The organism is Brevibacillus sp. AY1 (assembly GCF_029870785.1).
In the GTDB taxonomy this organism is placed as follows: domain Bacteria; phylum Bacillota; class Bacilli; order Brevibacillales; family Brevibacillaceae; genus Brevibacillus; species Brevibacillus invocatus.
This window is the reverse complement of the sequence record NZ_JAFLPN010000014.1, coordinates 57,672-98,207: the sequence shown is the minus strand read 5'-3', so window position 1 is coordinate 98,207 and position 40,536 is coordinate 57,672. Positions and strand designations below refer to the sequence as shown.

37 protein-coding genes are annotated in these 40,536 nt (G+C 50.4%); 35 read left to right on the top strand and 2 right to left on the bottom strand.

The window, feature by feature from the left end; translation table 11 throughout:
* Positions 1 to 258: 258 nt before the first annotated feature.
* From JZI27_RS13480 to JZI27_RS13440, 9 genes are all read left to right on the top strand, one after another.
* Positions 259 to 2,337, top strand: a complete 2,079-nt coding sequence (locus tag JZI27_RS13480) for a heterodisulfide reductase-related iron-sulfur binding cluster (protein WP_280207792.1) — start codon at positions 259 to 261, stop codon at positions 2,335 to 2,337.
* A 191-nt stretch (positions 2,338 to 2,528) separates the two neighbouring features.
* On the top strand, positions 2,529 to 3,710 hold the full coding sequence (locus JZI27_RS13475; RefSeq protein ID WP_280207791.1) for an acetyl-CoA C-acetyltransferase: 1,182 nt from the start codon (positions 2,529 to 2,531) through the stop codon (positions 3,708 to 3,710).
* A 14-nt stretch (positions 3,711 to 3,724) separates the two neighbouring features.
* Entirely contained in the window at positions 3,725 to 4,576 is an 852-nt protein-coding gene (locus JZI27_RS13470) for a 3-hydroxybutyryl-CoA dehydrogenase (protein WP_122907960.1), read from the top strand.
* Between the two features lie 29 nt (positions 4,577 to 4,605).
* The gene (locus JZI27_RS13465) at positions 4,606 to 5,748 is read left to right on the top strand and encodes an acyl-CoA dehydrogenase (protein ID WP_280207790.1); all 1,143 of its coding nucleotides are present in this window, start codon (positions 4,606 to 4,608) and stop codon (positions 5,746 to 5,748) included.
* 74 nt (positions 5,749 to 5,822) lie between these two features.
* Complete coding sequence (locus JZI27_RS13460; RefSeq protein WP_122907958.1) at positions 5,823 to 6,965, top strand: acyl-CoA dehydrogenase; 1,143 nt, start codon at positions 5,823 to 5,825, stop codon at positions 6,963 to 6,965.
* 229 nt (positions 6,966 to 7,194) lie between these two features.
* Positions 7,195 to 7,830, top strand: a complete 636-nt coding sequence (locus JZI27_RS13455) for a TetR/AcrR family transcriptional regulator (protein ID WP_122908121.1) — start codon at positions 7,195 to 7,197, stop codon at positions 7,828 to 7,830.
* 21 nt (positions 7,831 to 7,851) lie between these two features.
* Positions 7,852 to 11,103 (top strand): fused isobutyryl-CoA mutase/GTPase IcmF, encoded by a 3,252-nt coding sequence (gene icmF, locus JZI27_RS13450; protein ID WP_280207789.1) that lies wholly within the window; start codon positions 7,852 to 7,854, stop codon positions 11,101 to 11,103.
* A 216-nt stretch (positions 11,104 to 11,319) separates the two neighbouring features.
* On the top strand, positions 11,320 to 11,871 hold the full coding sequence (rpoE, locus tag JZI27_RS13445) for a DNA-directed RNA polymerase subunit delta (RefSeq protein ID WP_280207788.1): 552 nt from the start codon (positions 11,320 to 11,322) through the stop codon (positions 11,869 to 11,871).
* Positions 11,872 to 12,081: 210 nt separating this feature from the next.
* Entirely contained in the window at positions 12,082 to 13,680 is a 1,599-nt protein-coding gene (locus JZI27_RS13440; protein ID WP_122907955.1) for a CTP synthase, read from the top strand.
* A gap of 70 nt (positions 13,681 to 13,750) precedes the next feature.
* Here the strand turns inward: JZI27_RS13440 and JZI27_RS13435 are convergent, their stop codons facing one another.
* On the bottom strand, positions 13,751 to 14,545 hold the full coding sequence (locus JZI27_RS13435; RefSeq protein WP_280207787.1) for a lipid II flippase Amj family protein: 795 nt from the start codon (positions 14,543 to 14,545) through the stop codon (positions 13,751 to 13,753).
* 146 nt (positions 14,546 to 14,691) lie between these two features.
* On the opposite strand from JZI27_RS13435, the gene JZI27_RS13430 reads away from it, so the two are divergent.
* The 14 genes from JZI27_RS13430 (at position 14,692) to spoIIR (ending at position 27,267) form a co-directional block, all read left to right on the top strand.
* On the top strand, positions 14,692 to 15,066 hold the full coding sequence (locus tag JZI27_RS13430) for a response regulator (RefSeq protein ID WP_122907953.1): 375 nt from the start codon (positions 14,692 to 14,694) through the stop codon (positions 15,064 to 15,066).
* A gap of 106 nt (positions 15,067 to 15,172) precedes the next feature.
* Positions 15,173 to 16,027, top strand: a complete 855-nt coding sequence (fba, locus tag JZI27_RS13425; RefSeq protein WP_122907952.1) for a class II fructose-1,6-bisphosphate aldolase — start codon at positions 15,173 to 15,175, stop codon at positions 16,025 to 16,027.
* 15 nt (positions 16,028 to 16,042) lie between these two features.
* Positions 16,043 to 16,687 carry a fructose-6-phosphate aldolase gene (fsa, locus tag JZI27_RS13420; RefSeq protein WP_251242655.1) on the top strand — a complete coding sequence of 215 codons (645 nt, stop codon included), beginning with the start codon at positions 16,043 to 16,045 and terminating at the stop codon, positions 16,685 to 16,687.
* A 79-nt stretch (positions 16,688 to 16,766) separates the two neighbouring features.
* Positions 16,767 to 18,050, top strand: a complete 1,284-nt coding sequence (locus tag JZI27_RS13415) for a UDP-N-acetylglucosamine 1-carboxyvinyltransferase (protein ID WP_122907950.1) — start codon at positions 16,767 to 16,769, stop codon at positions 18,048 to 18,050.
* Between the two features lie 28 nt (positions 18,051 to 18,078).
* The gene (gene glpX, locus JZI27_RS13410; protein ID WP_122907949.1) at positions 18,079 to 19,041 is read left to right on the top strand and encodes a class II fructose-bisphosphatase; all 963 of its coding nucleotides are present in this window, start codon (positions 18,079 to 18,081) and stop codon (positions 19,039 to 19,041) included.
* Positions 19,042 to 19,093: 52 nt separating this feature from the next.
* Positions 19,094 to 20,371, top strand: a complete 1,278-nt coding sequence (gene rho, locus JZI27_RS13405; RefSeq protein WP_280207786.1) for a transcription termination factor Rho — start codon at positions 19,094 to 19,096, stop codon at positions 20,369 to 20,371.
* A gap of 69 nt (positions 20,372 to 20,440) precedes the next feature.
* Positions 20,441 to 21,337 (top strand): peptidoglycan DD-metalloendopeptidase family protein, encoded by an 897-nt coding sequence (locus tag JZI27_RS13400; protein WP_280207785.1) that lies wholly within the window; start codon positions 20,441 to 20,443, stop codon positions 21,335 to 21,337.
* 71 nt (positions 21,338 to 21,408) lie between these two features.
* Positions 21,409 to 22,674: a radical SAM family protein gene (locus JZI27_RS13395; RefSeq protein WP_280207784.1), complete on the top strand. Its 1,266-nt coding sequence runs from the start codon at positions 21,409 to 21,411 to the stop codon at positions 22,672 to 22,674.
* Positions 22,675 to 22,777: 103 nt separating this feature from the next.
* Positions 22,778 to 22,978, top strand: a complete 201-nt coding sequence (gene rpmE, locus JZI27_RS13390; RefSeq protein ID WP_023555174.1) for a 50S ribosomal protein L31 — start codon at positions 22,778 to 22,780, stop codon at positions 22,976 to 22,978.
* 149 nt (positions 22,979 to 23,127) lie between these two features.
* A complete protein-coding gene (locus JZI27_RS13385) occupies positions 23,128 to 23,709 on the top strand; it encodes a thymidine kinase (RefSeq protein WP_251242653.1) in 582 nt (193 codons plus the stop codon).
* Between the two features lie 78 nt (positions 23,710 to 23,787).
* Positions 23,788 to 24,273 carry a YhcN/YlaJ family sporulation lipoprotein gene (locus JZI27_RS13380; RefSeq protein ID WP_251242652.1) on the top strand — a complete coding sequence of 162 codons (486 nt, stop codon included), beginning with the start codon at positions 23,788 to 23,790 and terminating at the stop codon, positions 24,271 to 24,273.
* 156 nt (positions 24,274 to 24,429) lie between these two features.
* Positions 24,430 to 25,506, top strand: a complete 1,077-nt coding sequence (gene prfA, locus JZI27_RS13375) for a peptide chain release factor 1 (protein ID WP_122907942.1) — start codon at positions 24,430 to 24,432, stop codon at positions 25,504 to 25,506.
* Positions 25,490 to 26,380, top strand: coding sequence for a peptide chain release factor N(5)-glutamine methyltransferase (gene prmC / locus JZI27_RS13370; protein ID WP_280207783.1), 891 nt, complete (start codon positions 25,490 to 25,492; stop codon positions 26,378 to 26,380). The genes prfA and prmC overlap by 17 nt, the downstream gene beginning before the upstream one ends.
* Positions 26,381 to 26,505: 125 nt before the next feature.
* Entirely contained in the window at positions 26,506 to 27,267 is a 762-nt protein-coding gene (spoIIR, locus tag JZI27_RS13365) for a stage II sporulation protein R (RefSeq protein ID WP_122907940.1), read from the top strand.
* 100 nt (positions 27,268 to 27,367) lie between these two features.
* On the opposite strand, the gene JZI27_RS13360 is transcribed toward spoIIR, so the two are convergent.
* Entirely contained in the window at positions 27,368 to 28,141 is a 774-nt protein-coding gene (locus tag JZI27_RS13360; RefSeq protein ID WP_122907939.1) for a DUF3298 and DUF4163 domain-containing protein, read from the bottom strand.
* A gap of 231 nt (positions 28,142 to 28,372) precedes the next feature.
* Here JZI27_RS13360 and JZI27_RS13355 point away from each other — a divergent pair, with 231 nt between their 5' ends.
* From JZI27_RS13355 to JZI27_RS13300, 12 genes are all read left to right on the top strand, one after another.
* On the top strand, positions 28,373 to 29,464 hold the full coding sequence (locus JZI27_RS13355) for an L-threonylcarbamoyladenylate synthase (RefSeq protein WP_280207782.1): 1,092 nt from the start codon (positions 28,373 to 28,375) through the stop codon (positions 29,462 to 29,464).
* Positions 29,465 to 29,520: 56 nt separating this feature from the next.
* Positions 29,521 to 30,081, top strand: coding sequence for a manganese efflux pump MntP (locus tag JZI27_RS13350; protein WP_122907937.1), 561 nt, complete (start codon positions 29,521 to 29,523; stop codon positions 30,079 to 30,081).
* A 32-nt stretch (positions 30,082 to 30,113) separates the two neighbouring features.
* Entirely contained in the window at positions 30,114 to 30,575 is a 462-nt protein-coding gene (locus tag JZI27_RS13345; RefSeq protein WP_251242648.1) for a low molecular weight protein arginine phosphatase, read from the top strand.
* 147 nt (positions 30,576 to 30,722) lie between these two features.
* Complete coding sequence (gene rpiB / locus JZI27_RS13340; RefSeq protein WP_122907935.1) at positions 30,723 to 31,178, top strand: ribose 5-phosphate isomerase B; 456 nt, start codon at positions 30,723 to 30,725, stop codon at positions 31,176 to 31,178.
* Positions 31,179 to 31,748 (top strand): TIGR01440 family protein, encoded by a 570-nt coding sequence (locus JZI27_RS13335; protein WP_251242647.1) that lies wholly within the window; start codon positions 31,179 to 31,181, stop codon positions 31,746 to 31,748.
* A gap of 47 nt (positions 31,749 to 31,795) precedes the next feature.
* Positions 31,796 to 33,046: a serine hydroxymethyltransferase gene (locus JZI27_RS13330; protein ID WP_122907933.1), complete on the top strand. Its 1,251-nt coding sequence runs from the start codon at positions 31,796 to 31,798 to the stop codon at positions 33,044 to 33,046.
* Between the two features lie 152 nt (positions 33,047 to 33,198).
* The gene (gene upp, locus JZI27_RS13325) at positions 33,199 to 33,828 is read left to right on the top strand and encodes a uracil phosphoribosyltransferase (protein WP_122907932.1); all 630 of its coding nucleotides are present in this window, start codon (positions 33,199 to 33,201) and stop codon (positions 33,826 to 33,828) included.
* A gap of 19 nt (positions 33,829 to 33,847) precedes the next feature.
* Positions 33,848 to 35,005 carry a non-hydrolyzing UDP-N-acetylglucosamine 2-epimerase gene (wecB, locus tag JZI27_RS13320; RefSeq protein WP_251242645.1) on the top strand — a complete coding sequence of 386 codons (1,158 nt, stop codon included), beginning with the start codon at positions 33,848 to 33,850 and terminating at the stop codon, positions 35,003 to 35,005.
* 253 nt (positions 35,006 to 35,258) lie between these two features.
* Positions 35,259 to 38,396, top strand: a complete 3,138-nt coding sequence (locus tag JZI27_RS13315; RefSeq protein ID WP_280207781.1) for a phosphodiester glycosidase family protein — start codon at positions 35,259 to 35,261, stop codon at positions 38,394 to 38,396.
* Positions 38,397 to 38,561: 165 nt separating this feature from the next.
* Entirely contained in the window at positions 38,562 to 39,752 is a 1,191-nt protein-coding gene (locus JZI27_RS13310) for an acetyl-CoA C-acetyltransferase (protein ID WP_280207780.1), read from the top strand.
* A 144-nt stretch (positions 39,753 to 39,896) separates the two neighbouring features.
* On the top strand, positions 39,897 to 40,106 hold the full coding sequence (locus JZI27_RS13305) for an AtpZ/AtpI family protein (protein ID WP_122907928.1): 210 nt from the start codon (positions 39,897 to 39,899) through the stop codon (positions 40,104 to 40,106).
* A gap of 11 nt (positions 40,107 to 40,117) precedes the next feature.
* Positions 40,118 to 40,486, top strand: coding sequence for an ATP synthase subunit I (locus JZI27_RS13300; protein WP_122907927.1), 369 nt, complete (start codon positions 40,118 to 40,120; stop codon positions 40,484 to 40,486).
* The last annotated feature ends 50 nt before the right edge of the window (positions 40,487 to 40,536 follow it).

Here is a 40,536-nt window from a genome sequence, read left to right as displayed (position 1 = left end):
AAAAGATTAGCGGAAGATAGTATAAGTGCAACTAAGGCTCCGCCAAAAGCTTGGCGTAGCCAAGTTTTCTAATAAAAGTGTGGTCATATGTAATGGTTTGGTTGTATCATTAAGAACAAGACTACGCAAGACTGAGCGGTCGCTCAAAATGCCTTGCTCGGAAATGTAGGTAATGAGTGAATAGTCATTCATTTTTTCGGTTGATTCTGATAAGATAGAAAATAATAGACAATCAGACAAGAAGGGGAGTTGAAAATCATGCTGGCACTTATAAACCTGATCGCCTTTTTCCTGGTGCTTGCGTACGGGCTGTACCTGGCCGGTCATGTTGTGTACAGCCGTTATCTCTTCATTAAGCTCGGCAAAAAGCCAGACGTGAAGGACGACTTTGGTGCACGCATCAACCTGATGCTGGACAACGTCATCTTTCACAAGAAGCTGCTGAAGGACAAAAAGAGCGGTGTCATGCACGTCGTGATGTTCTACGGATTTATCATTCTGCAATTCGGTGCGATTGAGCTGATCATCAAAGGGCTGTCTAAGGGCTTTGAGCTTCCGTTTGGTAGCGCTCACAAGTATTTTAGCTTGATGCAGGAGGTAACGACCTTCCTGATCCTGGCGGCAGTCGGATATGCCTTTTACCGCCGATATATCGAAAAGCTGAAGCGTCTCAAGCGCGGCTTCAAATCCGGTATTGTCCTGCTTTTGATCTCCTCTCTGATGGCTACGGTTCTTTTGTCGCTTGCTTTCGAGCTGATCTGGCTTGGTCATGAAGGATCTGTGTTCGCTCCGATTTCTTCTGTATTGGCTGGCTTGTTTACCGCTATCGGTGTGGGGCCCACTGCAGCAGCAGCGCTGTTTTATGTATTCTGGTGGCTGCACCTGATCATTTTGCTCGGTTTTGCGATCTATGTCCCACAATCCAAACACGCTCACTTGCTGTTTGCGCCGGTCAATGTCTGGTTCAAAAAGCTGGACCCGCCTGGAAAGCTGAACAGTATCAACTTTGAAGACGAATCACAGGAAGTCTTTGGCGTAGGAAAGATCGAGGATTTTACGCAAACCCAATTGATTGACCTGTACGCCTGTGTGGAATGCGGGCGTTGCACGAATATGTGTCCTGCATCGGGAACAGGCAAGATGCTCTCTCCGATGGATCTGATTACGAAGATGCGCGATCACCTGACAGAAAAGGGAGCTGCCGTTACATCCCGCACACCGTGGATGCCCAGCTTTGCATTTTCCCAAACAACAGCGAATCAGATCGCTGTGCAATCCTCTCAGGTAGCTGCTGCTTCCGAGGGAGCTGCTGCAGAAGTATACGACAAGAACCTGATCGGGGATGTCATCACAGAGCAGGAGCTGTGGGCTTGCACCACCTGTCGCAACTGTGAGGACCAATGCCCGGTGATGAACGAGCACGTAGACAAAATTATCGATATGCGCCGTTACCTGGTGATGACGGAAGGAAGCATGCCAGCTGAAGCGCAGCGTGCGCTCAACAATATCGAGCGCCAGGGCAATCCGTGGGGAATCAACCGGAAGGATCGCCTGAAGTGGATCGAGGGCTTGAACGGCGAGTACGAAGTGCCGACCGTGAAGCAAGCAGAAGAATTCGAGTACCTCTTCTGGGTTGGTTCGATGGGCTCGTTTGACCTGCGCAGTCAAAAAATCTCCCAAGCCTTTGTCAAACTGATGCACGAAGCAGGCGTCAAGTTTGCCATTTTGGGCACGGAGGAGAAAAACTCCGGCGATACAGCCCGCCGCATCGGGAACGAATTCCTGTTCCAGCAGCTGGCACAGGAGAACATCGCGCTGTTCGAAGGGTATGAGGTGAAGAAGATCGTCACCTGCGACCCGCACGCCTACAATACGTTCAAGAACGAATATCCGGAATTTGGGCTGCAGGCGGAAGTGTACCATCATTCCGAGCTGCTGGCGCAGTGGGTCAAGGAAGGTCGCCTGAACCCGACCAAAGAAGTAAAAGAGCGCATCACCTACCACGATTCCTGTTATCTGGGACGTTACAATGAAATCTACGACAAGCCACGCGTAATTCTGGAAGCGATCCCGGGCGTGGAAGTGGTCGAGATGAAACGCAGCGGCTGCGACAGTATGTGCTGCGGTGCTGGCGGCGGCTTGATGTGGATGGAAGAGCACGAGGGTACACGAGTCAACGTGGCGCGGACCGAGCAAGCGCTGGAAGTCAATCCGACTGCCATCGCAAGTGCCTGCCCATACTGCCTGACGATGATGAACGATGGTGTGAAAATGAAGGAGCAAGAAGAGCAAGTGAAGACGCGCGATGTAGCCGAAATTCTGGCAGACGCGATCTGATTCATCGCCGCTCTGGGAAAAGTTGTACTGCTAAGGTAGTACAACTTTTTCTTTTTCAAATGCATTGACTATTGCAACACCAAGGGGCAAAATGAGAGTAGAATAAAAATGAGCGACCGCTCAATCAGTTGGGTATGTATTCAAAAACGGCTAGGCCGAAAAATAGATCATCGAAGCGGAGGGTCGGATAGATGACTAAGACAGTGATTGTAGGCGCAGCTCGCACACCTTTCGGCAAATTTGGCGGCTCGTTGAAAGCGTTATCTGCCGTGGATTTGGGGGCCGTAGCGATCAAGGCGGCTTTGGAGCGATCTGGTGTCCAAGCGGATCAGGTGGATGAGGTCATCATGGGGATGGTCGTACAGGCTGGAGCAGGTCAGGTGCCCTCCCGCCAGGCAGCGCGCAAAGCGGGACTTCCATGGGAGGTAGCGAGCGAGACGATCAACAAGGTATGTGCCTCCGGGATGCGTGCCGTCACGATGGGCGATCAGATCATTCGTGCGGGAGATGGCGAGATTATCGTAGCGGGTGGCATGGAGAGCATGAGCAACGTCCCGTATGCAATCCCTGATGCTCGTTACGGCCTGCGGATGGGTGACGCAACCGTACGCGACCTGATGATGTACGACGGCCTTACCTGCCCTTTTGATCAGGTGCCGATGGCCGTTCACGGCAGTAATGTCGCAGAGGAGTTCGACATTACGCGTGAAGCCCAGGATCTGTGGGCGCTGCGCAGTCAGCAGCGGGCCTCGCAAGCGATGCAGAATGGACTATTTGCGGAGGAAATCGTACCTGTCTCCATCCCGCAAAGAAAAGGCGAGCCCTTGCTGGTAGCGACTGACGAAGGGCCGCGCCCGGATACGACAATAGAGGGATTGGCTAAACTGCAGCCCGTATATAAAAAGGACGGAACGATAACTGCCGGCAACGCGCCAGGCATCAACGACGGAGCAGCCGCGATGGTGCTGATGTCGGATGCCAAAGCCCAGGAGCTCGGAATACAGCCTTTAGCTACGATTCTAGGACACGCACAGGTCGGAGCAGAAGCGCCGTATATCGCTACGACTCCAGGCTTGGCGATTCAAAAGCTGCTGCAAAAGACAGGCGTAGCACTGGACGAAATCGCTCTCTTTGAAGTGAACGAGGCCTTTGCTGCCGTTACCTTGACCAGCGGTAAAATCGTCGGCTGGGACGAAGAAAAAGTAAATGTAAATGGTGGAGCAATCGCGCTAGGTCATCCGATCGGGGCCAGTGGAGCACGGATTATCATGCATCTGGCCTACGAGCTGAAGCGGCGTGGCGGAGGTTTGGGAATCGCAGCCATTTGCAGTGGCGCAGCACAAGGGGATGCCATTTTGATCAAAGTCGATTAGGGAGGCCTTTTGATATGAATGTACAAACCATTATGGTGATTGGCGCAGGACAAATGGGCAGTGGAATCGCACAGGTAGCCGCTCAGGCAGGCTTTCGTGTCTATCTCCATGATATTCGCCAGGATTTTGTAGATCGCGGTCTGGCTTCTATTGAAAAGAACCTGTCCCGCAATGTAGAGAAGGGCAAATTGACAGCATCAGACAAGGAAGCCATTCTTGCACGGCTGGTAGCTTCCACCGATTTGGCTGACGCACGGGATGTGGATTTCGTCGTCGAAGCAGCAACGGAAAACATGAAGATCAAATCTGAGATTTTTGTCCGTCTGGACGAGATTTGTCCGCCACACACGGTTCTGGCGAGCAATACCTCTTCCTTGCCGATTACAGAGATTGCAGCGGTTACCAAACGTCCTGAGAAAGTCATCGGGATGCACTTCATGAACCCTGTTCCTGTCATGAAGCTGGTCGAGATCATCCGTGGCCTGCAAACCAGCGATGAGGTCTATCAGCTCACGGAGGATCTGTCCAAGCAAATGGAAAAGGTTCCGGTCAGCGTGAATGATTTTCCGGGGTTTGTATCCAATCGTGTTTTGATGCCGATGATCAACGAAGCCATATACTGCGTATACGAAGGAGTAGCGACTCCCGAAGCGATCGACGAAGTGATGAAGCTGGGGATGAATCATCCGATGGGTCCGATCAAGCTCGCCGATTTTATTGGTCTTGATACGTGTCTCGCGATCATGGAAGTGCTCTATGAAGGCTTTGGCGATTCAAAATATCGCCCATGCCCGCTCTTGCGCAAATACGTAAAAGCGGGATGGCTAGGTAAAAAATCCGGTCGAGGTTTCTACGAGTACAACTGACGAGATGAAGGCAGAAAGGTAGGACTAAGATGGATTTCCATTTCAATGAAGAGCAGCAAATGATGCGTCGCATGGTTCGTGATTTCGCGAACAAGGAGATGGCGCCGTTTATTCCGATCATGGAAGAGACGGAACAGTTCCCGCTCCACATTGTCAAAAAGATGGGAGAAATGGGGCTGATGGGCATCCCGGTACCGGAAGAGTGGGGAGGTGCAGGGGCTGATTTTGTCTCCTATATTCTGGCGATCAACGAAATAGCGAAGGTCAGCGCAACAATGGGTGTCATTCTTTCCGTCCATACGTCTGTGGGAACCAATCCCATCCTCTATTTTGGTACGGAAGAGCAGAAGCATAAATACGTCACGAAATTGGCGACAGGTGAATATCTGGGAGCCTTTGCCCTGACAGAGCCGCATGCAGGCTCGGATGCCAGCAGTATTCGTACACAGGCTGTTCGCAAAGGGGATGCCTACATTCTCAATGGCAGCAAAATCTTCATTACCAACGGCGGGGTAGCGGATACGTACATTACCTTTGCAGTAACCGATCCGGGTAAAGGGGCAAGAGGCATTTCCGCCTTTATTGTAGATAAGGATACCCCCGGTCTGACTGTTGGTAAAAAAGAAAAGAAAATGGGGCTGCACGGCTCCAATACGACAGAGCTCGTATTCGACAATGCCGTCGTTCCGACAGCCAATCTTTTGGGGAATGAAGGAGAAGGATTTACCATCGCGATGGCCAATCTGGATAAAGGACGGATCGGTATCGCGGCACAAGCGCTAGGGATCGCTGAAGCAGCCCTTCACTACGCTACCGAATACGCCAAAGAACGCAAGCAGTTCGGTCAGGCGATCGGCAAGCTTCAGGCAGTGGGCTTCAAACTGGCGGACATGGCGACCAAGGCTGAAGCAGCACGTCTGCTGGTCTATCGAGCAGCTTGGCTGTGCAGCAAGGGGCTTCCCTGCACGAAAGAAGCCTCGATGGCAAAGCTCTTTGCATCGGATGCTGCCATGAAGCTGGCGATAGAGGCTGTCCAGGTATTCGGCGGCTATGGCTACACACGTGAATATCCGGTAGAACGCCTTTTCCGGGATGCAAAGATTACGCAGATTTATGAAGGAACCAATGAAATTCAACATCTTGTCATCACCAAGCAATTGCTTGCTGAATAATACGCCCTGACTCGTTGCAGCAGATTTGACGATGACCGGGGAAACAGACACGTCTATTTGGGGGAGTGAAAGAGATGAATTTTCAACTGACAGAAGAACAAGAAATGCTTCGCAAAATGATTCGTGACTTTGCAGAGAATCAGGTAGCACCGACAGCAGCAGAACGCGACGAGGAAGAACGCTTCGACCGTTCGATTTTTGAGCAAATGGCAGAGCTGGGGCTGACGGGAATTCCCTGGCCAGAGGAATACGGCGGTGCTGGAGCTGACTATCTCAGCTATGTGATTGCAGTTGAAGAGCTTTCCCGTGTGGATGCTTCCATCGGTGTGACTCTGTCTGCACAGGTTTCGCTGGCAAGCTGGCCGATCTACAAGTTCGGTACGGAGGAACAGAAGCAAAAATATTTGCGTCCGCTGGCAGAAGGCAAGAAAATGGGTGCCTACTGTCTGACCGAGCCAGGCTCCGGCTCTGATTCGGCAGGAATGCGCACGACCGCTGTTCGCGACGGCGACCACTACATCCTGAACGGCAGCAAAATTTTTATCACCAACGCCGGAGAAGCGGAAATCTACATCGTGTTCGCGGTGACCCAGCCTGAACTCAAGCATAAAGGCGTCACGGCCTTCATCGTGGAAAAAGACATGCCTGGCTTTACGATGGGCAAAAAAGAAAAGAAACTGGGAATTCGCTCCTCGCCGACGCTGGCTATCAACTTTGAAGATGTCCGGGTCCCTGCAGAAAATATTTTGGGCGAAGAAGGTCAAGGCTTCAAGATTGCCATGATGACCTTGGACGGAGGACGCAACGGCATTGCCGCGCAAGCATTGGGGATCGCACAGGGAGCATTTGAGCATGCGGTAGCGTATGCCAAGGAGCGCAATCAGTTTGGCAAGCCAATTGCTTCTCTGCAGGCCATCCAGTTCAAGCTGGCGGATATGGCAACCAAAATCGAAGCGGCGCGTCTCTTGACGTACCAGGCAGCATGGCTCGAGGACCAGGGACTGCCGTATGGAAAGGCGTCAGCGATGTCCAAGGTGTTTGCTGGTGACATTGCGATGGAAGTCACGACAGAAGCGGTGCAGGTATTCGGCGGCTATGGCTACACGCGTGAGTATCCGGTAGAACGGTTCATGCGCGATGCCAAAATCACGCAAATCTACGAAGGTACCAACGAGATTCAGCGCGTCGTGATCAGCAATTTCCTCTTGAAAGAATAGAATGGGTTCAGGGAGCAGTGTGGGAGTGTCGTGATCCGTCATGCACTCCCGTCTGGTCTCAACGTTCGAAGGCACATTTCCCCTCTCATTGATGGAAAAGAAAGATTTGGCTTCCGCTTTACACTCGCGTATAATAATGGCGATACGTATCACAGCAGAGCGTTTTTTTTCCTTTCTTTCCAACATATGTCTGACCAAACGCTCAGTCAGTTTGAAAGGTGGTTTCATTGTGTCTGATAAAAAAAGAACGATACCTTCCCTGGTAAAAGATCCAAAGCTTATTGAAAAACGGCGTGAACAGATTGTCGAAGCTGCCGTTGATCTCTTTATTCATAAAGGCTTTCATAAAACGACCACACGGGAAATTGCCCGCGCATCCGGCTTTAGCATCGGAACCTTGTACGAATACATCGAGTCCAAGGAAGACGTGCTGTATCTCGTTTGTGATGCGATTCATGCCGAGATGGAGACACGTTTGAGAGAAGCGATCAATTTTAACGGCACTGGATTGAAGATCATGAAACTGGCGCTGAAAAGCTTGATTCGCGTGATGGACCAGATGAGTGATCGCGTGCTCCTGATTTATCAGGAATCCAAATCATTGCCAAAAGAAACCCTGCGCTATGTGCTGGGGCGCGAAGAAGAGATTGCTCAAATTTTTGTGGAAATTCTACGCAAAGGAATAGCAGACGGCTCTATCAACATCGACGAGAAGCATGTAAAGTTGATGGCGGATAACATCATGGTTTTGGCAGAGATGTGGGTGTTCCGTCGTTGGGCTTTGCACAAGCATTATACATTGGAAGAATTTACGGAGAAGCAGATTGCACTCTTGCTTCGTGAAATCAGCGTCTCCGAACAATAAGCTATCGGGGAGAGTGGAACGATGGAAACAGAAGTGTATCGTCCGCGAAACAAGGTCCGCTTTGTGACTGCAGCCAGTTTGTATGACGGTCACGATGCCTCAATCAACATTATGCGTCGTATTTTGCAATCTTCGGGAGTGGAAGTGATCCATCTGGGACACAACCGCTCCGTTGACGATATCGTAACCGCTGCTATACAGGAGGATGCGCAGGGAATTGCCATCAGCTCCTATCAGGGCGGGCATGTCGAGTATTTCAAATACATGATTGATCTGTTGAAAGAGCGCGGAGCTGGACACATCCGTGTCTTTGGCGGCGGTGGCGGTGTCATCGTTCCACGCGAAATCCGCGAATTAGAGTCCTATGGCGTATGCAAGCTGTACTCCCCGGATGAAGGGCGTAGACTGGGCTTGCAGGGCATGATTAACGACATGATTCGGCAATCCGATTTTCCTACAGTGAAACAAATCGATCAGGAACTGAGTGAGCTTCGGGAGCAAAATCATCAGGCGATTGCCCGTCTGATTTCTGTAGCGGAGTACGCAGTAGAAAACACGGAATGGCAAGATTCGGTACTGAAACAAGTAACAGAGCCGGAGGTAACCATCCCTGTCCTGGGTATTACAGGAACGGGTGGGGCAGGAAAAAGCTCCCTGACGGATGAGCTGGTTCGACGTTTTATTCGCACGTACCAAGACAAGACGGTGGCGATTTTGTCGGTCGATCCATCCAAGCAAAAGTCAGGTGGAGCGCTCCTTGGTGACCGGATTCGCATGAACGCAAACAATACGCCAAGGGTGTACATGCGCAGCCTGGCTACACGCAGATCAGGTTCTGAGCTTTCGGCAGCGGTAAAGGATGCGATCCGTGTCGCACGGGCAGCCAGCTTCGATCTGATCATTGTCGAGACGAGCGGGATCGGTCAGGGCGATGCACAGGTGACAGAGGTTTCCGATGTCTCGATGTACGTCATGACCAGTGAATTCGGTGCCCCTTCCCAGCTGGAAAAAATCGATATGCTCGATTTTGCTGATCTGATTGCGATCAACAAGTTTGAGCGAAAAGGCTCGGAGGACGCGTTGCGGGAAGTGCGCAAGCAGTATCGACGCAACCACCAGCTGTTTGATTTACCAGACGAGCAGATACCGGTATACGGGACCATTGCCAGCCAGTTTAATGACCCCGGCACCAATGTGTTGTTCGCCGCGCTGATGCGCAGGATCGTAGAAAAAACAGGTGTGGATTGGTCTGTAGAACAGCTTGATGCGACACCGGTTAAGATTCATAAAACTTCGTTAATCCCGGTAGAGCGCGTCAATTATTTGCAGGATATTGCCAATACGGTGCGACAATACCGTGTCTATACAGAAGAGCAGTCCGGGATTGCAAGAAAGCTGTTCCAACTGCACGGGGCAAAGGAAACGCTCCTGGCATCAGGTGAAGTGACCGCGGAGGAATTAGTGGCAGTGCTGGATAAGCAGATTGCCCTTTTTGAAGCCAAACTTCATCCGGAGTGTCAGCACATACTGGAAAAATGGCCTAAGCTGAAGGAAGCGTACAGGCAGGACCAATTGGTCACCAAGATTCGCGACAAGGAGATCGTGACCAAGCTGTTCAGCGAATCCCTCTCAGGTACGCGGATATCCAAGGTATCTCTACCCGACTTCCAGGATTGGGGCGAGATTCTGAAGTGGTCAATGAAAGAAAATGTACCTGGAGAATTCCCGTACACAGCAGGTGTGTTCCCGTTCAAGCGGGAGGGCGAGGACCCCAAGCGGCAGTTTGCCGGGGAAGGGACACCAGAGCGCACCAACAGACGTTTTCATTTCCTTTCTCAAAATGATGAAGCGAAGCGCCTCAGCACCGCTTTTGATTCTGTGACCCTGTACGGGGAGGACCCAGATTATCGGCCAGACATCTACGGCAAGATCGGGACAAGCGGGGTCAGCATCTGTACGCTGGAGGATATGAAGAAGCTCTACGCGGGCTTTGATCTGTGCGCACCAAGCACTTCAGTGTCGATGACCATCAATGGACCTGCGCCGATGATTTTGGCGATGTTTATGAACACTGCAATCGAACAGCAGCTCGAGGCCTTTGCAGCGCGGGAAGGCCGCCAGCCTACTGCGGAGGAAGCCGCCCAGATCAAGGCGTATACCCTTTCTACTGTACGCGGAACCGTGCAGGCGGATATTCTCAAGGAAGATCAGGGACAGAACACCTGTATTTTCTCCACAGAGTTCGCCTTGCGGATGATGGGCGATATTCAGCAGTATTTTATCGATCACAAGGTGCGCAACTACTACTCGGTTTCCATTTCCGGCTACCATATAGCCGAGGCGGGAGCCAATCCGATCACGCAGCTTGCCTTCACTTTGGCCAATGGCTTCACATATGTAGAGTACTACCTGAGCCGTGGCATGCATATCGACGACTTTGCGCCGAATCTGAGCTTCTTCTTCTCCAACGGCTTGGACCCTGAATACACGGTGATTGGTCGAGTTGCACGTCGCATCTGGTCTACAGTGATGAAAAACCGCTACGGAGGCAATGAACGGAGCCAGAAGCTGAAGTACCACATTCAGACCTCGGGCCGCTCCCTGCATGCCCAGGAGATGGATTTCAACGATATCCGTACGACGCTGCAAGCGCTCGTAGCCATCTACGACAACTGCAATTCGCTGCATACCAATGCCTATGATGAAGCGATCACGACGCCGACGGAGAACTCGGTACGCCGGGCGATGGCGATCCAGATGATCATCAACAAAGAGATGGGATTGGCGAAGAACGAAAATCCGCTGCAAGGTGCTTTTATCATCGAAGAGCTGACAGATCTGGTAGAAGAAGCCGTGCTGCAGGAATTCGAACGCCTGAGCAGCCGTGGCGGCGTCCTTGGAGCGATGGAAACGCAGTACCAGCGAGGCAAGATTCAAGATGAGTCGATGTATTACGAAATGAAAAAGCATACAGGCGAGCTGCCGATCATCGGCGTGAACACCTTTATCAATCCGAATGCGTCTGAGGAAGATTACGAGATTGAGCTTGCTAGGGCAACGGAGGAAGAGAAGGAGCAGCAGATCGTCAATCTGCGGTCTTTCCAGGAGCTTCATCGGGATACAGCCCCTGTGGCCTTGCGCCGATTGCAGGAAGTGGCGGTATCAGGGGGCAATATTTTCGCTGAGCTGATGGAGACGGTCAAGGTAGCGTCCCTGGGACAAATCAGTGCTGCTTTGTATGAAGTGGGCGGTCAATATCGTCGAAATATGTAGCATCCGATCCCTTGGTTTTTGACCAAGGGATTTGTTTTTTTCTACGGGGTTTGAAAGCCTTGCATTTTCGTCTAAAATAAGGAATACTGTATGATAGCCTTCATATCTTTGTACGATTGAGAAGTTCATTCTTTCGATACAGTTAGCAAGTCCGAGTCGCTTAGCGGCAAGGGTGGATACAAAGTCAAGTTTTGTATAGGAAAGGGCGTGCCTGTAGTGAGTCAAAAACTTGCACACATTGATGCTGAGAGACTAAGTGAGATGGCATTGGTTGACATTGCATACGAAATCCTGCGTGAAAACAATCGTACTTATAACTTCCGCGAACTGATGGATGCGCTGGTTGTTCTGCGCAAGCTGACTGAAGAACAAGTAAATGCCATCATCGCTCAAGTATACACTGAAATTAATATCGATGGCCGTTTCGTTTGCTTGGGTGACAATGTCTGGGGTCTCAAGCGTTGGTACCCGACTGATACCGTAGATGAAACCCAAGAAGGCGGCGTAAGCAAGAAGAAGAAGGTCATCATGGACGACGACTTCGACGATTTCGAATCCGAAGATGAGCTCGTTGATGATTACGAGGAAGATGAAGTTGTGATCTTCGAAGACGAGGAAGAATTTGTCGATGAAGAAGCTGAAATCGAGGAAGAAGAGATCGATGGCGAGATCGACGAAGAAGAAATTGAAGAAGAAGATGAGCTGTTCGAAGATGAAGAAGGAGAGGAAGAAGAAGTAGAAGAGGACTCTGAAGAAGACGATCGGTGATAAGTCCTTGACTTCCGTCTGAGGGACAGATAAAATACTCCTTGGGCTTCACATGAAGAAGGATTAAATATGGAAAACTATAAAACAAAAGTGCCCCTACCCGAACAACTTCGGGATAGGACTCGCTTTTGTTTTTTCTTTTTTCATAAGCCGTTTTTATATCTGCATTCATCATCATTTAAAAGGATTAGGGAAGAGGGGACGTAAACGATGACGAAGTATATTTTTGTAACAGGTGGGGTCGTATCCTCGTTGGGAAAAGGGATAACAGCGGCTTCTCTGGGCCGACTCCTGAAGAACAGGGGACTCAAAGTAACGATTCAAAAGTTTGACCCATACATCAACGTGGATCCGGGAACCATGAGCCCGTACCAGCATGGGGAAGTATTCGTAACTGACGATGGAGCAGAGACGGATTTGGATCTGGGCCACTACGAGCGTTTTATTGATATCAACCTCAGTGCGAACTCCAACGTAACAACTGGTAAAATTTACTCTTCTGTCATCGCGAAAGAACGCCGTGGCGACTATCTGGGCGGCACGGTGCAGGTTATTCCTCACATCACCAATGAAATCAAGGAGCGCGTATTCCGTGCAGGCCGTGAAACGGGAGCCGATGTGGTGATCACAGAAATCGGCGGTACAGTTGGTGACATCGAGAGCTTGCCTTTCCTGGAGTCGATTCGTCAAATTAAGAGTGACATTGGTCGCGAAAACGTGATGTACATTCACGTGACACTGGTACCTTACATCAAGGCAGCTGGTGAAATGAAAACCAAACCGACTCAGCATAGCGTAAAAGAACTGCGCAGTCTGGGTATCCAGCCAAACGTGATTGTGACCCGTACTGAGAAGCCGATGACACAAGAAATGAAGGATAAGCTGGCCCTGTTCTGTGACATCGACAAAAAAGCGGTGGTCGAATGTGCGGATGCCGAAACCTTGTATGACGTTCCTCTGCAATTGCAAGCGCAAGGACTGGATGATTATGTATGCCGCCATCTCGGATTGGATTGCCAGGAAGCGGATATGACCGAGTGGAAAGCACTGGTCAACAAAATCAAAAACCTGTCCAAAGTGACGCGCATTGCCATCGTTGGTAAATACGTAGAGTTGCACGATGCGTATCTTTCCGTTGCTGAAGCGCTGTATCATGGCGGTTATGCAAATGACTCCAACGTGGAAATCAAATGGGTGAGCGCTGAGGAAGTAACCCCTGACAATGTGAAAGAGCTGCTGGGTGATGTAGACGGAATCCTCGTACCAGGTGGCTTCGGTGATCGTGGTATTGAAGGGAAAATCACCGCTACACGCTACGCGCGTGAAAATAAAGTTCCGTTCCTGGGTATCTGTCTGGGGATGCAAATTGCTGTCATCGAGTTTGCCCGTCACGTGGCAGGCTTGGATGGTGCGAACAGCTCTGAGATCAATCCGCAAACTCCATATCCGGTCATCGATCTGTTGCCGGAGCAAAAAGAAGTGGAGGACAAGGGCGGTACCATGCGCTTGGGCGTAGGTCCAACCAAAGTAATCGCAGGAAGCCTCACCGAGCGTGCATATGGAAATACACTGGTGTACGAACGCCATCGTCATCGCTATGAAGTGAACAACGAATACCGCGAGCAATTGGCGCAATTGGGTCTGCGTTTCGCGGGTACGACTCCGGATGGCCGTCTGGTAGAGATCGTGGAAGTTTCCGAGCATCCCTGGTTTGTGGCTACACAATTCCATCCAGAGTTTACTTCCCGTCCGAACCGCCCACAACCGCTTTTCCGTGATTTTGTCCAAGCATCTTTGAACCACAAGTAATCTTGTAAATAGAAAAACGCACCTGTGTCCCATTGGGGAGTCGCAGGTGCGTTTTTGGTTTGTCAGTGAATCACTGAAACAAAGGAGCGAGCCACGCCACCCAATAAGCAGCAGGGATGAGGATGAACTGAGCCAGCAGCGTCCCGAAGAAACGGGAGATCATCAGCCACAGGTACATTTGCCGAATCTCTTCGTGCGATGCTTGTCCCTGTATCGCCTTATCGGTCAAGAGAGCGACCTGAGGATCCACGAGAATGGTCATGAAAATGGTGGCAAATCCGTTGATCAGGCCAGAGGATGTCAGAACCGTTGCCTTGTAGTCAGGAGCGAGCATCGAGGCGTAGAGGACAGCCAGTACACTGGATGTATAGATGGCCGTGCCCAAAGCATTCAGTATGAGCAGGCGCTTGGGTACTCCTTTGATCCGAAAGCGGGAGAGGGAAGCTAGTTTGGGCAAGCGAACGTGATGGCGCGCGCGTCGGATGCTTTGAATATTAACAGTTGAACGCAGCATCCCGGGTATAGAGCCCGCCAATTCCAGATGGGAGATCAGGCGCTTGGACAGCTGTACAAAGGTAGGGAACAGAAAGATGGCGGCCAAGGTACCCAAGGATGATGCAACGATGATCAGGTGCAGCTTCCAGCTTGGGTCTGTATGCATCAGCACGGCTTGATCGATAAGTCCCCCGGAAAAAGGGGATTGGATCAGATTGGAGGTGCGGGATATAAGCAGGATCATGCCAGATAAAGACAAGGCGACAGCCAGCCTTCCCGTCTGTACACCTGCAAAGCGAAGGGCATATGAAAGCGTTTCGGTTGTATGAATAATAAAAGTCAACGTGCAGATCAGCAAAATGGTATACATAAGGGTAATCCCCCTAATCGCAAGTACTCTCCATTATACTCCAAAGCTCTCAAAGGGAAAAATTCAATCCTTTCGGGGAAGGAGTTTCCTGAAATTAGGCGAAGTTAGTAAGTTAAGTAATAGCTTTGGTCAGGAGGAATTTAGTCATGTTTGACAAGCACGACAAAAAAGTGTTAGTTGTCGATGATCAGTACGGCATTCGCATTTTGTTGTACGAGGTGCTGGGCAAAGAGGGCTACAAAACGTTTCAGGCAGCAAATGGGAAAATGGCTTTGGAAATCGTGGAAAAAGAATCGCCTGACCTCGTCATTCTGGATATGAAAATCCCTGGCATGGATGGCATTGAGATTTTAAAGCATATCAAAAAGATCAATCAGGATATTAAGGTGATCATGATGACGGCCTATGGAGAGCTGGACATGATCAAGGAAGCTACGCAATTGGGTGCTTTGACTCATTTTACCAAACCTTTTGATATTGATGAATTACGTCTGGCTGTTCATCAACAGCTGGCATGCTAGTCTTTCGTCATACACAGATTCGATACAAGCGTACCTGTTAACAAATACGGCTCTGTGGTATAATAAGCGACATTAATGAAGTCTGCTAGAGGAGGATTTACAAAACATGCCACTGGTACCTATGACCGCCTTTACCGAAGATGTCAAAAAGCATAAGTATGCTGTTGGTCAATTCAACATTAATAATCTGGAGTTTACTCAAGCAATCACAGAAGCCGCTATGGAAGAAAAGTCGCCTGTGATTTTTGGTGTGTCTGAGGGAGCTCTTAAATACATGGGCCTCGATTATACCGTAGCGATTGCCAAGACAGCAGCAGAGCGCGCTGGAGTACCAGTTGCTTTGCATCTGGACCACGGAAGCAACTTTGATATCGTCATGAAATGTATTCGTGCGGGATTCTCTTCCGTTATGTTCGACGGGTCCCACCATTCGTTTGAAGATAACATTCGCTTGACGAAACAGGTTGTAGAAGCGGCTCATGCGGTTGGCGTTTCCGTAGAGGGTGAGCTCGGTACAATCGGTGGAGTGGAAGACGATCTGTCCGTAGACGAAGAAGATGCTACTCTGGCAAATCCGGATGAAGCCATTCACTTCTGGAATGAAACCAAAGTGGATTACGTGGCGATCGCAGTAGGTACTGCGCACGGAATGTACAAAGGCGTTCCGAAAATCCGCTACGACATCATTGAAAAGGTAGCCAGCCAAATTGGGGCACCAATCGTACTGCACGGTGGTTCCGGAGTGCCGGATGAAGCGATAGTAAAATCGATTAGCCTCGGTGTTGGTAAAATCAATGTGAACACAGAAAGCCAAGTCGCATGCACCGAAACGATTCGCAAAATCCTGGCTGCCAAACCAAACGAGATTGACCCACGCAAATATCTCGGCCCTGGTCGCGATGCGATCAAGGAAGTTGTCAAAGGCAAAATGCGCCTGTTCGGCAGTAGCAACCGTGCGTAACCAAGGAGGTACATCATGCGCTTTTTGATTGATACAGCGAACGTAGAAGAAATTCGTGAAATCCATGAGTGGGGCGTCCTCGCAGGCGTCACGACCAATCCTTCCCTGGTTGCCAAGGAAGGCCGCGATTTCATCGAAACCTTGAAAGAAATTCTCGACATTGTCGATGGTCCCATCAGCGCCGAAGTCATCAGCACAGATGCAGCAGGCATGATTGAAGAGGGCGAGAAGCTGGCTGCCTTGTCCAAAAACATCGTGGTCAAACTGCCTATGACAGCAGAAGGCTTGAAAGCAACCAAGTACTTTGCGAAAAAGAAAATCAAAACGAATGTGACACTGGTCTTTTCTGCCAATCAGGCACTGCTGGCTGCCAGAGCAGGCGCAACGTTCGTCTCTCCTTTCCTGGGTCGCCTCGACGACATTGGTCAGGATGGCATGCAGTTGATTGAAGATATTGCAGAAATTTTCTCGGTCCACGACATCGACACCGAAATTATCGCGGCTTCCGTCCGTCACCCTGTTCATGTAACAGAGGCTGCACGACGCGGTTCTCACTACGCCACGATTCCGGCAAAAGTGTTTAAACAGCTCATTGCCCATCCGTTGACGGAAAGTGGCCTGGAGAAATTCCTTGCAGACTGGGCAAGCATGCAAAAATAGGACAGACTTGTGCATTTCCAAGCACCTTTTCCATCGGGGAAGGTGCTTCTTTCCCGATTACGCCTGAGGAGATCAAAGCATGGATAAGCTAATCATCAACGGTGGAAAACCACTTGCTGGGACAGTAACCATCAGTGGGGCGAAGAACAGCGCGGTTGCCCTTATTCCGGCCGCACTACTGGCTGATGGGCCAGTTGTCATTGACAATCTTCCCCGTATTCAGGATGTAGACATTTATCAGGAGCTCCTGAGAGAAATGGGAGCTGATGTGTTGTTCGAAGAAGATTGGATGGAGATCGACGGTCGTGAAATGAAACTGATGCTGATGCCGAATGGCCGAATCAAAAAGCTGCGCGCTTCCTATTACTTGTGGGGCGCTCTTTTAGCAAAATTCGGTGAAGCACAGGTAGGTTTGCCGGGCGGCTGTGACCTGGGGCCACGTCCCATCGATTTGCATATCAAAGGATTCGAAGCAATGGGTGCACAAGTGGAGAACAAGAACGGCGTCATGACCATTCGTGCTCGGGATGGCAAGCTTCGTGGCGCGCGCATTTACCTCGATCTGGTTAGTGTGGGAGCGACGATTAATATCATGCTTGCTGCTGCCAAAGCAGACGGTGTGACAGTGATTGAAAATGCGGCCCGGGAACCAGAGATTGTCGATGTGGCTACTCTATTGAACAATATGGGGGCAAACATCAAGGGTGCAGGGACAGATCTGATCCGTATCCAGGGTGTTGACCGTTTGCGCGGCTGTCGTCATACGATTATCCCGGATCGGATTGAGGCAGGTACGTATATGATCGCGGCAGCGGCTACGAATGGCAACGTCATGGTAGAGAACGTTATCCCCAAGCATCTGGAGTCTGTGACAGCCAAGCTGCGCGAGATCGGGGTTGACGTGACGGAGATGGATGACGCGATCCAAGTGGTTGGACGTATGGGTTATCGCTCCATTGATGTCAAAACGAGCCCGTATCCCGGGTTTCCGACCGATCTGCAGCAGCCGATCACGACATTGCTGACGATGGCGAAGGGCTCCAGTATTGTGACGGATAACATTTACAGCTCGCGCTTTCGCCATGTCGATGAATTGCGCCGTATGGGTGCGACGCTCAAAGTGGAAGGCCGTTCCGCTGTCATTGAAGGTGGCAGTCGTTTGAATGGAGCCAAGGTAGTCGCTTCCGATTTGCGAGCTGGTGCAGCGCTGTTTATTGCTGGTCTGGCAACCTCGGGAACGACAGAATTGGAAGGACTGGAGCACATTGATCGCGGCTATGAAAATCTAGTTGGAAAGCTGCAAACACTCGGAGCTGACATAAAGCGTGTCGGTTTGCAGCGTTCGGAACAACATCAACGTTAGCCTATCACCAGGAGAGGAGTCTTCCAGAATGGAACGCAGTTTAACGCTTGAATTGGTACGAGTGACAGAGGCAGCAGCCTTGGCGTCTGCACGTTGGATGGGTCTCGGAAAAAAAGACGAGGCTGACGATGCAGCAACTACTGCTATGAGAAACGAGTTTGAAAAGGTTCCGATGGACGGAGTCGTGGTTATCGGTGAGGGTGAAATGGACGAGGCGCCGATGCTTTATATCGGGGAACGCTTGGGACAAGGCGTTGCACCTGCTGTGGACGTAGCGGTTGACCCGTTGGAAGGAACCAACATTCTTGCCAAAGGAACGTGGGGGGCGATCTCTGTCATTGCTATTGCGGACCGAGGCAATCTCCTGCATGCACCGGATATGTACATGGAAAAATTGGCTGTCGGGCCAAAAGCGGTAGGCAAGGTTGATATCAATGCCCCCGTCCGTGACAACTTGAAAGCGGTGGCCCAGGCGCAAGGCAAAGATATCAGCGATCTGGTCGCGATCGTCCTGGATCGGGACCGCCATCAAAAGATCATTCATGAAATCCGCGAAGCTGGCGCACGTATCCGTTTGATCTCTGACGGTGACGTGGCGGCTGCGATCAACACGGCATTTCCTGATACGGGTGTAGATATTATGTTTGGTTCCGGTGGTGCACCGGAGGGTGTTCTGGCTGCTGTCGCACTCAAGTGCCTGGGTGGAGAAATTCAAGGGAGACTTCTGCCGCATAGTGAAGAGGAGATCGAACGCTGTAAGCAAATGGGCCTGATCAATCCGCATCAAGTGCTCTTTATGGATGATCTGGTCAAAGGTGACGACGCGATTTTTGCTGCGACCGGCGTTACGGACGGTGAACTGCTGAAGGGTGTTCGCTTCCAGGGAATGCGGGCTTCTACCCATTCCGTGGTCATGCGTGCAAAAACAGGAACAGTTCGATTTATTGAAGGAAATCACCGATTGGAGCGCAAACCTACACTGGTATTGTAATTCCTTGTTCGGACGAGAATAAGTTGAAGAGTATAAAAAGAGTGGTGGATGTATGTTACTTTCTGAATTAGAAGAGAAGAAGCTGACCGATCTGTACAAACTGGCGAAGGAATATCACATTCCGTATTATTCACAATTGAAAAAGAAAGAATTGATATTTTCCATTCTTCGTGCCAGAGCGGAGCGGGATGGGCTGATGTTTATGGAGGGCGTTTTGGAAATCCTGCCGGAAGGGTACGGATTTCTTCGTCCCATCAATTATCTTCCCAGCTCTGAGGACATCTACATTTCCCAATCCCAGATCCGTCGATTTGATCTGAGAATGGGTGATGTAGTCTCCGGTAAAGCCAGACCCCCGAAGGAAAATGAGCGTTATTTTGGACTTTTGCAAGTAGAGGCTGTAAACGGAGAAGATCCTGAGACGGCAGCTGAGCGTCTTCATTTCCCTGCATTGACACCGCTCTATCCGCAAAACAAGCTCGTCCTGGAGACTGCCCCAGATCGTGTTTCCACTCGTCTGATGGATTTGATTGCTCCGGTTGGACTTGGACAGCGTGGACTTATCGTAGCTCCTCCAAAAGCGGGGAAGACCATGCTGCTGAAGGAAATTGCCAACAGTATCACGGAAAGCCGCCCCGATATTCATTTGTTTGTTCTGTTGATTGATGAACGGCCGGAAGAAGTGACCGACATGCAACGCTCCGTCAAAGGGGAAGTAGTGGCCTCTACTTTTGACGAGTTGCCTGAGAATCACATCAAGGTGGCAGAACTGGTGCTGGAGCGTGCCAAACGTCTGGTCGAGCATAAAAAGGACGTTGTGATTTTGCTCGATTCCGTTACACGACTGGCTCGAGCGTACAACCTCGTCATTCCGCCGAGTGGTCGGACACTTTCAGGCGGGATCGATCCGGCAGCTTTTCATCGCCCTAAACGCTTCTTTGGGTCTGCGCGGAACATTGAAGAGGGTGGCAGTCTGACCATCTTGGCTACAGCATTGGTGGAGACAGGCTCACGGATGGACGACGTCATTTACGAAGAATTTAAAGGAACGGGAAATATGGAGCTGCACTTGGATCGCAAATTGTCGGAACGCCGCATTTTTCCGGCGATCGATATCCGCCGTTCGGGTACGCGGCGTGAAGAGCTGCTGCTCACCAAGGAAGAACTGGAAAAACTGTGGATGATCCGCAAAAATATGAACGAAACGAACGAGTTCGTCGATTCCTTCATTAAGAAATTGGCGGATACCAAGACCAATGAGGAATTTGTACAATCCTTAGAGGCGAAACATAGCAAAGGAAAAACAGCAAGTACGACGACGGTGAGTTAATTTCGCCGTCATTTTTTTTTGCCTGAAAGCATACCGTAGGAGGAGTAGCCAAACGAAGGAGGAGTGGCGGTGGATTACGCACAAGTAACCCCTCCCGTGGAAAGCTGGGAGGATGCACAAAAAGCGGTTGTCGAACAGGCTTTGTTTCAAGCCTTTAATCCGTTTGTCGGCTTGGCAGAAAATGCTCCTGCAAGTAAGGTCATGGTCTATTCCGTCCAAGAGGGCGAAACCCTCTCCGAGATCGCTCATAAATACGGATTATCCCTACATAAGCTGGTGGAAACCAATAAGATCAAGAATCCACATTTGGTTGGTATTGGCCTGAAGCTCATTATCAGCAATGACGAAGTACGACATATGGTCAAACGCGGTGAGACACTCAATTATATCGCCCAGCGCTACGGAGTCAGCAAAGAGCTGCTGATCGAACGCAATCCTTTGTTAAGGTGGTTATCGGACAACCTGTACGTGGGACAGGTCGTCTATGTTCCTGTGATGGCCAACAAGCAAATGCAGCCAGAAGAGGTCAATCAGCGCAGAAATACGGCTCAGGCAGCGAGCAGACAGGTGTCCGCTCGTATACGAGGCGGATTGGCATGGCCGGTTCAAGAAGCCACGATTACGAGTGGGTTTGGCACTCGCTGGGGGAAAAGCCATAAAGGGGTAGACCTGTGGAATCAAGAAGAGGCCAAGGCACCTATACTTGCTGCAAAAGCAGGATTGGTCGTTGAAGCAGGTGCTAATCGATCTGGCTACGGGAGAATGGTGGTACTCGACCACGGAGACGGCTTGCAAACCTTCTACGCCCATATGAGGAGTATCCTCGTCTCGCCAGGGCAAACAGTAGAGGTGGGAGAAGTACTTGGATTCATGGGTAGAACAGGTGATTCTACAGGCTATCATCTACATTTTGAGGTGCGCCAGGATGATGTCCCTATCAACCCTATGCCGTTTTTAGGCAGGTAAACCTTCACTAATTTACATTGCATTTTCAATGCGATACAATGGGCAAAGCAAAGAAGCGAGGAGTTTTTTCCATGTATTTGGTATATGCAGATGAAAAAGGCAATGTCTATGAACACCCCGAATTGTTCGCGGTTGCGCGTAATGGTGATATATTGACGGAAATCCTTGAGGAAGAACTGATTCCACTGCCGGAAGGTGCGACATTGGTCAGCCTTCCTGATACATTACCGATCGGGATGGACCCCGAATCAGGAGAAATGGTGAAGCTGGACGGATATACCGCGGTGGGAGCACTGGTTCCTCAGGGAATTACCCGCTTGCTGCTCCCAGGCTACGTAAAAAGCAACAAAGAGAGCAAATTGCCGCTCTTTGGCTATTCCGCCGTCGTGTGGAAGGACGATGGCTTTTGGGTAGCTGGGAGAGCAAGCGATGATATTTACAAATGGGACCCACTCAATTTCCCGATGGACGAGCTGAAGAAGCGAGTGGAGAACACCTTGGAGCTGTTTCCACAAAACCGCATTCTGCAGCATTTGTCGCACTGTGCGCTGGAGTATGAGTGCCTGACTGCGTCCAATAATTTTTTTCATCGCTGGGAAGGAAGTCTGCCTGTCTCGTATACCTGTAACGCTGGCTGCTACGGCTGCATTTCCGAGCAGCCAGAGGACAGTGGATTCCCTTCTCCGCAGACACGGATGAACTTCAAACCGACCGAAGACGAGCTGGTGGAAGTCATGCTGCATCATTTGCAGACGCCGGACAGCATCATCAGTTTTGGACAAGGCTGTGAGGGCGAGCCTTCCACGATGGCCTCCATTATCGTCCCTGCCATGCGGCGTGTGCGCGAACAGTCCGACATGGGCTTTATCAATATCAACACCAATGCAGGGCTGACTGATCACATCAAAGGAATTGTGGATGCTGGCCTCGATCTGATGCGCGTCAGCATTATCAGTGCAATCGACGAGCATTATAATGCTTACTATCGTCCACGCAACTACACGTTGGAAAATGTGGCGCGATCTGCGGAGTACGCTTCCTCCAAAGGAGTGTACACTTCGATTAACTACTTGTGCTTCCCAGGCGTGTTTGACCGTGAAGAAGAGATGGAAGCGATGATCGACTTCATCCGTCGCACAGGGATCAAATTGATTCAGCTGCGCAATCTGAACATCGATCCGGAAAGCTACCTGTCGATGATTCCGAAAGCACAGGGAGAAGTATTCGGGATGAAGCAGGCGATCGAGATCTATCAGGAAGAGCTTCCAGATGTAGTGATTGGCTCCTTTACCCATATCCCGCCGGAAGAATTGCGTCGTAGGAAAAACATGGCGTAAGCGGACTTGTTGTTGCAAATCAATGAGTGTCGTGTTAATCTGTAAGGTGTGTTTAATAACTCTGTTTCGGCAAACGATTCAGGGCAAAAAGAGGTGTAGCGAGATGAAACAAGGTATTCATCCAAAGTACAACATTGTAACCGTTACATGTGCGTGCGGTAACGAATTTGAATCCGGTTCCGTGAAGCAAGCGCTGAAAGTGGAGATCTGCTCCAACTGCCACCCATTCTTCACAGGTAAACAAAAATTCGTAGACGCTGGCGGCCGTGTGGACCGTTTCAAACGCAAATACAATCTTTCCTAATCGGAGAGGATTGGAGCAACCAGGTAGAGCGATCTGCCTGGTTTTGTTTTTATTTGATGACTTCACGAGATCGGTCAAATTCCTCTAAAATAGTATAGAAACCGAGTAGAATCGCAGGTAGAACTTCTTAACCAAGGGAGATAGGAATCGTGGCACAATTATATTTTCGTTACGGGGCAATGAACGCATCGAAATCGATTCAATTGCTGACCGTTGCTCACAACTACGAACAATCGGGGAAAAAAGTGATGGTCTTTACGCCGGCAGTCGATGACCGGTTTGGTGTCGGCAAAGTGGCATCTCGTGTGGGGATCAGTCGGGAAGCGATCCCGATCGGTGAAGAGACAGATCTGTTCGAAATTGTGGCAGCAGAAGAGACAAAACCGGATTGTGTACTAGTAGACGAAGCGCAGTTTATTGGCAAGCACCACGTCACACAGCTGGTATCCATTGTCGATCAGCTGGGTATTCCTGTGATTGTATACGGGTTGTTGAAGAATTTTAAAAATGAGCTGTTTCCAGGCAGCGCTGCATTACTGTGTGAAGCCGACAAAGTGGAAGAGATCAAAACGGTTTGCGTCTATTGCAATAAAAAAGCAACGCATATTCTCAAATTTAAAAATGGGAAGCCGGTTTACAGTGGAGAGACAATAGAAATAGCAGGCAACGATACTTACAGCAGCGTATGCCGCCCCCATTACTACCAGCCCCCGCTGACGAACGAACAATAAAGGCCGCCTCTTCTTTTGCCTGTGCATGTCTGTCTGAGCCGATGCGCAGACTAAAGGCAAAAAGGAGGTGGCTTTTTCATGCGACGCGTTGCCATTTGGAAAAGCTCGCTTATGCTGGCAAGCATTATCGTACTGTCTACGGCTCTGACAGCCGGGTGCACCAATTACGGGAACTTTGATTACGATCGCAAACAAATGATGACGAAAAGAACGACTCAGACGAACCAGGCCGGGGATGTCCTGCACAGTCCAGCTCCCCGTTCAGTGGATCGCGATGATTTGATGGGACGCAATCAAAATCCCAACCTGGTTATCGGACATTCCAATGTGCGAAATTCGCATGTGGATATGAACAGCATGGAAATGATGGCCAAATCGGTTCCGGGCGTGGAAAATGCCCGTATCACACTCAACGGTGGAAATGCATATGTTACTCTTGATCTGAAGCACAATGTAACGGCCAAAGAGGCGCGGGAGATTGAAAAGAAGGTCATTGCTGCTCTTCACCGGAAAATACCGCGTTATGACTTCCATGTAACCTCGAATGAAGGTTTTCATCGATAACCCGGGTCCGACCAGGGAGGCTCGGCAATGCCGGGCCTTTTTTCATCCCGAAACTCCAGCAAATATTGTTCTTTGACTTATTACGATTTTCTTCCTATAATTTATCTGTTACGATGCAATTGTATTTCAGTATTCTTTGCGATGGGGTGAAGTACAGTGTTTACGCGCTTATCTGCAGTTGAAGAGCGTTTTGAAGAAGTAACCGATCTCCTGTGTGACCCCGACGTCATCAGCGATACAAAGCGCTTGCGTGAGCTGTCCAAGGAGCAGTCTTCCCTGGAAGAAACAGTGACGGCTTACCGTGAATATAAATCAGTTGTGTCCCAGATGGACGATGCCAAGATCATGCTGGAAGACAAACTGGACGATGAAATGCGTGAAATGGTGAAGCTGGAGATTTCCGAGCTGACGGTGCGTAAGGAACAGCTGGAAGATCGCCTGAAAATCCTGCTTCTGCCAAAAGATCCGAACGATGAAAAGAACGTTATTATGGAAGTGCGCGGTGCAGCAGGCGGCGATGAAGCGGCTTTGTTTGCAGCGGTACTGTTCCGTATGTATACACGTTTTGCCGAGCGCAATGGGTTCAAGCTGGAGATTTTGGAGGCTAGTCCGACAGACATCGGTGGTTATAAGGAAATCGTCTTTTCGATCAGTGGTCGAGGAGCTTACAGCAAGCTGAAGTTCGAAAGTGGTGCACACCGTGTACAACGTATTCCGGCTACGGAATCGGGCGGACGTATTCATACCTCCACGGCAACGGTTCTCGTATTGCCAGAAGCAGAAGACGTGGAAGTAGAAATTAACGAAAAAGATATTCGTATCGATACCTTCTGTTCCAGTGGAGCGGGTGGTCAGAGCGTAAACACCACAAAATCAGCCGTTCGTGTGACCCATATTCCTACAGGCATTATGGTTTCCTGCCAGGATGAGAAATCACAGCATTCCAACAAGGATAAGGCATTGCGCGTACTGCGTGCTCGTCTGTATGACTTTTACATGCAGCAGCAAAATGCGGAGGCAGATGCAACTCGTAAAAGCCTGGTAGGTACAGGTGACCGCAGCGAACGGATTCGTACGTACAATTATCCACAAAGCCGTGTGACGGATCATCGGATCGGCTTGACCCTCCATCGACTGGAGTCAGTATTGGAAGGCGAGTTGGACGAAGTGATCGACAACCTGATCATGCACGAACAGACGGAGCTGTTGAAAAGTCATGCCCACACAGCCTAATTGGTCCGATATGTCGACGTTACGGGAAGCCCTGACACGGGCTTCTTCCTTTTTACGCGAGCACGGTGTGAAAGATCCGGTTTTTGAAGCCGAGCTGATGATCCGATACTGTCTGAAATGGGATCGTACGCGATTTCTCACGTCTATGACCGATCCGATTTCCCCTGAGACAGTCCAACAGTTGGCTGCTTTATGCGAGAGACGTGTCCACCATGAGCCACTGCAGTACATGTTTGGGACACAGGAATTTTACGGCCGTTCTTTTGTCGTACGTCCAGGTGTATTGATTCCGAGGCCGGAGACAGAGATTTTAGTGGAACAGGTACTCCTGCATGCTGCCAAGTTGTGGACAGATGGTGAGCGGTTGACTGTTGCAGATATTGGGACCGGGAGCGGGGCTATCTGCATCACACTGGCCAGTGAAAGACCGGATTGGCAAATCTCTACAGTGGATATCTCGCCAGATGCCACAGGGATTGCACGGGAAAATGCTGAACGTCTAGGGGTACAGGTTCGTTTTCTACAAGGCGATCTTGTACAGCCATTCATTCAGGCCGGGGAACAACTCGATATTTTAGTCTCCAATCCTCCGTACATCCCTAGCTCCGATGTCGATGTGCTGGATGAGGAGGTCCGTTCCTATGAGCCGCGCCTCGCATTGGACGGAGGGCAGGATGGTTTGGATTTTTACAGACAGCTGTGCGAAGCATTGCCTGTGATCCTGAAGCAGAAGGCTTTGGTCGCTTTTGAGATTGGGATTTATCAAGCGCGGGATGTGGCAGATTTGCTGCGCCTATCGGGCGTGATTGATGAAGTGGTGGTCATCCCTGATTTGGCTGGAATCGAGCGGGTTGTGCTGGGGCTGAGAAAATAGGCTTCCGGCATCAACCTGTTTTTTTGCTTGAATTGTGAAAAGATTCGTGCGATCGGGTATGAAATCGTCCGTTTTTCCCCATACTGTGGCTATAGAGACAGAACGGTAAAGGGAGACGGATATATATGAAACGATTGCTATTATTGGGCTTTAGTTTTTTCCTGTTGATGATGAGCTGGGAGGGACAGCTTACCTCGGCCAATGTGCTTGACAATGGGCCAATCCCTCAAGAATCGATTCGCTTGCGGATTATTGCCAATAGCGACTCCGTACAGGACCAATGGTTGAAGCGAGAAGTACGTGACGCGTTGATCGAAAAAATGAACAGCTGGGCGGATCAAATCAAGACGTATGAAGAGGCGCAGGAGTTCGTCGCAGCTCGCCTGCCTGAACTGCAGCAGGTCGTAGATCAAACGATGCGTGAGCGGGGATTTGCGTACGAGGCAGTCGTTGATTTTGGACAGGTGCCATTCCCGACGAAAATGTACGGCTCTTACGTCTATCCGGCTGGGGAGTATCAGGCATTGCGAGTCTCGATTGGAGAAGCGCAAGGGCAAAACTGGTGGTGTGTTCTGTTTCCGCCACTCTGCTTTATCGATATGTCCAACGCGGATGCCGCGGAAATGGCGCCGACTGTTTCGACGCCAGAAGAACCCAAAAGAAGCAGCATCCACACCTACAGGGAAGATTGGCAGAATGAACGTCAGCTTAGAACGGCTTTGTACAGATCAGATGCGGTAGCTGGTGATGTGACCGATGACGAAGCTGAATTCGTGGAGGAACAGCCCGAGACAGCCAAGGCTTCCGAAGTGCCAACGGCTCCTCCACAACCCGAAGTGCAGGTAAAGTTCTTTTTGTGGGAAAAGCTGGAGAGTCTGTTTTCGTAAAAGAATGAAAAGACACGTGTCCGTGTCTTTTTCTTTTTGGAAACAACGATCGAGGTAGTGTATCCAAGAAAGAAGTTTGTCTAGGAAACCTGTGTACAAGCTATTTCAACAGGTCGCGTATATCGGCCTTCAAAAGGTTTTGAAAGCGATGGGCAGGGATTGTAAAGGAAGGCATGCCCACTGCATAAGGAGCTATCTCGTATTGCCCGAAGTGAATGACGAGATTTCCATCCTTGAACGAGAAGGCTTGGTTGTCGGAAATTCCTTCAAACCAATACGACATCTCGAAGCCAGTCCGTTTTTCTTCATCCGCGATTTGCTGCTTGATCAGGTTGTTGATGACGTATTTGAAGTCAAAGCCGGGCTGGAACAGGTCTGAAAGCTGGAGACTCTGAGCTTTATCCAGATTGGCGATATTGTAATAGGTTACATTTGTCATGCCATGAGCGCCGCCTGTATAGGTGTAGGTTGTGACAGCAAAGGAGAGGAGCTTTCCTGTGTGGATTACGTTATAGGAAATATCGAGAGCGTGAGGACGCAACTCCCAGCCTCCCTTCTTGGCAAGTTCCGCATCTGCCTTGCTCTGCGCTTGGGTATTCTTGAGCGATTCAGCGGCAAATTTCTGCAATTCGGCATTTAGCTGGGTTTCAAATGCTTTGTCTGCCAGACCGCTAATGATAGGGATTGTGATTTTTGCCTCATATTCTTTGGCAGAGATGTTGGTGGATTTCGGGGTAAATACGATACGGGATTCTTGTTGGGTACCAGCAGCCGCAGGCTGTACAGGAGGAGCAGCCAAAGCAGGTACTGCAATCGCACCGAGAATGAGGCTTGTGCTCAACAGCGCGGAAACAACGGATTTGCGCGTAGTCATGGCAGGATCAGATCCTTTCGTTATTAAACGTGTAATGAAGGAGTAGCTTCTTTACACATACTACTATATAGGTGGGAAAAGAAAGTAACAAAATTGCAAACACTTGCTTTTTCCACGAGTAACCAAAAAGTTATTCACAAGTTACCCACAGGCTGTTGAAAACTTCATCACGCACAACTATACTAAAGTCACTAATGGTTATGAAACGAGCTAGAGAGAGGATTTTTTGCAATGGAGCTGGATCAAGCTACAAAGGTATGGATTGTGGATAAGCATGTGGAAAAAAATGTGGAAAACTTACAGAGTTGTACACAGATTGTGGATGCAGCCGCTCTGCTGCGAAGCGGGGAAGTAGTAGCCTTTCCGACAGAGACTGTCTACGGACTGGGAGCCAATGCATTGTCTGATGAATCTGTGGAAAAAATATTTTTAGCAAAAGGCAGACCGAGTGATAATCCGCTCATTGTGCATATTGGGGAAAGAAACCAACTGCCTACGGTAGCGCGACATATCCCGGAAAAGGGAAATCGTTTGATGGAAGCGTTCTGGCCGGGCCCATTGACGATCATACTGCCCAAAACGGATCAGGTAGCTTCCCTGGTGACAGCCGGATTGGATTCTGTCGGGGTGAGGATGCCGGATCACAAAATCGCTCTTGCTTTATTGAAAGAAGCGGACGTGCCGATTGCTGCCCCAAGTGCAAATCGCTCGGGTAGACCGAGTCCGACTACTGCCGCTCACGTACTGGCTGATTTGGACGGAAGGATTGCGGGTGTGCTGGATGGAGGTCCAACGGGTGTGGGAGTGGAATCCACGGTGATCGATGTGACTGTGGACCCGCCGATTATTCTGCGGCCGGGTGGCGTTACTCGAGAAGAGCTGGAAGCGGTGATCGGACATGTCGAGTTGGACCCGTCTTTCCAAGTGGGCGCAGTAGAGACACCGCGAGCGCCGGGAATGAAGTACACGCATTACGCTCCAGAAGGGGAAATGTGGCTCGTAACGGGTGAGGCCGACAAAGTTCGCAGGCAACAGGCAGATATGCTGCGGGAGGCAAAGCGAAACGGGCTTCGCACGGGGGTATTGGCTACCGAAAAATCTGCCGATTTTTGGGGTGGATTTGCAGAGGCGGACGTGGTGCTGTCTGTGGGTTCTACCGCTCGACTGGACGAGGTGGCTCAGCAGCTCTACGCGGCACTTCGGCAGTTTGATGAAGAAAAGGTCCAGTATATCGTCTCTGAGACATTTTCCCGTGAAGGATTGGGGATGGCCGTAATGAATCGTCTGGAAAAGGCTGCAGGTGGCCGGGTCTTGTCAGTATAAAGCGTCTAAACTCCTTCTTGTCCGCATAAGGTGAAAGGACAGGAGGGGGAGGCAAATTGGACCTGGTCTTGTTTCAATGGGGACAATTCCTGACCTTGCTTATGATCGCCTTTGCGCTCGGTATGGATGCCTTTTCACTGGGAATTGGCGTTGGCATGGTAGGAATTCGTTTGCGAGAGATTGTGAGAGTCAGTATAACGATTGGCTTGTTTCATATTGTCATGCCCATTCTCGGTATCGCTGTTGGCGCCTACTTGTCTGAGCTGATCGGAGATATCGCTGTTTCGATTGGCGGTGGTGTACTGATGCTGCTGGGAGCGCATATGCTATGGAACGGATTTGGGAAAGGCGACCAGAAGAGCGTCTTGCGAACGACAGGGTTTGGCCTGCTGCTGTTTGCCTTCAGTGTCAGTCTGGATGCCTTGACTGTCGGGGTATCCTTTGGTCTGATGGAAGTAAATAAGATACTGGCCATTTCTTTGTTTGGTCTGATGGGCACAGCCATGTCGTACTGTGGCTTGCTGCTTGGCAGAAGTGTGGGAGGATGGCTTGGGGAGTATAGCGAAATAATAGGTGGTCTTATTTTGTTTGGTTTTGGGTTAAAATTTGTGTTATAGCTGTATGACGTGGGTATAGGAGGAGCGAGATCGTGAAACGAATCGTGTTTGTCTGTACCGGAAATACCTGCCGCAGTCCAATGGCGGAAGCGTTGTTCCGGGCCAAGACGCAAGGGCAAGGATATGAAATTCGCTCGGCAGGAGTCGCTGCCTATGATGGCCAGCCTGCTTCTGTACACGCCATCCAGGTGATGAAGGAGCGGGGGATCGAACACGACCACAAGTCTACCCGTTTGAGTGAAGAGCTGATAGAGTGGTCAGATGTGATTCTGACGATGACAAATAGCCATAAGCAAGCGATCTTGGACTATTTTCCTGCGGTCAAGGACAAGGTTTTCACCTTGCGTGAGTTTGTCGGCGTGGAAGGCTACGGCGATATTGCGGATCCTTTTGGCGGCGCCTTGGAAGACTACCGCAGATGTGCGGCTGAGATCGAGGAGTCACTGGACATGCTTTCAGAGGTGTTCGTTCAAAAGCGTTTTCGTGAATCATAAAGATTTGCAGGTTCTGGTTCCAATCCAGAGCCTTGTTTTTCATGAGAGTACGAACATTTATTGATGAACAGGGATAAATGTTCACTTTTTACTTGTCGGAAAATGATGTATAATGGTTGAGATCATGAAACAAGCGGGGGATGACGGATGAAAGTAGCAATTGCTGCTGATCATGGTGGATATAAGCTGAAGGAAGAAATCAGGAACTGGCTATCTTCCATGAACATCGAGACAGAAGACTTTGGCTGCTCATGTGAAGACTCGGTGGATTATCCCGACTATGCTTTGCCTGTAGCGCAAAAAGTAGCCGCAGGTGAGTTTGACCGGGGAATCCTGATTTGCGGGACGGGGATCGGCATGTCGATTGCCGCCAACAAAGTTCCGGGTATTCGCTGTGCTCTGGTGCACGACACCTTTTCAGCGAGAGCGACCAGAGAGCACAACAACACCAATGTGCTGGCTATGGGTGAGCGGGTTATTGGCCCAGGCTTGGCATTGGATATCGTGAAAATTTGGCTGGAAACCGAATTTCAGGGCGGACGTCATGAGCGCCGCGTAGAAAAGATCACCCAAATCGAAGCGAATCAATTGGGAGTGAAGTAAGTGGACTTGCTCGCTATTGAAAGACAAGTCAGCGAGATTGTGGACGAAGTGGCACGTGAAGCAGCTTTGACTTCCAGACAGCTGCTGGTCCTGGGCTGCAGCACGAGCGAGGTAGTAGGCAAGCAGATCGGGAATGCAGGGAGCCAGGAAGTGGCTGCTGCGATCTATCGTGGCGTTCGCGAGGTTCAGGAACGAATGGGATTTGCTGTCGCCTTTCAATGTTGTGAACATTTGAACAGGGCTCTGGTGCTGGAGCGCGAAGTGATGGAGCGATTCGGCTGGGATGAGGTTACGGTCATTCCCGTTCCTGCTGCAGGAGGCTCGATGGCTGCTCATGCGTACCAACAGCTGGAGGATGCTGTAGTCGTGGAGCATATTCAGGCACATGCAGGCGTGGACATTGGCGATACGTTGATAGGGATGCATATGAAGCATGTGGCTGTCCCGATTCGCCCCTCGCTGCGTACGGTAGGGGAAGCCCGTGTCACAGCTGCGCGGACGCGTCCCAAACTGATTGGCGGAGCGCGGGCTGTCTACGATCGCAAACTATCTGACCAAAGCTGTACGTAATTCCAAACCCAATAAGGGACAAGCCTATCTTGAGGAGGAAACCTACGATGTTAGATCATTTACGCAAACAAGACCCACAAATTCTGGAGGCAATCCAGCTGGAGCTCGGCAGACAGCGCGACAAAATCGAGCTGATTGCGTCTGAAAACTTTGTCAGTGAGGCAGTCATGGAAGCAATGGGCACTGTGCTGACTAACAAGTATGCGGAAGGCTATCCAGGCCGTCGCTACTACGGTGGATGCGAATACGTGGACATTGCTGAAAACATTGCCCGCGATCGCGTGAAAGAACTGTTCGGTGCAGAACACGCCAACGTACAGCCGCATTCCGGCGCGCAAGCAAACATGGCCGTTTACTTCACCATCCTGAAGCCAGGAGATACCGTTCTGGGTATGAACCTCTCCCACGGTGGACACTTGACACACGGTAGCCCGGTCAACTTCTCCGGTACGCTGTACAACTTCGTCGAGTACGGGGTAGATCAGGAAGAACATCGCATCAATTATGAAGACGTACGTGCAAAAGCATTGGAGCATAAACCGAAATTGATCGTGGCGGGTGCGAGTGCATATCCACGTACAATTGACTTCGCGAAATTCCGTGAAATCGCGGATGAAGTAGGCGCTTATTTCATGGTAGACATGGCGCACATCGCGGGTCTGGTAGCTGCAGGCTTGCATCCAAACCCAGTACCATATGCACATTTTGTGACTTCCACTACACACAAGACCCTGCGCGGCCCTCGCGGTGGTTTGATCTTGTGCAAGGAAGAATTTGCAAAAGGCATCGACAAATCCGTATTCCCGGGCGTACAGGGTGGTCCTTTGATGCACGTGATCGCTGCGAAGGCAGTTGCCTTTGGTGAAGCGCTGCAGCCTGATTTCAAAGACTACGCTGCCCGCATTGTAAAAAATGCACAAGCTTTTGCAGAAGCGTTGAAAGCAGAGGGATTGACTCTCGTATCTGGCGGTACTGACAATCACCTTGTGCTGATCGATGTAAGCAAGATCGGTCTGACTGGTAAAGTAGCGGAGCATTTGCTGGATGAAGTCAACATCACGACCAACAAAAACACGATTCCATACGACTCGGAAAGCCCGTTCGTTACGAGCGGTGTGCGCATGGGTACACCTGCTGTAACGAGTCGCGGCTTTGACGAGGAAGCGATGAAAGAAGTGGCAGCGATCATCGCCCTGACCCTGAAAAATCCGGAAGACGCTGCAAAGCATGATGAAGCTCGCCAGCGCGTAGCTGCGTTGTGCCAACGTTTTCCTATGTACGAAGGTCTCAGCATCTAAATAGCAGTAGAGTAGAGGAAGGCCCGGTTGTCATGTGAACCGGGTCTTTTTTTCCGCGTCCCGCATAAATGTACGAAGATTAGGCAAATTGACGTCAGCAGGCTCGTTCGCTATTATGATAAAGATATTGATAGGAAAACGGAGGAACGTACATGAGCCGTGTATATGTGTTTGACCACCCCCTAATTCAGCATAAAGTGACGTATATTCGTGACAAAAACACGGGTACCAAGGAGTTTCGAGAGCTGGTAGACGAAGTTTCTACTTTGATGGGATATGAAATTACCCGTGAAATGCCGTTGGAAGAGACGACGATCGAGACACCTGTGGCAGTTTGCAAGTCCAATGTCATTGCTGGGAAAAAAGTAGGGCTGGTACCGATCCTGCGCGCGGGATTGGGAATGGTAGACGGACTTTTGAAGCTGATCCCGGCAGCGAAGGTAGGACATGTAGGCCTTTACCGTGATCCAGAGACGCTGCAGCCTGTTGAGTATTACGTCAAACTGCCATCTGACGTGGCGGAACGTGAACTGATCGTGATTGATCCCATGCTGGCCACAGGAGGATCAGCTGTAGCAGCGATAACCGCACTGAAAAACCGCGGTGCGAAAAACTTGAAGCTGATGTGTCTGATTGCCGCACCGGAAGGCATTAAAATGGTGCAGGAAGAGCACCCGGAAGTAGATATTTACGTAGCAGCCATAGATGAGCAACTGAACGACCACGGTTATATCGTTCCTGGCTTGGGGGATGCAGGAGATCGCTTGTACGGCACAAAGTAGCAGTAGGAGAGGAAATCCGATGAAGACATGTAAAGTAATGACGGTTTTCGGCACACGTCCGGAAGCGATAAAGATGGCTCCGCTGGTTCATGAATTGAACACATACAGTGAACAGATTGAGTCGGTCGTTTGCGTGACCGCCCAACATCGTCAGATGCTGGATCAAGTCCTGGAGATTTTTGAGATTACACCTGATTATGATTTAAATATCATGAAGGACAGACAGACTTTGGTGGATGTGACGACACGCGCCTTGCAAAGTCTGGATGCGGTGATCAAGGAAGTGAAGCCTGACATCGTGCTGGTACACGGGGATACGTCGACGACCTTTGTCGCGAGTCTGGCTGCTTTTTACAACCAGGTCACGATTGGTCATGTAGAGGCGGGACTGCGGACATGGGACAAGTACTCGCCGTTTCCGGAGGAGATGAATCGTCAGCTGACTGGCGTAATGGCTGATCTGCACTTCTCCCCAACGGATGGAGCGGCTGACAATCTGAGGCGCGAGAACAAGCCCGAAGAAGCCATTTACATTACCGGCAACACCGCTATTGATGCCTTGAAAACGACCGTACGTGAGGATTACACACATCCTGTCCTGGAACGTGTATCTGACCACAAAATGGTGCTCATGACCGCACATCGCCGGGAGAATCTCGGAGAACCCATGCGGAGAATTTTCCGCGCCGTCAGAAGGTTGGTAGACGAGCATCCGGAAATCGCTGTCGTGTATCCGGTTCACCTGAATCCAGCTGTGCAGGAAGTAGCGCAGGAGGTGCTGGGCGATCATCAGCGTATCGTATTGATCGATCCGTTGGATGCATTCGATTTCCACAACCTCGCTGCACGTGCTCACCTGATCTTGACGGATTCGGGCGGCGTACAGGAGGAAGCTCCTTCGCTCGGCGTACCCGTTCTGGTGCTGCGTGATACGACGGAACGCCCCGAGGGCATCGCTGCCGGGACGTTGAAGCTCGCGGGAACGGATGAAGCTCAGGTCTATCAGATGACAAAGGAACTGCTGACGAATCCAAAGGCGTATGATGAAATGGCGCACGCCGCCAACCCATACGGCGATGGCGAGGCATCACGGCGCATCGTGGAAGCGATCCTTCATCACTATGGCATGCGTGCCGAACGACCTGCTCCATTTGTGCCCGGTCAATCTAAATCATAATCGCTCATCGTGTGAAAGAAACCGTCCGGAAGTAAGCGAACCCCGGACGGTTTTTCTCATTGCCAGCCTATTCGAAAGATTTGTCATGATTTGTAAGGAATGAAAATGGAAAAAATCCGAAACTATCAATCCACCTCGTGCGTCTAACTACTAGTTGTCTGCTTATCAAATACCACTGGCAGTGGCCAGTTTAGACATGTTCAGCAGCAGATAGATGAAAAAAGAGTTCGGTAAACGGAGAGGAGTCACCAACATGAGAGCGCGGAATGTCGTTACGCTGCTCACGGCCAGCACGATGGCCTGGGGAGCTTTTGTTCCGTTTGTGCCACTTGCGACAAATGTCGCACAGGCCAGATCGGAGACAAGTGCATTGCAGATGATGTGGCAAACGCCAATTGGGGAAGGGACCACATTAATCAAATATACCAAATCATATGGAGATCAGGCCGTCACGGTCATGGTCACCAAGGTGGATCTGAACAATCCGTATGTAGAGGTTAAGCCCATTTACGGAACCAATGGCAGGCTGACAGAGCGTCAAACGATTACCCAAATGGCGAGAGAAACGGGAGCTGTGGCGGCCATCAACGCGGACTTTTTCAACATGACCAAAAGAGGGGCTCCCTTTGGCATCGTCATGAAGGATCAGCAGTTGGTTTCATCGATGGGACTGATCTCGTACTGGTACAGCTTAGGCATCACTTCCGATAAGACCGCTCTCGTCGAAAAGTTCGGATTTAATGGAAAAGTGACGACAAACAGCGGAACCGCATACCCGCTACAGGGGATCAATAAGGAAGAGTACAACCCAAGCGAGGGCCGAAAAAGTCACCAAAATCAGTTGAACATGTATACACCTGCCTTTGGGCAAACGAGCTTGGGGACAATCTCCGGCTATAAGGATGTCGTCGAAGTTCTCTTCGTCGATAACGTAGCGAAAGAAGTACGTGTTAATCAGCCGGGCTTTTACATACCTTACAATGGCTATGTCCTGTGGGGACACGGAGCAGCAGCCGAATTTTTGAAGCAGCAATTCCCGGTTGGCTCTACAGCAAAAGTAGAGTACCAAACGACACCGCTCAATCAAGATTGGGTACAAGCTGTCGGAGGGAACGTCCTGCTCGTCGATCAAGGAAAAGCGCTGACCTCATTCCAGGCAGACAAATCCATTACATCCCTCAATGCCCGTACGGCTGTCGGTGCTTCCCAGGACGGCAAGACCCTGTACATGGTGACAGTAGAGGGGAATAAAGGCGTTTATTTGGATGAGTTGGCCAGAATTATGGCTGAGATCGGGTCTTTTCGGGCTGTGAACTTTGATGGCGGCGGATCGACAACCATGTCTGCTCGCATGCTGGGTGATATCCATGCCAATTTGGCCGTCCGTCCAACGGGAGGCACAGAACGGCGCGTACCGACTGGGCTGGCTGTCTTCAACACGGCTCCTACGGGTGGCGATCTGAGAGGCTTTCAGATTGATGTACCGACAGACATCCTGATCGGTCAGACTGTGACATTAAATGCAAGCAAAGGCTATGACATTCACTACCTGCCATACGCGCTCAATGCGTCTCAGGTTGCTTGGGATACCGATGCGGGAACGATACAAGGACAGCATTTTACCCCTACACGCTCCGGTGCCGTTACGATTTCAGGAAGATCGGGCAATGTGGTGCAGAGTAAGGCGATTCAGGTCGTCTCCGGTCAGGATATTCAGCAGATTACGGTGACGCCGAATCCAATTACGGTTGCCCCAGGACAAGCCTTGACACTCGATATCAAATTGAAGACAAAGAAGGGCGCGACTCTGACAGCAACGCCGCAAAGCGTACAGGTCAGCGTGGATTCTGCTGTAGCCAGCGTCAATGACAAGCTACAGCTGGTGGCCGGAGAGCAGCCTGGCAATGGAACGTTGACGATCTCCTATGATGGTGTAAGCACAAGAGTTCCTTTTGCTGTTGGCCAATTTGAACAGCCGTGGCTCACCTTCGACAACCAGGTAGGCATGTACCATACGGCATTGCCTGTCAGCATCAGCTCTAGCGGAGCCTTTGCTGCCGTTACGGAACCCGTTTTCCGCACGAAGAAGGCTGGCAAGCTGGTGTACAATTTCTCGGGGGCACCGAGCTCGGAAATGCGTATCGCGTATGGTGTGCTAGGAGCAAAACCGGTAATGATTCCTGGCAATCCGATTGGAATCGGAATGTGGGTATATGGAGACAACAGCAGACATTGGCTGCGAGCGGAAGTGATTGATGCGAACGGCAAGCCGGTATACGTCGATCTGGCAAAAGAGATAGACTGGTCCGGCTGGAAACAAGTGAAGGGGTACTTCCCGGGCGGAGTGGCTTATCCTTTGCAGCTGAAGAGCATCTACGTCGTGGATCAGGCAAACGATGGCATTACGCAGGACAAAGGCACGCTCTACTTCGACGAGATGTCGCTGCTCCTGCCAAATCAGGCGGGCAAGCCAAACGGTGCGATCGTCGTACCGGAGATTCCGGGCAGTCTCTCATTGGGCAGCGAGCTCGACGTGAAGTATTCGTTTGCGCGGGCAGCTTCCTCCCTTGACAGCGTTACCATCGATGTAGATTCGATCATCGAGCAGCAACTGCCTGGTTACGTACCGGCAGACTACTCGTTTACCATCAAGCCGAATGGCGATCAACAAAATATGAGTTCGACAGTACCGGCTGAATTGAAGCTCGTGCCGAAGAATTGGCTTGCCGGTAAAGGAATCGGATTGCTGTACGTCAACGAAGTGAACAACACGCTGGATCCGCTTTTGGGCACCCTCAATGCACAAGGGGAATGGGTCTACGAGGTGAATTCCTTCGGTAAATACGTGCCTTATTATCTCGATATGCCAGGTGCGGCGTTCGTCGATATCGCGAACCATCCTGCAAAAGCTGAAATTACCTATATGGCGAACCAGGGTTATGTCAAAGGCTTGACCGCAACGACCTTTGGTCCGGAAGCTTCATTGACCCGCGCACAATTCGTCACGCTGTTGGCGCGTACGTTTGAATGGGAGCTGCCGGCCTCAGCGCAGCTGAAATTCAAAGACAAGATACCAGACTATGCACAGGGAGCGGTACAGGTCGCTGTCGCCAAAGGTCTGGTCAAGGGGTATGCTGACAATACCTTCAAGCCGGATCAGCCAGTGACGCGTGCAGAAGCGGCGGTGATCCTCGATCGCATGATGAATAAAAAAGGAACGGCTAAGTCCGTCTCGGATTCCAAGACTTGGCCATCCTGGGCAGCTTCGTCGATCAACAACGTGGTTGGACTTGGACTGGTTGACCCTGTCGGCGGAAAATTTGACCCGAACAAAGCGACGACACGCGCGGTTTGCGTCGTGGCACTCTACAGAATTCTGCATCAGCAATAATGAACGACCGTAAGTCGGTAGCTAGGCTTCCTTTCACAGTGGAGGAAGCCTGATTTTGCTAACGGAATGTGTGGTGTATTTTCCTTGCAAAGCAGGAGAAAATCGAAAAAGATGGAATCATATGAAAGCGTGAACATCATGTTAGGGTGCGAGGAGTGAAAAACGATGAGTCAAAAGGAAATCGTTATTGCCAGTGCCGTACGTACAGCAATCGGGAGTTTTCAAGGGGCGCTCGCGGGGATTAGTGCTACGCAGCTGGGCGGTATTGTATTAGAAGCAGCATTGGAGCGTGCTGGAGTATCCAAGGACGCTGTAGATGAAGTCATTATGGGCAACGTGCTGCAGGCAGGGCTTGGTCAGAATCCGGCACGTCAGGCTTCCATTCGTGCAGGCTTGGCTCATGAAGTGCCATCGTTGACGATCAATAAGGTATGCGGCTCCGGTTTGAAAGCTGTTCACCTGGCCGTACAAGCAATCGTAAGCGGCGATTCGGATGTCGTTCTGGCTGGCGGTATGGAAAATATGAGTCAGGCGCCTTATCTTATGGAAGGAGCGCGCTCAGGCTATCGTATGGGCGATCAAAAAGTGGTCGACTCCATGATTCGCGATGGTCTCTGGTGTGCGTTCAACGATTACCACATGGGGATTACGGCAGAAAATCTGTGCAGCAAGTATGAGATCGGCCGCGAGGAGCAGGACGAGTTTGCAGCCTGGAGCCAGGAAAAAGCGCAGCAGGCCTTGGCGAGCGGACGCTTCCAGGAAGAGATCGTGCCTGTACCAATTCCCCAACGAAAAGGCGAGCCGGTGCTGTTCCAGGTAGATGAGTTTCCGCGCGCTGGCGTAACGGCTGAGGGACTGGGCAAATTAAAGCCAGCCTTCAAAAAGGATGGCAGCGTAACGGCTGGCAATGCATCGGGTATTAACGATGGTGCAGCAGCTCTTTTGATCATGTCAAAAGAAAAGGCAGATGAGCTAGGTGTAAAACCGCTTGCTCGAATTATTGCCAATGCGAGCGCAGGAGTCGACCCAAGCATCATGGGCTACGGTCCGGTACCAGCAACACAGCGCGTTCTGGATAAAGCGGGCCTTTCCCTCGAGCAGATGGATCTGATCGAAGCCAACGAAGCATTTGCCGTACAGTCCTTGGCAGTAGGCAAAGCGCTAGGCTTGGATCGTGAGAAATTGAACGTCAATGGTGGGGCAATCGCGCTAGGCCATCCAATCGGTGCAAGTGGCGCCAGAATCCTCGTAACGCTCGTTCACGAATTACAAAAGCGTGAAGGGGTAAAATATGGTTTAGCAACCCTGTGTATTGGTGGCGGACAAGGCGTTGCAACAGTTGTCGAAAAGATTTGATTCTAGCATTTGGAGGAATTGTGAACGGTTTGTGTACACAATGAGACCTAGATTGACAAAAGGAATAATTCTTCGTTAATATGGATGAGGGCAAAGGGGCTATTTTCACCTTCCCTCTCCTTATAAATGAAAGGAGAACGTCCTGTGCCAAAAATCGATAATCCTTGGCGAGCCATTACACTGGTCACCTTGATCGGTGGAGACTTGGCCATTTGTGTTGTTGGGGGAGTACTTCTCGGCAAATATCTGGATGGTCTCTTCGCTACCAACCCTTTATTTCTAGTGGTTGGCCTGCTGTTAGGATTGGGTGTGGGCGTTTATAGCGTCTATCGCATAGTTCGGGGCTATCTCTAGGGAGATGGAAGATGCAAACGTTTACCGCGGCTATACGAGCTACATTTCGTTATGCCTTTTTCTGCGTATCGATCGTCTTGATACTGTGGGCACTGTTGCCGGAGTATCGGATTTTCTTGCAAAGCCTTTTGCTCGGAATGAGCGGAAGTCTCATGAATGGTGCAGTGTTGTTTAGCAAAGTCTGGCGAGTAGGTCAGAGTACTATCGATCCTGGCGTGCGGCCGAAAGGAACTGGCATGTTGACGCGCATTTTGGTAGCGGGATTTGCCGTCTTCCTTACGATTCGCTTTCCAGAGACGTTCGTGGTATCGGGCGTTTTGATCGGTCTGTTCCTCTATTTGGTGCTAGGCTCTATTTTTGTGTATCGCTCCTTTAAATAGATTGCATCTGGTTTTCTTATGTACATGCACATTTTTGCAGCAGATTCACG

Bases quoted from the DNA above. Each gene is read 5' to 3' on its own strand.
- rpmE (WP_023555174.1), top strand. From the start codon at position 22,778: ATGAAACAAGGTATTCATCCAAAGTACAACATTGTAACCGTTACATGT.
- JZI27_RS13480 (WP_280207792.1), top strand. From the start codon at position 259: ATGCTGGCACTTATAAACCTGATCGCCTTTTTCCTGGTGCTTGCGTAC.
- rho (WP_280207786.1), top strand. From the start codon at position 19,094: ATGTTACTTTCTGAATTAGAAGAGAAGAAGCTGACCGATCTGTACAAA.
- JZI27_RS13470 (WP_122907960.1), top strand. From the start codon at position 3,725: ATGAATGTACAAACCATTATGGTGATTGGCGCAGGACAAATGGGCAGT.
- JZI27_RS13415 (WP_122907950.1), top strand. From the start codon at position 16,767: ATGGATAAGCTAATCATCAACGGTGGAAAACCACTTGCTGGGACAGTA.
- JZI27_RS13430 (WP_122907953.1), top strand. From the start codon at position 14,692: ATGTTTGACAAGCACGACAAAAAAGTGTTAGTTGTCGATGATCAGTAC.
- fba (WP_122907952.1), top strand. From the start codon at position 15,173: ATGCCACTGGTACCTATGACCGCCTTTACCGAAGATGTCAAAAAGCAT.
- JZI27_RS13465 (WP_280207790.1), top strand. From the start codon at position 4,606: ATGGATTTCCATTTCAATGAAGAGCAGCAAATGATGCGTCGCATGGTT.
- upp (WP_122907932.1), top strand. From the start codon at position 33,199: ATGAGCCGTGTATATGTGTTTGACCACCCCCTAATTCAGCATAAAGTG.
- rpiB (WP_122907935.1), top strand. From the start codon at position 30,723: ATGAAAGTAGCAATTGCTGCTGATCATGGTGGATATAAGCTGAAGGAA.
- prmC (WP_280207783.1), top strand. From the start codon at position 25,490: ATGCCCACACAGCCTAATTGGTCCGATATGTCGACGTTACGGGAAGCC.
- glpX (WP_122907949.1), top strand. From the start codon at position 18,079: ATGGAACGCAGTTTAACGCTTGAATTGGTACGAGTGACAGAGGCAGCA.
- JZI27_RS13440 (WP_122907955.1), top strand. From the start codon at position 12,082: ATGACGAAGTATATTTTTGTAACAGGTGGGGTCGTATCCTCGTTGGGA.
- fsa (WP_251242655.1), top strand. From the start codon at position 16,043: ATGCGCTTTTTGATTGATACAGCGAACGTAGAAGAAATTCGTGAAATC.
- JZI27_RS13475 (WP_280207791.1), top strand. From the start codon at position 2,529: ATGACTAAGACAGTGATTGTAGGCGCAGCTCGCACACCTTTCGGCAAA.
- JZI27_RS13395 (WP_280207784.1), top strand. From the start codon at position 21,409: ATGTATTTGGTATATGCAGATGAAAAAGGCAATGTCTATGAACACCCC.
- JZI27_RS13380 (WP_251242652.1), top strand. From the start codon at position 23,788: ATGCGACGCGTTGCCATTTGGAAAAGCTCGCTTATGCTGGCAAGCATT.
- JZI27_RS13315 (WP_280207781.1), top strand. From the start codon at position 35,259: ATGAGAGCGCGGAATGTCGTTACGCTGCTCACGGCCAGCACGATGGCC.
- JZI27_RS13355 (WP_280207782.1), top strand. From the start codon at position 28,373: ATGGAGCTGGATCAAGCTACAAAGGTATGGATTGTGGATAAGCATGTG.
- JZI27_RS13360 (WP_122907939.1), bottom strand. From the start codon at position 28,141: ATGACTACGCGCAAATCCGTTGTTTCCGCGCTGTTGAGCACAAGCCTC.
- JZI27_RS13300 (WP_122907927.1), top strand. From the start codon at position 40,118: ATGCAAACGTTTACCGCGGCTATACGAGCTACATTTCGTTATGCCTTT.
- icmF (WP_280207789.1), top strand. From the start codon at position 7,852: ATGGAAACAGAAGTGTATCGTCCGCGAAACAAGGTCCGCTTTGTGACT.
- JZI27_RS13310 (WP_280207780.1), top strand. From the start codon at position 38,562: ATGAGTCAAAAGGAAATCGTTATTGCCAGTGCCGTACGTACAGCAATC.
- JZI27_RS13330 (WP_122907933.1), top strand. From the start codon at position 31,796: ATGTTAGATCATTTACGCAAACAAGACCCACAAATTCTGGAGGCAATC.
- JZI27_RS13435 (WP_280207787.1), bottom strand. From the start codon at position 14,545: ATGTATACCATTTTGCTGATCTGCACGTTGACTTTTATTATTCATACA.
- spoIIR (WP_122907940.1), top strand. From the start codon at position 26,506: ATGAAACGATTGCTATTATTGGGCTTTAGTTTTTTCCTGTTGATGATG.
- wecB (WP_251242645.1), top strand. From the start codon at position 33,848: ATGAAGACATGTAAAGTAATGACGGTTTTCGGCACACGTCCGGAAGCG.
- JZI27_RS13460 (WP_122907958.1), top strand. From the start codon at position 5,823: ATGAATTTTCAACTGACAGAAGAACAAGAAATGCTTCGCAAAATGATT.